Genomic DNA, 57671 nt, shown 5'->3' with positions numbered 1-57671 from the left:
CGCCGGAAGCGGCAAGTTCCGCCAGTGCGTGAAAACCTTTTAACAGCATGGCATTCCGTAAAAGCGATGGGTACAGCGCATGCAATCAGACCAATACATGGCGCACCTCGATGAAATAGCGGTTGATCTCTTGTTCCAGGACGGGACCGACCATCACTTCCAGCCCCCTGCACTATGCACACTATGGCTCTGCGCCGGCAAAACTGCCGGCTGCGTTCAAATCATAGCATGCCCATGTGCGCCGGCTGGCGCAGGCGTAGAATGTTTATGGCAATTGACGAAATCATCATGCATGCAACCGTATAGCACATGCATGAACGATAACCAGATGATTAACAGGAGACAACAGCCATGGCCAAACTATTTGCGGTCTACCAGCAACCCGCCGATCCGGACAAGTTCAACGATTATTATTTCAACCATCATGTCCCGCTGGCCAAGACGATTCCCGGCCTGCGTAGCTACGAAGTAAGCAGCAGCGACGTCATGGGCGGAAGCGGCAAGCATGCCGTGTATCTGGTCGCTATCCTGAGCTTCGATTCCATGGAAGCCATCGGCGCCGCGATGGCGTCGCCGGAAGGCAAGGCAACCGCGGCCGACCTGGCCAACTTTGCAACAGCGGGAGTGGATATCATGAGCAGCGAAACACGTATGGTGTAAGGCATCTGCAAGCAAAAAAATAAAAACAGACAAAGAAAAAGGGAGGCGCAGGCCTCCCTTTTTTTGTCATCACGCTACGGTGCAATGCAGTGTGAAATGCGCATCTTACATTCTATTGACGCCCGCTTAACGACCCGTCTCACGCAGGTAGGCAGCCCTTGCAGCGACGCCTGTGTTGCTGAAATCCGTAAACACGCCGTCGATACCGGCACGGAAGAAGTCCAGGTATTCCGGCGTTGGGTCACCCTTGTAGATGCCCGCCAGATATTTGGCTTCATTGCGGAAAGTGTAGCTGTGCACGAACAGGCCGGCCTTATGTGCATCGGCGATCAGCGTGGTCGGTGTGACGCTGTTGACGTCTGCCAGCGAGCCTGTGTAAGGCGTGCCGTCGGCGTTCTTGTCCTTGAATGGAACAACTTTCCACGTCATGACTTGTGGTTTCCATGGGCCGATGCCGTCAGCATAGGTTTTCACTTCCGCCAGGCCTGCCGGTGTCAGCATCACGCCGAAGTAGCGCGCATCGCCTGCCAGCGTCCAGCTGTAAGGACGGCCATCGACGAAGTTGTAGACGTCGTTGGTCTTGTAGATCATCTCGCCGGTTTTGTAATTGACGTCATTGCCGTCAACCAGTTGCACCACTTTGGCTTTGAGGCCGGCGGAGCGGAAATACTTCAGGCTCGCTGGGTCGAAGCTCTGCACGAATACCGGCGCATCCTTGCTATTGAGGCCATTGTCGTTCAGTGCCTTCAGCATCGCATCTTCCAGCGGATGGCTGCCTGGCGCGCCGCAACCGTTGGCGATTGCCTGGGCGTTATTCCAGATCGGGTTTTTGGCTTCAGGATAAACCGACAGCGTGCGGCCGCTGGCCTTGCTCTTGGCTTGCGCGATGTCGATGATTTCCTGGAAGCTCAGCACAGGATACTTGCCGTTCAGCGCCGTCGGGCGCTGGTCGCGCGCATCGTAGGTCGTGCCGCCAAACCATTGTTTCAGCTCAGCCAGCGTGAAATCGGTGATAGACCAGTCATTGGTATGGTCTTCACCGTCCACGATCAGCGATTTCAGTACCGACTTTGGATCGTTAGGGTTCGTCAAATCGCTCAGGTACTGCGCGGGACCGCTATCGGCGGTGACAGTGTATTTGACATTGACCAGCACGCCGGGCACGGTGCGCTTGCGGGAAGCGACGTCAGCGTTGGTTTTGGCCACGTCGGTTACGTTGGTGTTATCGCTCAGCCATGGGTTATGGCGGGCAACCAGCTTGCAATCCTTGGTCAGGTGCAAATCCGTTTCCAGCGAGTCGGTGCCGGCATCGGCCGCGCCTTCATACGAAGGCTGGGTTTCTTCGGGAAACAGGCCAGGCAGGCCGCGGTGGCCGATAATCAAAGGCTGTTGCGCATTCAGCGTGCCGAAAGGCACAGGATTGCCGCTACCGCCGCAGGCCGCTACCAGCAAACCGCCGCCGACTGCCATCAGGATACTCAACGAGCGAGGCGACACTTTCTTTTTATTCAGCATAATTAAAGACTCCAGGGTTGAGAAAACTGAAATCATGCTAAATAGCTCACGTGACGAGATGATGACATTACATTAATTTTTGGCCATCTATCTGTTGCCGTAAGACAAAACCTGTGCGCCCGGTCAGCCTACCCTGCGCGCCTCCTCCAGTGCTGCGGTAAGCATGGTCACTTTCTCCTTCAGTGCCGCGTTTTCGGCGCTCAGCTCGCCTATTTTCCTGTTCAGCTGTGCAATATGGCCGCCATCGCTGCCGGCGTCACCGCCTTGATTTGCATGGCTGCCGGCCGCCACGGGCTCGGCGGCTTCGGCTGCGGCATTCTCTGCCGGCGCCTTGGGCGGCTTGCTCGCCGCCTTCATTTCGCGCACCTGCTTCGCAGCCTGCTGCAACTCTTTCCTGCCGCCTGCGACGGCAGCAGCCTGTTCCTCAGCCGGCAAGGAGGCGACGGCAGCCGCCGCATTGATGGAAATGGTACCGGCCCTGACGGCGGCCACCAGTTCCGGTGCAGCGGTTTTCTGGATTTTTTCTATCTGGCCTATGGTATTGCTGCTGATGCCTGCGGACCGGGCCAGGTCTTCGCGGGTGCTGCGACCGGTTACCGCGGCCCCTGCAGAAACATCGGATGCAGCATCCGTGGCGCTGGCGGCATGGGCAATAGCGTCAGGCTGAGCGTCCTGCTGCGCAGCATTGCGCGCGGCAATGATCTCCTTCTTGCGCAGCGCCAGTGCGCCGCGCTGAAAATCGGTCACGCTGCGGCGCGCCAGGTGGTTGTCTATCATCCACAGCTGCACGTCTTCGATGCTGCTGAACTTGGTATTCTGCACCGTGTTGAACTCCACCCCGTGCTTGCGGCAGATGGCATAGCGGTTATGTCCGTCTATCAGCATCTCACCCCACAGTACCAGCGCATCGCGGCAGCCCTCGGCCAGGATGCTGCGTTCCAGCGCGGCATATTCATTCGGCGTCAGCGGGTCTATATAAGCGCGCAGCGCTTCATTGATAACAAGGTTCATTCTCTTCTTTCATGCTTAAACTTGGAGCCTGCCTTTGCACACAACCGCTTTTTCAGGGCGATCAGGGACAGGCATTCTACACTATCCGACTATACGGTTTGACGGTGATCGCCGGGGGTAGCTTCGCCCCAAGATTGATTTAATGGCAAGCCTACGGCATGATGAATCAAAACCTAAATGAAAGATGATCATGCCGTTCGATCTCCGCCCGAAAAACCCGGGAGACCGCATTATTAAAGTGAACCACGCAGGCGAACATGGCGCTATCAGTATTTATTCAGGCCAGATTCTTGTTAGCCGGCTCACAGCACCTAAGCTGTGCGTGGAGTTGCGCGAATTCAGAGCACATGAGCAAGGCCACCGGGCTATATTTTCGGCCGAATTACAGCGTCGAGGCCTTTCGCGTTGCAGAAGCTACTGGCTATGCGGAATCGGCGGCTATGCACTGGGAGTCATTACCGCACTGTTTGGAAGTAACGCCATCGCGGCAACGACTGTCGCTGTCGAAAGCGTCGTGCTCAGGCATCTGAACCTGCAATTGCAGCACTTGCAGGACCTCGATGCCGAGGCGGTTACTGCCATAAGCACAATCATTGATGAGGAGCGGATGCATCATGATCTGTCAGCGTCTCATCTGTTTGCAAGCCGGTTCTGGCCCAGACTGATCATGCCGGTGGTCGCGCTGTCCACCGAAACTGTCATATGGATAGGGATGAACATATAAATAGGCCCCGCATACCATTTAGCCAATAAACGTTCTCGGCTGCTAAAAAGTTCATCTCTTTAGCCATCCTCACCAAATCGACTGAACTTACCCCGCGCTTTACCTGTCCAAATACCTGCAAAGCGGATGCGTGGTTAAATGAGATAGAACTTGTTTCATCAATCGTGGCGGGCTTCGTTACAAAAACTTCACATGAAGCTTCACAAAAGCCGCACTTTTGTAAATCATTGAAACAAAATTTTCTGTTGAACTTGAATTGGCTTCTGCGCAGCTAATATATATACTTGGCTGAACATTTTTGGAGATTGTGCATGAAGAAGAAACTGTTATGGATCGCGCTGGCACTTGCCATGGGTACTCAGGCGTTTGCACTGGAACCCGCCGCGCCGCCGCTACTGATGCCGTTGCAGCAACAATCCCAGGCCGCCAACCTGTCGGCAAATTTCCTCACCCGCTTCCATTACAAGCCCATGCCGCTCGATGATGCGATGTCGGAAAAGATTTTCGACCGCTACCTAAAGTCGCTGGACCCGGAAAAATTATTCTTCACGCAGGCAGACGTGGACCAGTTTTCTGCCGCGCGCACCAAGCTGGATGACGCGATCTACAGCGAAGACCTGAATATCCCCTTCCTGATGTTCAACCTGTACGAAAAACGCACGGTGGAGCGCCTGACCTATGCGCGCAGCCTGCTAAAACAGGGTTTTACTTTTGATCAGCAGGAAAGTTACGAAATCACGCGTGAAAAAGAACCGTGGCCGAAATCAGAGGCGGAAATCAATGACCTGTGGCGCAAGCGCGTCAAGAACGACTGGCTGCGCCTGAAGCTGGCCGGCAAGGATGACAAATCCATCCGCGACACGCTGGACAAGCGCTACGACACCTCCATCTCGCGCGTCTACAAGATGAAGAGCGACGACGTATTCCAGGTCTTCATGAATGCGTATGCGATGTCGATAGAGCCGCATACCAACTACCTCGGCCCCAAAGCGTCGGAAGATTTCGACATTGCGATGAAGCTGTCGCTGGTAGGCATAGGCGCGGTGCTGCAGGAACGCGATGAATACACAACAATCCGCGAGCTGGTGCCTGGCGGCCCGGCGGCTTCTTCCGGCAAGCTGGCAGTGGGCGACCGCATCGTGGGCGTGGCCCAGGGTGAAAAAGGCACATTGACCGATGTCATGGGCTGGCGCATCGACGACGTGGTGAAACTGATCCGCGGCGACAAGGCTTCCAAGGTACAGCTTGACGTGCTGCCGGCAGATGCCGGTCCGGACGGCAAACACAAGAATGTCGTGCTGGTGCGCGACAAGATCACGCTGGAGCAGCAGTCGGCGAAAAAAACGATCATGAAAGTCAAGACCGGCACGACCACGCGCCAGGTCGGTGTGATTTCGCTGCCAACCTTCTACCAGGATTTTGATGCACGCCGCAAGGGCGACAAAGACTTCAAGAGCGCCACTCGCGACGTGGCACGCCTGCTGGAAGAAATGAAAAAAGACAAGGTCGATACCGTGCTGATCGACCTGCGCAACAACGGCGGCGGCTCGCTGAACGAGGCGGTGGAACTGACCAGCCTGTTCATCGGCAAGGGTCCCGTGGTACAGCAGCGTAATTCGCAAGGCAAGGTCAGCGTGGAAAGCGACAGCAGCGCCGGTGTGGTGTGGAATGGGCCGCTGGGCGTGTTGATCAACCGCGGCTCCGCATCGGCATCGGAAATCTTCGCAGCGGCGATCCAGGATTACGGCCGCGGCCTGATCATCGGCGAACCCAGTTTCGGCAAGGGCACCGTGCAGACCATGGTGGATCTGGACCAGATCGCGCAGAGCGACAAGCCTAAGTTCGGCGAGCTGAAAATGACCGTGGCCCAGTTCTTCCGCATCAACGGCGGCACCACGCAGCTGCGCGGCGTCTCACCGGATATCAACTTCCCGGTGATCTCCGACACGGAAAGCTTCGGCGAATCCAGTTACGACAATGCACTGGCATGGGTGCAGATCAAACCAGCGGACTACAAACCCACCGGCGACCTGACTGACATGCTGCCGCTGCTGCAGATGCGTTATGAAGCGCGCATCTCCAAGGAAAAAGACTTCCAGTACCTGCTGGAAGACGTCAAGGAAGCAACGGCACAGCGCAAGAAAAACCTGATCTCACTGAATGAAGCAGACCGCCGCAAGGAACGCGATGCCCAGGAAGCCAAGACCAAGCTGCGCGACAAGGCCAACGGCGGCAAGGATAAGTCCGACCAGGATGACGGCCTGCAGGCAAATGAGCGTAACCTGACAGCCGACCTGGCTGCGGAAAAAGCGCGCAAGGATGCCAAGGATGTGATCCTGAACGAAGCCGCCAATGTGCTGGGTGACGAAGTGGATCTGCTCAAAACCAACCACAAGCTGGCTGCCCGCGTGTTGCCAGGTGCGGTGTTTGCGGCAGATCAGAAGCAGGATTGATCATCCAAGCTGTTTTACACATGAAAAAGCCGGGTTTGCAAATCCGGCTTTTTTTCGATCCTGACGATCCATTCTCAAAGATTTTCCACCGATGGAAATTGCATTATCAGCGCTGTAAAAACTCTTAGCCGATATCTGGAAAATTTTGATCCACAAACGCCATCGCAAATTCCGTAGGATCAACCGGCATACCGCTTTGCCTGGCTTTGGCAAGGTTGCTCTCCCAGATTTCACGGATTTTTTGCGGCAAGGTCTCAGGAAAATCCATTTGATCGCCTACTATTTCCAGCCAGGTGCCGCCGGTCTGATAGACACCGGCCAGCTTTGGTTCCATCGCCTGTAAGGCAGCCCTCTGCCCTTCATCCAAATGTCCGATAGCGGAAAGGATATAGCATTCCAACAACCGCAGAAAAGGCTTTCCTTCGTATCTATTCATTATTCATTGCTTTCAATCCAGTAGGCCTTCATCGAGGAACAGTTTGTCGATAAATTCCTCAAAGCTGTTGGCAATTTTAACGCGAGCTTCATTTTCATCGTGCAGGCAAATCCACACCGACGGCGCATCCGTATCCCAGGCAAGGTAAATCTGGTTGCCGCCGCCGTCATCGCCTACAGGCAGCGAAGGCTTGCCTGGTATGCCCTCCCAATTTTCTATCGCATCGTAAATGCTTTCTTCGTCCGAATTAGCAAACGGTAGGGGACCGGATGACCATTGCGTCTAAGGAGGCGTCAAGGCGAATAACTCTGGCAAAAACGCCGATACGGCAAATTCATTCATACTTACAGCACCAAGCCCCTTTCCTCCACCAGCAAAGCCATTTCTTCCACCGCATTCCAGTACGCGTCTTCCGGATCCAGTCGCGGGAACTTCCACACTGTGGCCAGGCCGTGCCGGTGGCAGATGGCCCACCAGGTCCAGGGCATCTGCAGCTTCAGGTCGCCCAGCAATGCATCGACATCGAGTACGGTCTTTTCGCGGCGCAGGTCCCAGATCAGCGTGCCGTCATCTTCGGCGGTGGAGTAGTTGGTGATCATTTGCTTGCCTTCCACGGTGGCATGGCCGTAGCCGACATCGCGCCGGATCTCGGCAGCGTTGTTGCGCATCCAGTGCGCCCACTGGCTGAGCCAGTGGTGGATGATCTCCGTCTGTTCCGCCTGCTGCTCCTGCGCTGTGCGCTGCTGGCTAAGCGTGGGTTGGTGTGCTCTTTGCATGTAGATTCCTTCGTTCTATGGCCGTCGTTTTGTTGGTTGGGCCAGTTTCGTAGCTTGGGCAAATTGGTTATCAGCCCAACCTTCCTTGCATGCCGGCGCTGCTGATCTGCGAGGGCTGAGTGCTGGGCTGATGAGGCCTTAGCCCAACCTACACATGGCGCTTCACTACCTGGCTGCCTGGTCCGCGCCGGCGTTGATCAATATGCCGCGCGAAATGCGTCTGCCGCCGCGCGACAGGCAGGTGATATGGCCTGCCTTTTCCAATGCCAGGATGCTTTCCACTACCGCGTTCGGGGCTTTGTGCACGACATCGGCAATATCCCTGACTGCTGGCGCGATGCGGTATTTTTCGGTATAGGCCAGGATGGCGCCGAGAACTGCCTTGTGACTGTCGTGCAAGGGTTTTTTGTATCCGGATTCGTTCATCATTACTCACTGAGGGGTTGATAAGGACACTGCGATTGCGTGGACTGATGAATTCATTTTATTCGCAAATGAATTATTATTCAATACATGTTTGAATAAATTATTCGCAAATACATACGCGCATGTATAGACGTGCTGGCCACTTGTACAGCGCGCTTTAATAGATGGGAGCGAGAACGAGAGTGGACGCTAACTGCGACTTGTGGATTAGCCGCGACAACTCGTGAGGGGAGGAAAATTGCGCGCAATGCGCTCTATTTTTTCGGCACCGCCGCCGAAAAAATAAGAGAAAACCAGCAGGGAAAATGTGGGGAGAAAACAAAAGCGGCGCAGGCATCCGCCCGCGCCGCCGTAGACATCAGCCCTCTTCTTTTAACGCCGCGGAAGAAATGACCTGCGCCACTGCCGCAGTCAGCTTCTTGCCGAACGGGACGTGCAGGAATTCATTTGGGCCATGTGCATTGGATTTGGGGCCCAGCACGCCACAGACCATGAACTGCGCTTTCGGGAAGCCTTTTTCCAGCATGTTCATCAGCGGTATCGTGCCGCCCTGACCGATATAGCCGCAAGGTGCGCCGAAATATTGATTGGAGGCCTGGTCCAGCGCGCTGGACAACCAGGGCTGCGTGATCGGCGCGTTCCATCCGGTTGCAGAACCCGGGCTGGGCTTGAAAATCACCTTGGCATTGTAAGGAGGATCCACTTCCAGCAGGTTCTTCAATTCTTCTACTGCGGGCACGGCCTCCACCAGCGGCGGCAGGCGTATCGACAATTTGAATGCAGTGCGCGGACGCAGCACATTGCCGGCGTCGGCCAGTGGCGGCAGACCTTCTGCGCCGGTAACGGACAATGTCGGGTTCCAGGTGCGGTTGATCAGCGCCTTCAGCGGATCGTCCACCATCGGCAATACGGAATTGCCGTCCGCACCGCAGGACCATGGATAGTTTTTCCACACTTCATCACCGAGGATCGCTGCAGTTTGCTGCGCCTGTTTCAAGCGTTCTGCCGGGACTTCGCAATGGAAACTGGACGGCAGCAGGCGACCGGTCTTGCTGTCTTCCAGCCTGTCAATCAACTGGCGCATGATACGGAAAGTGGAAGGTATGACGCCGCTGGACTCGCCGGAATGCACGCCCTCTTCCAGCACCTGCACTTCCAGTGAGCCGCTGATCGCGCCGCGCAGCGAAGTGCTGAGCCATAGCTGGTCGTAGTTGCCGGCACCGGAATCCAGGCAAACCACCAGCGACACGTCGCCCAGGCGCGGCTTCAGCGCATCGATATACGGCAGCAGATCGTAGCTGCCGGATTCTTCGCAGGTTTCTATCAGGCCCACGCAGCGCGGGCGCGGCAGGTCTTGTGCATCCAGCGCCTGGATTGCTGTCAGCGCAGCATAAACAGCATAGCCGTCATCCGCGCCGCCGCGGCCATACAGCTTGCCGTCCACATATTTGGGTGTCCATGGACCGTAGCCGTTGCGCCAGCCGCTGAACTCGGGCTGCTTATCCAGATGGCCGTACATGAATACGGTATCGGCTCCCGCAGGACCATTGGCAGGTACTTCAAAAAACAGCACCGGCGTGCGGCCAGGCAACCTGATCAGCTCCAGCGTCAGGCCGCGCACTTTTTGCGCGCGTATCCAGTCGGCGGCATCGCGCACTACCTTGTCGATATAGCCGTTCTGCTCCCATGCTGCATCGAACATCGGGCTTTTTGCGGGAATTTCTATATAGCTGGTGAGATTGGGGACGATTTCCCTGTCCCATTTGCCGTCCACAAAGTCTTGCAAGGCCTTGGGATCCAGCTTTGCCATCGTTTCATCGGAGATTGCCATGACCGCCATCCTATCAATTCATAGAGGACATAAGTATGAATCAAAATTCCCGATTTTGCCCAGGCAGCGATGAAATTCTTTATACCAATATCTGGTCTGGCATCCGGCAGGAGAGGAAAGAAACCTGATGCGCCCCGGTGCAGCAGGACCGCACCGGGCCGGCATCGCTAAAAGTGCTACTAGTTATCCAGCTTGAAGTGGAACTCCAGCACCTTGGTCTGCGGACTGGAAATCGGCGCATATTTCCACGCCGATGCAGCCGCGATGACTTCCTTGTCAAAGTATTTGGCAGGAACAGCCTTGAGGATGTCCACATGCGACACGTTGCCGCCGGTATCGACATGAATACGGGCACTGACCACGCCTTCAGTCAGGCCGGCACGCGCGGCAAGGCCAGGGAAACTGGGCTGGCTGCTGGACAAGAGCTTCAGCACATTCTGCTCGGCCGCTGCAACAGCAGCAACTGCAGGCGCCGGGGCGGCAGGCTTGGGTGCAGCTGCTGCCGGCGCAGTGGACGAAGATGCGGCAACCTCCACCACCTTGGGCGTTACCACCTGAGGAGGCGGCGCGGCGGCAGCGGCCGGCTTTGCCGCCTCATGCACGGCAGGCGCTTGCGCAGTGGCGGTCTTCGCGGCCTTGGCATCTTGCGCCAGTTTTGCATCCTGTGCCGCTTTTGCTTCCTTGGCCTGCTTCTCTTCCGCGGCAAGCTGGGCGGCGGTTTTGGTGGAAGCCTGATCCATCCATTTGGTCACGTCGGCGGTCTGGTCGGTATGGCGGACCGCATTCTTCACCAGCCCAGTCGGCCGGGATGCTTCTGCCTGCGACGCGGGCGCTGCCGGAGCGACAGGGTCTTCCTGGGGCGGCTTTTTCTGGCAGCCGCTTGCCAGCATAGTTACGCAGAATAAACTGAACAGCAGGACACAAAATTTTCTCATTTCGTTTTGCACTACCTTCTTCATATCGTTCCTAATTAAAAACCGAACACCGGATACCGTTCACCTCGCTACATTCGCTTCCATTCGTTACCACTCCCTACCATATACAAGGCCGCAAGCTGCTCCTTAACGGTGCATCTTGCGGCCTGATTTCTCTATCCGGACATAGCGGCGATCCTTCGTGGTGCACGCTTCCAGAATGTGACTGTTTCATTACAGCATGTATGCTGCCATGGAAAAGTTTGCATAGCAATATCCATGTGCAATATCTGCACGGAGGCCCGGCAGAACAAGCGCAGAGGCTTAATTTTGTGGGTTTTGTGCAATGCAGAAGAGGCGAGAAGCCCATGGAACGGCAGCGGTGTGCCGCGATAAAGCCGCCGATGTAGAAGGGAGTAACTGTTTCAGGGCCCCTGCAGGCAGGCCTGCGCCCGGCTCAGCAGCAGTTCGCGCTCACGCATATTGCGCGTGAGGGACGCCGCGCGCTCAAACTCCACCCGCGCTTCTGCTGTGCGGCCCAGCTTGGCCAACAGGTCTGCCCGCACGGCAGGCAGCAGATGGTAGGTTTTCAACGCAGGTTCAGACAGCAGTTGGTCCGCAAGCTCCAGCCCTGCTGCAGGCCCGAAAGCCATCGCCAGCGCCACTGCCCGGTTCAGCTCAACCACGGGCGAAGGCGCGAGCTGCGCCAATGCGTCATACAGTGCAGCGATACGCTGCCAGTCCGTCGCCTCGGCGGTCAGCGCGCGCGCATGGCAGGCAGCAATCGCGGCCTGTAGCGCATACGGGCCCAGCGCACCGCCCAGCTCTTCTGCCCGCTGCAACGCGGCAAAGCCGCGCCGTATCAGCAAGCGGTCCCAGCGGGCGCGGTTTTGCTCCAACAGCAAAACCGGCTCCCCCGCCGGTCCAGTGCGGGCGCGCGAACGGGAAGCCTGGATTTCCATCAGCGCGACCAGGCCATGCACTTCCGCTTCCTGCGGCGCCAGTTCGGCCAGTATGCGGCCCAGCCGCAGGGCCTCGTCGCACAGCGCAGGCCGCATCCAGTCGTCGCCCGCGGTGGCAGAATAACCTTCGTTAAAGATCAGGTAAACCACACCCAGCACAGAAGCAATGCGCGCGGCAAGCTCGGGCCCGCGCGGCACTTCAAAAGGAACTCGCGCCTCGGTCAGCGTGCGCTTGGCGCGCACGATACGCTGCGCCACCGTGGGCTCCGGCACCAGGAAGGCGCGCGCAATCTCGTCCGTCGTCAGGCCGCCCAGCAGGCGCAACGTCAGCGCCACCCGCGCCTCGGGCGACAGTACAGGATGGCAGGCAATAAAAACCAGGCGCAACAGGTCGTCATCAATGTTGTCGACCAAGTCGCCGCCCAGCCGGATGTCAGCTTCTACCGGCGCCATCTGCTGCTGTAACTCCAGCTCATGGCCCAGCTCCTCATGCTTGCGCTCCAGCATGCGGCTACGCCGCAGCTTGTCCAGTGCCCGATTTTTTGCCGCCGTCATCAGCCACGCAGCCGGGTTGTCCGGCACGCCGGTACGCGGCCACTGCTCCAGCGCAGTCACCAGCGCATCCTGCGCCAGCTCTTCCGCCACACCGACGTCGCGCAGCATGCGTGCCAGCGACGCAATGATGCGCGCCGACTCCATGCGCCAGACGGCTTCGATGCTGCGGTGGATGGGAGAGGTAGTCACGATGGGAATGGGTTCAAGAAGTGCGGCGGAATGGTAAACCTCAGTTTACCACCACCGCCCTCCCCTATTTCTTAGTTACGGCCTTGATGTAGGCGAGGCTGGGTTAAAGCGATGGAAACCACCGGCACGATGGCCGCAATGCCAATCATTTTCAGCATCCGCGATTCGCCCGCTTCTTCCCGCTTCTACTAATGCGACTGCGACGCCGACATCTGGTTGCGCAGGCGTTCTTCCTGCTCCCTGAGTTCCGGCGTGAACTCTTCGCCGAAATCTTCGGCTTCAAACACCTGGCGTATTTCGATTTCGCATTCTTCGCCAGTAGGGTTGGGGCAACGCTTGACCCATTCTATGGCTTCTTCCCTGGACTTGACCTGCCACAGCCAGAAGCCGGCGATCAATTCCTTGGTTTCAGTGAAAGGACCGTCCACGACGTCGCGCTTGCTGCCCGAGAACCTGACTCGCGCGCCCTTGGAACTGGGATGCAGGCCCTCGCCGGCCAGCATGATGCCGGCCTTGACCAGTTCTTCATTGTACTTGCCCATGTCAGTCAGCAGTTTTTCGTCCGGCATGACGCCGGCTTCAGTGTTTTTGTCGGCCTTGATAATGATCATGAATCGCATATTGTTTCCTCCGTTTTCTCTGTTGATCGGTCTGCGGAAAGAGCCGGCTCAGGCGCAGCCGGGCGTCTGCTTCTGCATTTCTGCCTGCATTTCTTCCGGCGACATGTCGCGGGTATGGGTCGCCACCGACCATTGGTGGCCGAAGGGATCGGTCAGCGCGCCGAAGCGGTCGCCCCAGAACATGTCGGCAACCGGCATCCTTACCGTGGCGCCGGCAGCGACTGCCTGAGCAAAGGTTGCATCCACATCTTCCACATAAAGGTGCACGGTGACCGGCGATCCTTTCAGGTGCAAAGGGCCAAAGGAATTCCATTGTGGGAATTCATCCACCAGCATCACCACGGAATCCCCTATCTTGACTGCAGCATGCATCAGCTTGCCTTCGGGCGCGGGAATGCGGGCCACTTCCACTGCGCCAAAGGCTTTTTTATAAAATTCAATTGCATCGGAGGCGCCGGCGCATACCAGGTGCGGTGTAATGGAATGCATGCCTTCAGGAATCGGTTTGACTTGCGAATTGCTCATGGTTGTCTCCTTGGAGTGAGTGTGGCCGCCTTATGCCGGCCTGTTGTAAATCGGATGATGCATGCACCCGGCAAGCTCGAATGAAAACGATCGTGGGCCTGCCTTCCGCAGCATCTACAGGTACGACGAAAGAAGCAACTGGAATTCGACAAGGCTTGATGAAAATTTGCAAAATATTTTTATATTTCTCACGATCAACATGGCAGAGGGGCGTCAAACTGCACTATCCTGTTAGAAATTAGTGATAGCGCCAGGAAACGTACTTTATATTGCAGGCAAACGTGGGATGGTAAACATCAGCTAGCTCCATTGACTCAGCTAATTAAGGTAATGCGACGACGCCGAAGAGGCTGGCAGCTTTGCGCTTGAGCCACACCGCCGGGACCGTCTCCTTTAAATAAGTCCAACACCCTATGCCTTCCAGAAATCCCTCCTTGCTGCCGCGGCTGACCACACTGCTGACCATCAGCATCTGCTCGACCGTGATTGTCATCGTCCTGGCCCTGCTATTTATGGTCGACCATTTTGCGGTCGATTATGCGCAAAAAGAAGCCCGTCAGCGGCTGCAGCAGCTGTCATGGCAGATGCGCGATTCGCTGGACCTGGTCATGCAGAAAGCGGTAGGCGACGTACAATTGCTGGCGCAGCTTAGCCAGGTCAAGGATGCCAGGGATCCCAAGGAAGTGGGCAGCATCCTGGACAACCTGCAAAAAACCTTCCCCTCCTACGCATGGATAGGCCTGGCCAACCCGGACGGCAAAGTCTTCGCATCCACGCAAGGCCTTCTGGAAGGCCAGGATGTCAGCGAACGCCCGTGGTTCAAGAGCGGCAAGCTGGGCCTGTATGCGGGCGACTACCATCCGGCATTGCTGCTGGAGAAAAAATTACCTTACAGTGCCGACCCCTGGCGTTTTGTCGACGTGGCGATCCCCGTCTACCGTTCTGACGGCGCCAAGCGCGGCATCATGGGCGTGCATCTGAGCTGGGGATGGGCCCGCGACCTGGCGAAAAACCTGCTGGCGCCGACCGACAGCCAGTATGCAGTCGAGATCATGGTAGTACGCGAAGACAACACCGTCATCCTCGGCCCCAAGGCGCTGGAAGAAAAAAAGGTGATGTCGCACAGCATGGAGCTGTCGCGCTCGGGCCAGACCGGCGCGGTGACGGAGCGCTGGCCTGACGGCAATAATTACCTGACAGGCTATTCCCAGACCGGCCGTGCCAAGGACCGCCCCGGCCTGAAATGGAGCATCCTGGTGCGCCAGCCGGAGGCAGTGGCGCTGGCCGCATCGCGCCAGCTGCGCCAGAACATCCTGCTGCTGGGCGGCGGACTGGGTTTGCTGCTGGCCGGCATTGCCGCACTGCTGGCGCGCCGGCTGGCGGAGCCGCTGAACCAGCTTAGCGCTGCGATAGAAAAACGCGGCAATGGCCAGACCGGCCAGCAAATTCCTGTCGTCAATACCTTCCATGAAGCGCATGTGCTGTCGATGGCGCTGGCGCAAATGGTGGCCAATGAAGAGCAGCATGTGCAGGCCTTGCGCAAGATGAATGAAAACCTGGAGTCCACTGTTGCCGAGCGCACCCGCGAAATCGAAGACAAGGCCAGGGAACTCGAAACGGCGCTGAAGCAGCAGCAAGGCACGCAGCTCAGGCTGCAGGCCATCACGGACAACCTTCCCTCCATCATTACCTATATCGACGCCGGGCAGCGCTACGTCTTTGTCAATGCGCACGCCACCAGCGTGTTCGGCGTGGCGCCGGACCGCATGCTGGGCATGACGCTGAAGGAAATCAGCGGCGACAAGATCTACGCAGCATTGCTGCCGCATATAGAGGCGGCGCTGCGCGGAGAAACGGTGTCATTCGAGATGGAAGGCATCGCCGGTAACCAGCGCAACTACCAGTTCAACTACATCCCTGCCAAGGACAGCAAGGGCGCAGTAGAAGGTTTTTATGCGATGACCTTCGACATCACCGACCGCAAGCGGGTGGAAGCGATGAAGAACGAGTTCGTGTCCACCGTCAGCCATGAACTGCGCACGCCGCTGACATCCATCAACGGCGCGCTAAAGCTGATCGTCGGCGGCGTGGCCGGCGAAGTGGCTCCCAAGGCCAGGGAGTTGCTGACGGTAGCGCTACGCAATGCGGACAGGCTGGTGCGGCTGATCAACGATATCCTGGATATAGAAAAAATAGAGTCGGGCAACATGGAGTTCGACCTCAAGTCCAGCCCGCTGAATGGCTTGATCACAGACGCCATTTCCGCCGGCGAAGGCTTTGCCGGCCAGTATGGCGTGCATGTGAACTTCCGCGATGCCGGCGAAGACCTGAGCGTGAAGGTGGACCGCGACCGCTTCGCGCAGGTGCTGGCCAATCTGCTGTCTAACGCCATCAAGTTTTCGGAAACCGGCGGCGAAGTGGAGGTGCTGGTGGAAAACAAGGGCAGCACCGTCAAGGTGACGGTGGCAGATTACGGCAGTGGCATCCCGGCGGATTTCCACGACAAGATCTTCCAGAAGTTCACACAGGTAGACAGCTCCAACACCAAGAAAAAAGGCGGCACCGGCCTGGGCCTGAACATCTGCAAGACCATCATCGAACACATGCACGGCACCATCGGCTTCCGCTCTACCGCCGGCCTGGGTTCGCAATTCTTCTTTGAGCTGCCGCTGGAGCAAATACAAACGGCTGAAGCACTTCCGCAACACCAATAAATATATTTTTGCTAATTTTATCGGTTTATATATACTGTTAAAACACCTCTTCCCGGCGCCCTGCCTGTTGAGGCGCCGCTGGTACAACACGCCGCTCCCATGAGGCCGGCGGCCCCCTCCCTTCTTTTACTGTAGCTACCGTTGTTGCTTCGTCCCTGATTGTTTTCAAGGAGAAATAGCATGCGAACACTCGCCGGCCTGATTGGCCTGATCTGCCTGTTTACCGTCCTTTCCATCGCCGGCTGTGTGACGTCGCACGGCATAGGCGATGCCGCCAAGGATTCCATCTCCTGCACGCAGATGGCAGCAGACGGCTTTCGGCCCATCGCCTCCGACCGCACCGAGCGCTTCCTCGGCAAGGTGCAGGAAGCCACTGCCGAATGCCGTGGCGGCGAGCATGCGCTCATTTTCCGCAAGACCCCTTACACCGATTGGTCCAACTACTGGGCCACGGGCGACGGCAGCACACTGTCGCCCGGCACCACCGCAGTCGGTCCCCACCTGTCGCGCAACGGCCGAGGCATAGATGGCGCGCTGCTGGATCTGGAATACCAGCGCATGGAGCTGGTCAAGCTGAATCTGTTCGACAACAGCGGCACTTTTGCCGATTATGTGCGAGGGCTCGACGGCGTGGACGGCCAGGCGATCAAGCGCTGGCCGGCGATGCGGCTGCCGCCCGGCCATCCCTACTATGCGCAGGCAGGCGGCGCCGGCGAACAGATATGCAATGGAGAACAGATCCGCTTCCGCAATCTGGACGGCAGCTGCAACGACCTGTTCAACCCCGTCATGGGTTCCACCGGCCAGCCATTCGCGCGCAACGTGCAGTTTGACGCCACCTTTCCCGACTTGGGCAAGAACGACACCGCGCGCAATCGCCATAACGACAGGCTGACGCTGATGACACCGGACCCGCAGCTGATCAGCCGCAAGCTGCTGACACGTGAACAGAGCGACCCGGCCAAATGCAATGAAGGCTTCGGCTTGCCCGGCTACTCGGCCGAGGCCAACTGCGATTATAAAAAAGCCCCTTTCTTCAATGTGCTCGCGGCATACTGGATACAGTTCATGACGCATGACTGGTTCTCGCACCTGGAAGAAGGCCACAACGACGCGGCAATGATACCGGTGGGCTGCAGCACGAAACGAGTAACGGACCGCAACGGCGTCACCGACGTGCCGCTGACGCCGGATGAAATCGCCAAACTCGGCTGCCGTCCCGACGACAGGATAGACAAGGGCTATATCGCGCAGGACAGCGACCCGGCCACCTTCCAGGCCGGTGGTAAGGAATACCTTAGCCGCGCCTACAAAACCACCAGCAATAAAGTAACCGCCTGGTGGGATGCATCGCAGCTATACGGTTACGACGCAGTATCGCGCCAGCGCGTCAAGCGCGATCCGGCGGACCGCGCCCGCTTCCTGCTACGGCCGGTAGGCAGCCGCGCCGGCGATGGCGAGAAACTGGGCTATCTGCCTGTGTTCCAGCCGGGCGACCCGATCAACCCCCAATGGTCTGGGCAGGAAGCAGCCGCTTTCCCAGACAACTGGAGCATAGGCATCAGCTTTTACCACAACCTGTTTACGCGCGAACATAATGCCTTCGTCGATGGCTTCCGCAGGCAGGCCGCCAACACGCCGGATGCCGATTCCGGCCTGCGCAGCCCGGCCCAGCCGGACCGCATCATCCGCTACCGCGACGTGACGGCAGATGAACTGTTTGAAATCGGCAGGCTGGTGGTTTCGGCCGAGATTGCCAAGATCCATACCACCGAATGGACGCCGCAACTGCTGTACGACGAGCCGCTGTACCTGGCGATGAATTCCAACTGGCACGGCCTGCTGCAAGGGCATGACATTGTTGCCGCCGCGCTGGAAAAAATCGTTGTCAACAATTTCGGCAAATCCACCGAGGCCAAGAAGGCCACGCAATGGTACTCGGCCTTTGCTTCCGGGCCCGGCATCTTCGGCCTGGGCAGCATCGTATATTCCGACGACGCAGTCTTTGCGCTATACGATCCCGCCAAGACCGACATCTGGGACCTGAAGAACCCGCAGCATGTCAACGGCGGCGTCAACCACTTCGGCTCGCCCTTTAACTTCCCGGAAGAATTCGTCTCCGTCTATCGCCTGCACGCGCTGGTGCCCGACCTGATCGAATACCGTGAATGGGATAAAGACCCCAACGTGATCCGCAACAAGATCCCGGTAATAGAAACCTTCCGCGGCAAGGCCACGGCCGCCATGGATGAACGCGGCCTGGCCAACTGGGCGCTGTCCATGGGCCGCCAGCGCCTGGGTTTGCTGACATTGCAGAATACGCCGCAGTTCATGCAGAACATCACGCTGCCGCGCCTGCAGACTGCGACGCAGAAGATCGACATTGCTGCGCTGGACATCCTGCGCGACCGCGAGCGCGGCGTGCCGCGCTTTAACGAATTCCGCCGCCAGTACGGTCTCAAACAGCTGACCAGTTATGAAGACTTTGTCGACCAGCGCCTGCCCGCCAATTCGCCCGAACGCAAGGAACAGGAGCGCCTGGTCGGCCTGCTGAGGGAAGTGTACGGCCAGCACCGCTGCGATGCCGCCAAGATCATCACCACCAGCCAGCTGGACGACGACAAGGCGCCGATCAACGACTGCCTCGGCAACCGCAACGGCAGCATGGTGGACAATATAGAAGATGTCGATACAATAGTCGGCTGGCTATCGGAGTTCACACGGCCCCAGGGCTTTGCAATTTCGGAAACCCAGTTCCAGGTCTTCATCCTGAACGCCTCGCGCCGCCTGTTCAGCGACCGCTTCTTCACGTCCAGCTTCCGTCCTGAGTTTTATAGCAAGTTCGGCGTCAGCTGGGTCAACCAGAACGGGCCGGACGGTAAGGTCATGGAAAGGCGGCCCTCCAACGGCCATGTCGTCGAGATGTCGCCGCTGAAACGCATCCTGCTGCGCACCACGCCCGAACTGGCGACGGAACTGGACGACGTGGTCAACGTGTTCGACCCATGGGCGCGGGACAGGGGCAGCTACTATTCCCTGCAGTGGAAACCGCAGGCGGATGCAGTAACGGACGAGGCGTTCAAGTAAATCGTTTACATGGCAATATCACTGGAAAATCCAGGAAGAACACATGAAAAAACCGGAAGCAAGCGAAACGCAACCTGCATCGGAACTGATCACAAACAAAATCGCCGAACTGGGAGACTGGCGCGGTGCAACCTTGGGCAGGATGCGCAAGCTTGTCCAGGAAGCAGACCCGGATGTCGTCGAAACTTGGAAGTGGATGGGCACGCCGGTGTGGGAGCATGACGGCATCATTTGCACCGGCGAGTCCTACAAGAAAGTCGTCAAGCTTACCTTCGCCAAGGGCGCGTCGCTGCAAGATCCGGCCCACCTGTTCAACTCCAGTCTCGATGGCAATGTACGCCGCGCGATCGACATTCACGAAGGCGAGGAAATCGATGCCTCCGCCTTCAGGGCGCTGATCCTGGAAGCGATCGCCCTGAATGTCTCGGCAAAGTCAAAATCGTCGAAGAAGACGAAGGCCTGAGAGTTCTGCCCCTTGTCGGGCTCGGGCGCTGAAGGAACATCGACAAAGATATTGCCAATGTAGCAATCGAAGTAAACCCCTTTGCCGGGCTTGATATCCAATTCAAACAAACCTAGAATACTGTACATACATACAGTATTCTAGGTTCATAATGCCCAAGCACCCTCTCCCCGAAGACATCGAACCGCAACCGCTAGTGCCCATGCTCAGGGCGCAAAAGGGGCGCGGCGCGGTCAGCAATATGCAGGGCCGCTATGAAGTCCATGCGCGGGAAAAATTCTATGACGACTGGTCTGACCGCGAGGTCATCGATGACAGTAGCGACAGCGCTGAAACCGATGCACCCCGCCCTTGGAAAACCCAGGTGCTGGAAGAAACCGCCAAAACCATCCTCACGCGCAACCAGTCTCCGGACATTCCCTTCAGCATATCGCTGAACCCGTATCGCGGCTGTGAGCATGGCTGCATCTACTGCTTTGCGCGGCCCACGCACAGCTATCTGGGCCTGTCGCCCGGCCTGGATTTTGAAAGCAAGATCTACGCAAAGGTCAACGCGCCGGAACTGCTGCGGCGGGAACTGGCCAAGGCATCGTATGTCCCTAGCGGCATCGCGCTGGGCGTCAATACCGATGCCTACCAGCCTTGCGAACGCGAACTGAAACTGACACGGCGCGTGCTGCAGGTATTGCAGGAATGCGAACACCCGGTCGCCGTCATCACCAAATCTTCGCTGGTGGAGCGCGATATTGACCTGCTGGCGCCGATGGCGGCAAAACAGCAAGCCATCGTCGCGGTGACCATCACCACGCTGGACCCAGCTATTGCACGCACGTTGGAGCCCCGCGCCACGACACCGCTGCGCCGGCTGGAAACGATACGGCGGCTGACCGAGGCCGGCATCCCGGTCGGCGTCAGCATTGCGCCGGTCATCCCTTTCGTGACCGAGCCGGACCTGGAGCGCATACTGGCTGCCGTGGCGGACGCCGGCGCCATCAACGCCAGCTATATCGTGCTACGCCTGCCGTGGGAGGTCAGCCCGCTGTTCCAGCAATGGCTGGAAGCACACTTCCCGGACCGCGCGCAAAGGGTGATGAACCGCATCCGCGACATGCGCAACGGCAAGGATTATGAAGCCGATTTCGGCAAGCGCATGCGCGGCGAAGGCATCTGGACCGACCTGATCAAGCAGCGCTTTGATAAATGCATAGAGCGGCTCGGCATTACCAGGCGTTCAGGCAGTTTTGGCACACTGGACGGCTCCCGCTTCCGGCGTCCGCTGATCGTGCCGGCAGCGGAAAACACCAGGAGCAAAAGCAAGGGCGGGCAATTCGATTTCTTTGATGATGGGATGTGAAGCACAACAACATACTCTGCCGCATTTATCCGGTGCTCCCAAAAGATTTATACAGCGAGGGTATTTTCCTGCTCGCAGTAATGTTTGAGCCCGCTCATCCGCTCGATGATTTTTCTCCTGAAATAAAAGCTGGCAATCTTTTCACTCAGCCATGGCAAAGCCCAGCGTTTCATTTTTAGTGAATACTTGAACCGAGCTAAGGTACCCACATCTGCTCTAGCGCGAAATGTCCAGCTCCCAGCAAAATGGCTTAGAAAAAAAGGCCCCTTAGTCATCGTCACTGCAGCCACTTCAGGTGGCCTGCATTGCACGAACCGCACTTCCATCTGTATGCCAGATTTGGCCAGCACACGCACTTCAGTACCCGGCCGTATCTCCTGCTCGCCATGCAGCATTTCTATCTTCTCAGGGAAAGGGTCCCATAAATAGCGCACGGAATAATCCTGGGAAATGCGATATACGTCTTCAATACTGGCATCAATTTCCACGCTATATTCGACAATCATCTTTTTTCGCAATTCATAGTATCTGCAGCAAGGCGCTACGCAGCTCCGGATAGGAAAATTCAAACCCGCTAGCCTGGAGCCGTGCCGGCATGACGCGCTGCCCTTCCAGCAGCAAGTCAGCCTGCTCTCCCAGACCCAGCCGCATAGGGAAACCCGGTGTAGGGAAAAAGCTTGGCCTGTGGATGACACTTGCTGCCAGTTCGCTAAACCGCTTTTGCGTGACGCACTCCGGTGCCGTGAAGTTATACACGCCATCTTCCTGCGCGTGCCACAGATGCGCCATGCCGCGCAGCAGGTCATCAACATGTATCCAGGACAGCCATTGTTTGCCGCTTCCCAATGGGCCGCCAATGCCCAGTCGGACGGGCAGCAGCATCATGGGCAGCGCGCCCTGCTGTCCAAAGACCACACCGAAACGCATGCGTATCACGCGCACTCCATGGGTTGCCGCAGCCTGCGCGGCCAGTTCCCAGTCGCGGCACAACTGAGACATGAAAATGTTCTGTGGAAGATCATCTTCCGTCAATTCCCGTTCATCTCCTTGCCGCTGTATGCCGTAGTAGCCGATCGCGGAGGCTGAAAGCAGCAGTCTCGGCTTGTGCTCGGCCTTGGCGATCCATTCAACCAGACTGTGGGTCACATCAATGCGGCTACCGCGCAATACCGCCTTGCGCGCGGCGGTCCAGCGCCAGCCAAGTATGCGGGCTCCCGCCAGATTGATGATGACATCCACCGGATAGTCCGATGCCAGCTTCTGCATGCTGTCAATGCACCGGACCTTTCCATCAAACAACCACGCTGCCCTGCGTGGATCGCGGCTAAGTACGGTGACCCGATGGTCGTCTGCGAGCAGTGCGCGTACCAGGCGCTGCCCAATAAATCCGGTGGCGCCAGTCACCAGGATGTTTTCAGCTTTATCGCCGAAACGGATAAGCGGAAGGCTTTCTTCTTTCATTGCAGTGACTCCCAATTGTATCGCGGCGAAGGCATCCCGCACGCCGGACAAACCTACACCGATGCCGCATGCGGCCAGAAAAATGCTAAGCAAGCCATGCGGCTGCCAGACAAAGGCCGTAGGCTGCGCCAGCCACTCAGGCGTGTTTAATGCCAACAGCATCACAAACGCGCCGCCATTCATGGCCAGCACCGTATGCGTTATCCTTTCGCTTGCCGGCAGCAGGCGGGTGCTGTCCTCCACCACAAAGTCCCATAAGGTCAGGATAATCTCTACGCCGAATACTGCAAGTAAGACCAGGGCCCAGGCCCCCTGCCATGTCCAGGCAGACAAACCGATGAACAAGGCGCTGTAGATCACCGCGCGCAAGGCATGAATAGCCAACTCCGTCCGCGCGCTGCTGCGCTGGGCCAGCGCTTCGGTCAGCTCATGATGGTACAGCGTATCGAAAGCCCCGAGCATGCCTTGTGCCGCCATCAGTTGCAAAGCCAATAAATGGGTGTTCATGAAGGGCTCCCTTCGGCCATCCCGGCTTCTTCTGCAGCTTCATGGAAAGCGCCGGCCTGCGTAAATGTAGTGCCGAACAGCACATGCCTTATTTCTATGCGTATATTGAAATCGGTAGGACTGTCATTGCGATGGCACAGGAAGGTTTTCCCAGGTGTCAGGATGGCCGGCAAAGGCAGCCGGAAACCCAGCAGGTCCCAGAAATATCCATCACTGGTGAAGTAGAGATTTCCCTCATGCACATGCAATACGAGTTTCATTCCCAGGCCCATGCCCACGTATTCCAGCACTTCGCCTTTTTCGCTTTCACGCATGTAAGAAGTGAACTGGATGGGCTCGCGGTGATTCAGGCGGTATATCCTTTGCTTGAAGATGGCATCGCATGCAGGTTTGCTATACACCTGGATATCCACCGGAAAATCTCTGTCGTTAAAAGGAATCAAGGCTCCGTGGATAAAAGGCCTGCTAATGAAACCGAACAGCTTTCCTATTGGGGAACATGCCAGTTCGCTGAGCCGCCCCCGGTAATATAAGGGTTTGCCCGGTTCAGGATTTTTGGCAAATCGCGACTGGATATCAGGATGCAGCTTCAGCCATTCCTTTCCCAGAATTTTCCTGAACAGTTCTCCCTCCGAAGAGTGGTTTGCAGATACGGTGTGCGTATTCATGGAGTAGAAGATAAGAATTATTAGAAAGAGGCAAATGCTTTCGGCTTGCGATCACTCAGATACAGGCCTACGAGAGGCGGCAGCATCGTCGCAACAGCGAAGCAATCTATCCAGACATGGATCCAGATATCGGCGCGCAGCGAAATCAGCATGTCCTGCGGGGCCCATAACACGACGCCGGCAATCAGCCAGGCCCAGGCAAAGCTGCTGCGCTGGCGGTCACCGATATACGTCAACGCCCCCATCCACAGAGACATGCCCTGCACGGTAGGGCCAAACAGGCTGATCCACCAGACCTGCTGCGCATGCGCCGTCGCGGACATATTATCTGCAGTAGCGGCGGCATCGCCCCAGAACGCACGCGCGATAGTATGGTGATACGCGTCAAACACGGACAGACCCGCTATCCATGGCAATAGCAGCCCCACCAACAAATGCACTGCAACGACTGCATACATCCAGCGCACCAGCCAGGGCCGCGCTGCTTCTAACTTTTTCTCCAGCTTTGTTTTTAACTTTTCTTCGAACTTTGTTTCAGTATCTGCTGAGGCATTCATTATTATGTTCCTTGTTTTGATTGCTACTCAATCCTTGTCAGTCGCCGAGGAAGGGGTGGCGGCTACGGCATACGCCTTCTGCACAATCAGGCACCTGCTTGTAACCCATCAGGCGTGAAAATGCATAACGCTTAAGCGCGAATTGCCGATACAGCATGGACAGCAAAGGGCGCAAAGCCTTGATCCGCAACGGCAGTACTACCCATGACTTTCCGGCCATCGTATAAGCTGCCAGCATGGTATCCAGTCCCACCAGGATGTCGCCATTGGCCAGGCGGCCATGTAATTGAAGATTCATTGCATGCAAATCCAGGCCCTGCTCCGATGCATCGAAGGCCGGATCGGCAATATCAATGAAATCCAGCCGCGCATGGGTATCCCAGTGGCGCAGCCTTTTCATTTCGGCAGCACAGAAAGGGCAGTTTCCATCGAAATACAAGCTCAATAACGGGGCATTCATTTTTTTGTCCTTTACTTCTGAAAGTTAGCAAATTCTTGCTTGCCACAAACACCATTTAATTCATTTATTTCTGTTATTACAGAAATTAAAGTTTATTCTGACATAAAAGTCAAATTTATTGTTGTGCAAACCAATAAGAACTCTCAGCGAGCAAAGCGGTAAGCCGGTAACATTTAGGCTGTGCAAGCTAGCCAGAACCGGCCCGATTACACCCCAGCAATGAATTCCAAGTAAACAGCAAAGACCTGCCCCATGTCGTTTGACACTACCGCCATCAACAAGCTGATGGACAAATTTGACGGCCATCACAGCGTATGGCTGTTTGGCTACGGCTCCCTGATCTTCAAGGCCGATTTCCCTTTCATCGAGCGCCGCCCTGCTTTGATAAAAGGCTGGACCCGCCGCTTCTGGCAGGGTTCGCACGACCATCGCGGCACCGCTGCCGCGCCAGGCCGGGTGGCGACGCTGGTGCCTCAGCCCGGCGCTATCTGCGAAGGCATGGCCTATCTGGTGACGCCGGAAGAATTTGAACACCTGGACTACCGTGAAAAGAACGGCTACCTGCGCCTGAGTACGGACATCTTTTTTGAAGACGGCAGCAGCGTGGAAGGCCTCGTCTATATCGCCACCGAAGAAAACGCCGCTTTCCTCGGCGCCGCGCCGGAGCTGGATATTGCGCGCCAGATTGCCACATCCACCGGCCCCAGCGGCCGCAACAGCGATTACCTGCTGGACCTGGCCGCGGCACTGCGCGCGATGGGCAAGCAGGATGCGCATGTGTTTGAAATCGAACGGCACCTTCAGCAGATGGGCGTAAAGGCCAGCGCTGCGCGCTAACGCTGGCAGGCAGGTCGTAGTGGTTTGACAATAGCGGCATGCGGAGCTATCCTCGTCCGCTATCGCTGACCACGCGTTGACATCGCGTCGACGCCGTCAACACTATTGACGCCACCTCGCCAAGGCCTTCCGCATGAGCTACGAATTTAATCCTGAAAGCCAGGTTTTCGAATTTCCCAATCCGTACAAGGTCGAGAATACAGCGATCATCGCTTCCGGCGCAGTCATGTTGCTGGCCGGTGGACTGACGCTGGTAATGGTGCGCGAACGCCTGAGCCACGGCATGGATGGCCGCGCCGTGGCGGTGCTTGGCATATCGGTGCTGCTGCTCCTACTGGGCATAGGCCTGCTGGCGCGCGCTTTTACGCGGCTGCGCTATTTTTTCGGCCGCAACCGCCCTGCCAACCTGGCGCCGGTACTACCGCAGGACAAGGACGGCAACTCCGCGCCGGCGGATGCCTATAAGGAAACCCTGCGCCAGAACGCCCTGACCTACCCCGAACCCAAGGGACCGCTGAACGGCCTGCTGTATAGCTGGCTGCCCAACCTGATCTTTGCGCCCGGCGTCATTCAGCGCACCGCGCAAACCCAGTTCTACAATTTCCTGTCGCTGGCGGCGACTTTCATCAGCTTTCTCATCTGCTGGCTGCTGCTGGGCCAGGACAGCGCCAATGGCTGGATAGGGCTGGTCTACAGCGCGTTTGCCTTCTTCCAGATCATGCGCCCGATGACGCAGAAATCCGGCGCCGCCGGCCGGACCGGCGCGGTCACGGAAGCAGCCCAGGTAGGCATAGGCAGCCTGATCGTGCTGATCATCCTTGCGGTGCTGGGCCCCGTGCTGCTGGGCATGGCGGGCTCGCATTTGCCGGACCTGGGCGGCTTGTCCATCAACGGCGTGCTGTGCGTGGCGCTGGTATGCGCACTGGCCGGCTGCGCGGTCTTTGGGCTGGCGCTGAAGAACCAGCTGCAGCCTGCGCCGCAGGCCGTGGGCTCGGCGCGCGTGACGGAAACAATGACAATGAACGCGCATCCGAACAAACTGATGGAAGAGCTGGACCGGCTGCTGATGACGCGCTGGTTCAGCCTGATACCCAACCGGCGCTATACGCATAAATCACCGATGGTAGTCGGCCAGCAAGGGAAATTTTCAGCGGAGATGCTGGAAGAAACGCAGCCGCGCCCGCAGCCGAACCGCATCGCCTCCGGCATAGGCCATGCGCTGTCGACGCCGCAGTTTTTCTGGCTGACCTGCCTGACCGGGCTGGCAACGGTCTACCTGATCGTCGGCGCCTTTGCGGCCATCCTTGCGTGCCGCAACATCCTGGGCGGCGAACCTGTCGTCACGGCGATTGCCTTTGCACTAAGCCAGATTGCAGTCGGCATGTTCTGCTACGGCGCTTCGCATGCGCTGTGGGGGCGGTTTGATTTCGTGTCCGAACTGATCTGGGTCGATATCGGCGGCAGCTATGAATCGGCCAATGTCCATCTGGGTAACCAGCTATCCAGCAATGTGCAAACGACGAAGAACGTCATCAATATCGAGAGCATGACGATGCGGGTGTGGGTGTCGGAAATCGATACGGTAATTTTCGGCAAGGACGATGCGCGGCAGCTGATCGGCATGCGCGGCCTGCAGCACGTGGCCGATGAATTGGCAGGGGCGCTGAAAGGCTTTGGCGAAACCCGCTCCATGGTCGTTGCCCCTACTTCCACGCAGGATCTGGACCGTGCGCAAAAAGTAGGCGCCATGAACCAGTTGATGGGCGGACAGCAGGCAGTGGATGGCGGAGAAAGGCTGGCAGCAGCCATCCTTTCTGCCAGCGCTCCCGCTGCACATCCAGCGTCCATCGCCGACGTGCCCGCCTCAGGCAATGCTTATACGCCGAAAGCCAGGTTTTGTTCCAATTGCGGCGCCGAAGCCGGCGACGGCGCTAAATTTTGCGCCAACTGCGGCAAGCAGATGGCTGCCTGACGCGATACCTCGGCATTGAATCCTAGGCCTTTATAGACGACGACAGGCAATACACGAGCAGCGCGACGGCCATGAAGGCGATACCGGCCAGGCATACCGCGGCCCAGCCGCCGGCGGCCCAGGCCATCGTCGCGACAAAGGCGCCGAGGGCGCTGCCCACGAAGAAAATACTGACAAACAATCCGTTCAGCCTGCCCCTTTGCTCCGGCGGCAGCATGTTGACCGAGCGCCGGCCCAGGGTCTGGTCCGCCGTCACTCCCGCGTCCACCAGTGCCGCCACGCCTGCCAGCAAGACCAGCGCCAGCCACGGATGGGCGGCGGCATCAAATCCCCCCCAGCCGGCCCCGGCAACGCCTGCCACGATCAAGCCGGCGATCACGCACAGGTGGGCGATGATGGTGGCCGGCCGCGTCCAGCCCCGGTCGCCGACACGGCCTGCAACGGGGGCCACGATGGCGCCGGAAGCGCCAACCAGCGCAAACAGCGCAATCTGGCGCGAGCTCATTGCAAACGGCTGCTGCGACAGCAGCAGCGCAATCGCGGTCCAGAAGGCAGTGAAAGAAGCCATGCCCAGCGCCGCCGTCAGCGCACGCAACCGCAGCACCGGCTGGCTCTTCAGCAAGCCCCACAGCGAGCCTATCAGTTGCAGGTAGCTGAGGCCACCGGCAGGATGCCGTACCGATACGATCAGGCGCAGCGACACCGCCACCAGCGCCACCGACACGGCCATCATGCCGTATAGCAGACGCCAGCCGCCGACATCCACCAGCAGGTTGGACAGCGGGCGCGACAGCAGCAGGCCGACCATCAGGCCGCTCATTACATTGCCGATGACCTTGCCGCGATGCGCTTCGCCGACCATTGAGGCCACCAGCGGCACCAGCATCTGGATCGCACAGGTGGTAGCGCCGGCGATGAATATCGCCAGCAGGAACAGCCAGGTCGTCGGCGCAAACGCAGCGCCTGCCAACGCCAGCGCACAGCAGGCAATGATGCGGGTGATCAATGCGCGGTTTTCAGTCAGGTCTGTCAGCGGCACCAGCAGGATCAGGCCGGCGGCATAACCCAGCTGCGGCAGCATGGCGATCAGGCCGCGCCGGTCCTGGGCAAGGCCCAGCGCCGTCCCTATCTGCTCCAGCAGGGTTTGCGGCGCAAACAGGTTGATGATCAGCACGCCTATCATTGCCGCATACAGGAATTGCTGCGAACCAGATATTTCCTGTGCCGGAACCGCAGAGGCAAGCGGCACGACCCGGACAACCGTGTCGGCGCCGGCAGCAGGCTTCCGAGAAGACAGTTCGGCAGACCGGAGGTCCCGTTCCCGGCGTTGCTGGCTTGGATGCATGTGTAACCTTTTAATTAAGTGACTCAATGGAAACGAAAAGGCGCAAAACTGCTGGAAGTGCGCCGTTTTTAGATTTACGCCATTGTGCCCGCTCTGCATATATGATACAACCGCATTATTATCATAAACTTTATGCTAATTTATTTTGAATACACATGATCTTGCCGCTTTTGTTGCCGTGGTGGATACCGGCTCCATCGTTGCGGCCGCCAAGCAGCTGCACCTGACCCAGCCCGGCATCAGCCGGCGCATACAAAGCCTGGAGACGCAGTTGGGAGTGGAATTGCTGGACAGGTTGTCGAAACCGCTGAAACCGTCCGCTGCCGGCCAGGAAGTGTACGGGCGCGGGCGGCAGATACTGTCATCGGTCGCCGACCTGCTGGCCTCCACCCAGCCGGAGGCGGAGGTATCCGGCGATTTAAGGCTTGGCGTGCCGCCCTTTTTGGCGGAACAGGCGCTGACCGATCCTATTGATGCGTTGCGGCGGGATTTCCCACGGCTGACGCCGCGCGTGATTGCCGGCTGGTCGCCGGATCTGGTCCGCATGGTCATCAACAACACGCTGGATGCAGCGGCCATTCTGACGCCGGACAATGTAAATCCTCCGGACAGCCTGGCAATGCATTTCCTCGGCCGGGAATTGCCGCTGATCGTCGCCGCGCAGGACGTGGAGCTGCCGCATACCTCACTGACACTGCAGCAAGTCACCCGGTTTCCATGGGTGCTGAATCAGGACGGTTGCGGGCTGCGTAGCACAATACGGCGCGCGTCCGACGCCGCCCACCTGCCTTTCGACATTGCGGTGGAGACATCGGATGCCGAACTGCAATTGTCGCTGGTCGCGCGCGGCATGGGCATAGGCCTGGTCACGCCCGGCTCCTATGCGCGCAGCGCTTCCCGCGACAAGCTCAGGGTATTGAGCGTGCCTGAATTCCAAAGCGGCATCAATACCTGGCTGGTCCACGCGCGGACGCCGGGGCGGCTGGCCAAGCCGATTGCGCATTTCCGCACTTGCTTCACCAGCGCGCTGAAGCGGCAATGACGGGAGAGCCCGCTATACACATCAAGTCGCATCAAGAATGCGTATCAAGTAATGTCTGGGCAACAGTCCCTGCAGCCATTCTGGCAGTGGAATTTATGCACGCAACGTCGCAAGCGGCCAATACTTTGGTAAGCTGTGCCCTCCCATCCAAAGACCGCTACTTACCTGATGACGCAAAACTCTGCCTCGGCCCGCTCGCGCACTTCCCTGATAGAAGGGCCTATTGCAAAAACCCTGTTCTTTTTTACCTTGCCCATCCTGTTCGGCAATGTGCTGCAATCGCTGAACGGGTCCGTCAATGCGATCTGGGTCGGCCATTACCTGGGAGAAGCGGCGCTGACCGCGACCGCCAATTCCAACGCCATCCTGTTCTTCCTGATCGCCACAGTGATGGGCCTGGGCATGGCCGCGACGATACTGGTAGGCCAGAGCATGGGCGCCCGGAATATGGACCAGGCCAAGCGCGTGGTCGGCACTGCAGTCACGTTTTTTGTCGCGCTGTCGCTGCTGGTGGCGGTATTCGGCATGCTGTTTTCCGAACACCTGATGCAGCTGATGCGCACGCCGCACGACGCGCTGCCGCTGGCCGTGGCCTATCTGCGCATCATCTTCCTGGCGATGCCCTTCCAGTTTGCCTACATCTTCCTGATGATGATCCTGCGCGGCGCCGGCGATACCAAGACGCCGTTCAAATTCCAGATATTGTCGGTGAGCCTGGATATTGCGCTCAATCCATTGTTCATTTTCGGCCTGGGGCCGGTGCCGGGGATGGGCATTGCCGGCTCGGCCGTGGCAACGCTGGTGGCCCAAAGCGTCAGCCTGGCCGGGTTGCTGGCCTACCTGTATCACAAAAAACATTTTCTTTGCCTGCACAAGGGTGAAGGCCACTACCTGCGCCCGGACCGCATCATCCTGAAATCGATGGTCGTCAAGGGCATACCGATGGGTTTGCAGATGGCGGTGGTATCACTGTCGATGATCGTGATGATCTCGCTGGTTAACCGCTTCGGCTCGCAAACCTCGGCCGCTTACGGCGCCTGCCTGCAGTTGTGGAACTATGTGCAGATGCCGGCGCTGGCCGTCGGCATGGCAGTGTCTTCGATGGCGGCGCAAAATATCGGCGCGCGCCGGCTGGATCGCGTGCAGCGTATTGCCAGCGTTGGAGTGCTGTTCAACTTCCTGATGACGGGTGGGCTGGTGACGCTGATCTACCTGTTCAACCGCGGCGCACTCGGCTTTTTCCTGCCGGAGCATGTCACTGCGTTGCCGATCGCCCAGCACATCAATGCCATGGTGGCCTGGTCTTTCGTGCTGCTGGGCGTGACCTTTGTGCTGTCCAGCGTGATGCGCGCCTCCGGCGCCGTGGTGGCGCCGCTGGTGATCCTGTTCCTGGCGCTGTGGTGCATACGCCTGCCGTTCGCGGCGCTGCTGATGGAGCGTTGGGGTGCGGATGCACTGTGGTATAGCTTCGGCATAGGCTCCATTTCTGCAATGCTGATGTCCATTGCCTATTACCGCTGGGGCGGATGGCGTAATGCGCACATGCTGGCGACGCCGGATGCGGCGGCCGGCTGATGCTGCAACTGTCCATTGCCGATGCGAAGTAAAGATGCCGTCATCCCGTCACCCCGCGCAAGATCCGCGCCCTCTTCCCCCCGTCCGGCCGGAACTGGAGGATTGCTGCAACAGCGGCTGCACTCCCTGCATCTTCGATATCTACGAAGATGCCCTGGAGCGCTACCGGACGGAATTGCGGGAATGGGAGACGAGGAACCCGGTTAAAGGCGCTGCGCAGAAGCTAAAGAAAAACCGCGCAAACCCGACACAGGGATAATGCGATGAACCATCATCTGGCGCAGGAATAATTCGACGCCGGCGTAATCCTGGCCAGGTCAGGCGCTGCCGCGGACTTCTTCCGCCGGCAATGCTGTTTCTTCGGAACAGTCCATGCGGATGCCCTTTTGCGGTGCCGCAATTTCCAGCCTGTCCCTGCCTGCCGACTTCGCTCGGTACAGCGCGGCATCGGCCCGGCCCAGCGCCGCATCCAGGCTTTCAATCCCGCTGCTGACTTCCGCCAGGCCCATGCTGACGGTATAGGATGGCACCACGGTGCCATCCGCCTCGCGCAGCCGCGTGCAGATGCGCTCCGCCACGACCTGTGCCTCACCTGCATTGGTTTCTGGCAGCAGTACAACGAACTCCTCGCCGCCAAAACGCGCGAAATGATCGGTCTCGCGCAGCAGCCGCATGACGACTGAGGAAAAATGCACCAGCACGCTATCCCCGACCGCATGGCCGTACTTGTCGTTGATGCGCTTGAAATGGTCAAGATCGATGATGATCAGGCTCATTGCCTGCTCATTGCGCTTGATGCGGCGCGCTTCGCTTTCATAGATATCGGTGAAGGCGCGGCGGTTCAGGGCATCCGTCAGCGGATCGATATTCGACATCCGCATCAGCTCCGCATGCAGCCGGCGCGTGGCAACCATCATGAAGCCGACGGCCAGCGCCATCGTCATGAAGTTATAGACGATAAGGTAGGCGCTCTGCACCAGGTCGCCCGAATAAAAATTGACGTAATCCTGGCGGCCGGACAAGCCGGTCGCAACCCGCATCACAATCAGCACCGTCTGCAGCAAAATCATGCCGCCGAAAAAATAACTGCCGAAATGGCGGTCGGCATAGCGCGTCACCGTGAACAGCTGGATTCCGTACAGGATAGCCAGCAAAGGCGCGACCAGCACCATGCGGAACTGGAAGCTGGGCTGCACCATGGACCACCAGGCCGCACCGCCCGTGCCCAGCAGCACAATCGCCAGCACCAGGCGCAGGGCCGGCGGCCGGCCGTAGAAGTACTGGGTGCCTATCAGGCGGCAGCCTACCGCGCCCAGCATCACCGCTGTGCCGAGGACTATGGATAACAGATCGGGAACCCGGCCGCGCAGGCCGAACAATACGGCCGCGGCAAACAGCAGCACTGAAGCAAGTGTCCACCAGCCTATGCCCTTGATGCTCGCAGGGAAGCTGCGGTAAGCAGAAAACAGCACGATGGCCATCAGCACCGGCACCACCGAGGACAGCAGGATGACTACGCGAAGATCGAGATTGAGCATCAGTTGAAATCACCCGCTTTCTAATTGCAATAGATTAACATTCTATTAGCGGGCATTCAAGCAAGTGTCGTATTTTGCAGGCGGGAAGCGGAACCGCCGCGCCAGAGCCTGCCGGGAAAAAAGCGGCTTGATGCGGGCTTCATGGTCGGGCGCGGTAGCGCATCGTATGGTATCTTTAGAGCAAAACTACACTATAAGAGACAACAATGAGCCAAACCCGCCTGAGCGGCCTGGACCTCGTATCGGCAATCGGCGTCGTGTTCATCTGGGGCACCAATTTCGTTGCGATGAAACTGGCGCTGCACGATTTCACTCCGTTGCAACTGGGCGCGGCGCGCTATGTGTTTGCCGTGCTGCCGCTGATCCTCATTATCAAGCCGCCCAAGCTGCACTGGAAATGGGTCGTGGCCTACGGGCTGTGCCAGGGCGTCGGCCAGTTCGGCCTGCTGTTCATCGCGCTGCAGATGGGCATGACGGCAGCGCTGGCATCGGTGCTGCTGCAAACCCAGGTCTTCTTCACCGCGCTGTTCAGCTACGTGCTGCTGCATGAAAAAGTCAGCAAACCCCTGCAGGCGGGTTTGTGCCTGGCAGCGCTGGGGCTGGCCTGCTTTGCGATGAACTACCTGCATCCACATGCGGCCAGCGCGCTGGGTTTCATACTGAGCCTGGGGGCGGCCGCGATGTGGGCTGTCTCCAATATCGTGGTGCGCCGCGCGCAAAAAGCCACGCCCAATTTTGAGGTCGTGCCTTTCATGGTATGGAGCAGCCTGATACCGGTGCTGCCCTTCGTCGGCCTGTCGCTGCTGTTCGACACGTCGGCCACGCACTGGCGCTGGCTCTCGGCGTCCTGGAGCAGCTGGGCATCGATTGCCTACCTGGGCTGGATCGCGACCATACTCGCCTACGCCTTGTGGACCGGCCTGCTGAAGCGCCATGCCGTCAACCGTGTCGCGCCTTTCAGCCTGGGCGTGCCGGTAGTCGGGCTGGCGACCGGCATGCTGGTATTGGGCGAGGTCATCACCGCGTGGCAGTGGGCCGGCATCGCGCTGGTGGTGGCATCGCTGGTCTGCGTGCTGTTCGGCGGCCGCCTGCTGCAAAAATGGGCTGCACCCGCAACCGCTGCCGCCGGTAAATAGGAGTAGAGGAAAATGCAATGAGCTACCTGTGCGACGCATCCCGTTCGATGCTGATCGTCATCGACCTGCAGCAAAAGCTGATGCCGGTGATCACCGATGGCGAACAGGTGCTGGCGCGCGCATCGCTGCTGGCGCAGGCGGCCAGGCTGCTACACATACCTGTGCTGGGCACGGTGCAGCAGCCGCTGCGCCTCGGCCCTACCGTCCCGGCCATCCACACACTGCTGGATCGCACGATAGAAAAAGCAGACTTCGACGCCTGCGCCCGGCCGGAGTTCCTGGCAGCGCTGGACAGCGGCAGGGACGAGCTGATCCTGGCCGGATGCGAAGCGCATGTGTGCGTATTGCAAACAGCAATGGGACTGCTGCACAGGAAGCACAAGGTCAGGCTGGTCAGCGACGCTGTCGGCTCGCGCAATCCGGCCGACAAGGCCGCCGCCCTGCACAGGGCGCGGGCAGCAGGTGCGGAGGTGGTCAGTTCTGAAATGGTGATGTTTGAATGGATGCGGCACAGCGAGCATCCGCAGTTCAAGCAGATTCTCAAACTGATCAAATAGCCGGCATGGCAGCGCGACGGAAAACATGGCGTCTGCCGGTTTTTGCCGGACTGCTGCTGCTGGTATTGCTGCCCATCAATCTGGCACTGCTGTATGCGGCGGTTGCCTGGACGCTGGTGCTGTTCCCGCTGAATTCAGGGTCTGCTGCTGCAGCGCCGGCAATCGACGCCTATGTGCTGAGCAACGGCGTGCATACCGACCTCGTGTTCCCGGTGAAGAGCAAGCTGATCGACTGGGAATCGCGCTTCCCGAAAAAGGATTTCGCCGCCGTGCCGGCCGATGCCGACTACATCGCCATCGGCTGGGGCGACCGCGACTTTTACCTGAACACGCCGGAATGGAAGGACCTGACGCTGTCGCGGGCGCTGGGCGCGCTGACGGGCCGGCACGGCGCGCTGCTGCATGTCACCTACCTGCGCAAGGCAGACCTTTTGCAGCAGGCTTATACGATGAGGCTAAGCGAAGATAGCTATCGTGAACTGATACTGCATGTGGAATCTTCCGCCCGCCTGCAGGACGGCCGCTCGGTCGCGGTGCCTGGCCGTTATGGCAGCCAGGACGCTTTTTACGAAGCGCTAGGCAGCTACTCCGTCTTCACTACCTGCAACACCTGGACCGGCACAGGGCTGCGGCGTGCCGGCATCAAGGTCAGCCGGTGGACGCCGTTCGACACGCTGGTCGTCTGGCATCTGCCGCGATATATTCACGGCTAGCCAGAGTCGCTCATCCCCTTAACTGACGATATGCACGTTGCGGCCGCTGATCTTGCTTTGCTGAGGATTCCCGTACACGCGGATGCTGCCGGAGGCGCTGGCATTGGCTTCCAGCGCGCGAGTGACAGCGGCGGAAATGCTGCCCGAGCCGTAGCTGAACAGTTCTGCCGATTCCGCTGTCAGCTGGCGCAGGTCGGCGCTACCGGAGCCGTGCACGCTGGCAGTCAGCTGGCGCACGCTGCCGCTGGCCTTGAGCGAGCCGGAGCCGAGGATTTCAGCCGTCAGCTGCGTGCAATTGGACAGGCCCATGCTGATGCCGCCGGAAGCCGACATTTTCACATTGGCGCGCGCAGTGCGGTAGGAAGAGGCATCGATGCTGCCTGAACCGCGCGAGCGCAGATCAAGATTATTGCCGGCGCCTTCCAGGCGCACACTGCCCGAACCATTGACCTGCACCGCCAGATTATCGTTTTGCAGCGCCGTCGCCTCCACGCTGCCGGAACTGTTGACGGTAATACTGCGCAGCGCGGTGGTCGTGTAGCGGACGCGCAGTGCATTGCGTGTATGGAAACCGCCGTCCACGCGGACTTTCAGCACGCCGTCGCGCACTTCGGTCTTCAGCAGCGGCAGCAGATTGGAATCACCCTCCACTTCCAGCGTATTGGCCGAGCCCATGCTGACGACAACGCTGACCGAACCATTGACTTCCAGTGCATCGGCCGGGGTCACCTGGCGCGCTTCGCGTGTGAGCTCGCCGTTGCCGGTCACGCCGCCGCCGTCAAAAGAAGTATGCACATGCGCATCGTCGCCCGAAGCGATGATGACACAGCCGCCAAGAGCGGCAACGCTGGAAAGGGCCGCAATGGCGCACAGGGAACGTAGTTTATTATTTTTCATGGTCTGTAATTATTGAGGTGTGGGTGGAGGTTGATCGGAACCGCATAAATAGTGCGACCAGTATGCCGAGACAAGATACGAGCGGCATGCCCTTTGCGACAGGTTGCAAAATTGCGATGACAGAAGGCAAATTCATTGTCTTTTATTGAAAAAATGATAATCTTGCAGGATGCGATAACAATAATGATGTGATAACAAGGGGATATCCATGAATCTCGTCTTTCTGGATGTGGCCATCGGCCTGGGCACGATCTTTTTCCTGGTTGCGACTTTTTGCGCCGGCCTGCTGGAAGTGCTCGCCGGCTACCTGAACCTGCGCGGCAAGACGCTGTGGGAAGGCATACAAAGTATCCTGATCGCCGGCGACCTCAAGCTGGGCAACACACCGCGGCAGGACGTGGTGGCAGCAGAAGATCCCGGTAACCGTATCTCGCAGGATTTGCTGGCGCATCCGCTGATACGCGGCCAGGTGCCGGACAAGTTCGGCGTGCTGGACCTGTTCCGCTGGTTGCGCGGCCAGCGCGTGCCCACCGCCGACAGCGGCGATACCAAGCCCTCCTACCTGAAAGCGGCGACCTTTGCGGTCACGCTGGTCGATACCATACGCAAGACATACAAAAATGCGGACAGCATAGGCATCGCCGCCGACCTGGAACAGGCCATTGCCAACATGCCGCCCAGCGAGTTGAAGACGACGCTGCAGTCCTTTGTCGACAAGGCAGAAGGCGACATGGAAAAGGTGCACCAGTCCATAGAAGCCTGGTTCAACGAGGCGATGGACAGGGTCAGTGGCTGGTACAAGCGCCGCTCGCAGGCGCTGCTGTTCCTGATCGGCCTGCTGGCGGCTATCATCTTCAACATCGATTCCATCCAGATCTTCAAGCAGCTGTGGCGTGAGCCGACGATGCGCGAGATGATGGTCAAGCAGGCGGAAGGCGTCTCCATCCCGGTCACGCAGGAGAATGAAGTGCCGGGCGTGGACCTGGTGGAGCAAAGCCAGAAAATGCTGAATACCCTGCCCCCTTCTCTGCCCATAGGCTGGCCGGCGGCAGCGTGGTCGGAAAAGCCCTTCATCAAAAAAACGCCGCTGCAGGCGCTGTGCGATGTGCTTCTGCTCGTGATTGGCTGGCTGATTACCGCCAGCGCCGCCACCATGGGAGCGCCGTTCTGGTTCGACCTGATCAGTGCCTTGCTGCCTCTCCGCTCAGGCGGCAAGCCAGCAGACGGCAAGGACGTCAAACCGGCCAAACCCAAGAAAGAAGACTAGGGCACGCCTTCATTCGTCAGCGCAGCTTCCTGCCTTATCCAGCCGCTGAACTCGCTGACCTCCGCCCTGCCCTGCCCGGGCCGGGCGATCAGCCAGTAGCCCACACCCGCTACCTCGCTGCTGCGTTTGCCGGCCAGCACCAGATGACCCTGCCGCAGCAGCGGCTGCACCAGCGCCAGCCTGCCCAGCGCAATGCCGTGGCCCGCCAGCGCCGCCTGTATCACCTGATCGTACTGGTTGAAGCGCAGCACGCCCTTGGGCTTGACCTTATCCAGGCCGGCGGCGCGCAGCCAATCCGCCCATTGCATCCACGGCCTCTGCGGCTCATCCAGCTCCAGTAGTATGCTTTTTTCCAATGCGCTTTTCGATTCTATATGGCGAATCTTCAGCGAAGGATGGGCCACCGGCGCCATGTTTTCGCCAAACAGCTTCACCGCGCCTGCCGGCGCCGACGCATCGCTGCAATAGCGTATCGCCAGATCAATGTCTTCTTGTTCCAGATTAATGATCTTGTTGCCGGCAGCGACGCGCACGTCTATGTTGGGGTAGCGGCTCTGGAATTCGCCCAGCCGCGGCACCAGCCACAGCGAGGTTACGCCGAGGCTGGCGGTAATCGTCACCGGCCGCCGTTCGTCGGCGCGGCGCATGGAGGCGGTGAGTTCGGACAGCTGCTGCAGCCAGCCGTCCGCACAGCGGAACAGGCGCAGGCCGTCGTCTGTCAGGTCGATGGAGCGGTGCCGCCGTATGACCAGGCTGGTGCCGAGGAATTCTTCCAGACTCTTTACCTGGCGGCTGATCGCCGACTGGGTCAGGAACAGGTCTTCAGCCGCGCGGGTGAAACTCATGCGGCGCGCTACGGCGACAAAACCGCGCACCAGGTCCAGCGGCGGCAGCTTGCCAAGCGGATCGCTCATGGAAGCAGCTCCTTAAGATAATCAATCACATTCCCTCCACGCATGCGAGTCATGCAAATAAGTCGTTTGAGCCGCTTCCATTTTAAGGCTTTAATAGCATGCATGGAACTCATACGACAACTCTTTCGCCTCCTTCGCCGGAATGTGGTTCGCTCCAACGGCAGCATCCGGGTGGGCGCGCTGCTGGAACTGGAACGGCGCTCGGCGCTGGCGATCTGCCATGATGCCGGCGTCCGCCTGCATTGCAGCCGCGGCTCGCTGTGGGTAACCCAGCTGGGTAACGCCGAAGACGAGGTACTCGGCCCCGGCCAGGAGCTGCATGTGCGTGCCGGTCAGGACCTGGTGATCCAGGCTTTTTCGGCATCGACGCTGCAGGTGGAACTTTGCAGTGCACATGCGGGCAAGGATGACCGCAGCGACAGCATGACCGTGAATTTCGTCGACCAATGGTACCGCCAGCCCGACCAGGCAACGCGGCTCCGCTTCAGCATTGAAGGGCCCTTCGGCCTTGCAGTACAAGCACCCTTCCATGGAAAATAGCCTGATGCCTTACTACTCTCTGCCTTTAGCATGGCACTCCTCAAACCCGGGAGCGTTACGATGAACATCATGAAGAATGCAAACAGCTGGCAGACGCCGCTGCTGGTCGTCGTCTGCGGCGGCATCTTGCTCGGCATCTCGATGGGCGCGCGCAATGTGCAGGGCCTGTTCATGCTGCCGATGATCAGCGAGCGCGGCTGGACGCGGGAAACCTTCGGCGTGGCGATTGCGCTGCAAAATATTGTCTGGGGTCTTTCCCAACCGCTGGCCGGCATGGTTGCGGACCGCTACGGCTCCGTCAAGGTGATGCTGGCCGGCAGCCTGCTGTATGCAGTGGGCCTGTATCTGGAAGCAACGGCAACTTCCGCCATCGGCCTGCATGCGGGTGCCGGCGTGCTGATAGGGCTGGGGCTGTCGGGCACTGCCTTTGCCGCCGTGTACGGTGCCATCAGCCGTATCGCCGCGCCGGCGCAGCGCAGCTGGGCGCTGGGCATGGCGGGCGCCATAGGCGGCCTGTGCCAGTTTGTGATGGTGCCGGTAGCGCATGGCCTGATCGCCGGGCTGGGATGGGTCACGGCCTTTATTATCATTGCCGCCGTATTCGTCGCCGCGGCGCCGGCTTCGTTCGCACTGCAAGACCAGGGCAAAGGACAAGGCGGTGCGGGTGGCCAATCCATGTCTGCCGCGATACGCGCTGCGTTCTCGCATCGCGGCTTCTGGCTGCTGAATGCGGGTTTTCTCGCGTGCGGCTTCCAGCTGGCCTTTATCGCCACCCACCTGCCGGCCTATCTTATGGACAAGGGCATGCAGCCGCGCGACGCAGTAATTGCGCTGGCGATCATCTCGCTGGCGAATATCATCGGCACCTATTGCTGCGGCGTGCTGGGCGGCCGATATAGCCGTAAATACCTGTTGTCCGGCCTGTACCTGGTGCGCTCCGCAGCGATTGCCGCCTTTGTCTTGCTTCCGGTGTCGCAGGCCAGCCTGTATGCGTTCGCGGCCGTCATGGGGCTGACGTGGCTGGGCACGGTGCCGCTGACCAACGGCATCGTATCCCAGGTGTTTGGGCTGAAATACCTGGCGACGCTGTTCGGTTTCGTATTCTTCGGCCACCAGCTGGGCGCCTTCCTCGGCGTATGGCTGGGCGCCTATGTATTCGACGCTACCCATTCCTACCAGGCGGTATGGCTGCTGTCGATTGCATTGGGTTTGCTGGCCTGCCTGTTGCATCTGCCGATAGATGAAAGACAGCTGGAGACCGGTGCGCCGCTACCGGCATGAGTATTGCCGGGTCATTCGTATAAGAAAAAAAGGCGGGCACGAATGCCCGCCGAACTTACTCCCCCAATAACACGGTTGTGGAAATTCAGGTCTTAAGCCTGTGCAAAGTGTTGCCAGACGGGCCGGAACCTCCTTTGATCTTTACATCGGAAACGCACCCAGACGTTTCAGGCTGCCGGAGCCCAGCACGGTTTTGCTGATATGCGGGTCGCCGTAGTAGGCAACGTCGCCGGAACCTGCCACCGTCAATGACAGGCTGTCCCTGGCGGCGACAGTCAGGCGGCCCGAACCGCCTATACTGATTTCCACTACTTTGGCTTTCAGGCTGCCTGCATCGATCTTGCCGGAGCCTCCTATTGCCACCGACATCGAATCCGCCGTGCCCGCCGCCTTCATGGCGCCGCTGCCGCCCAGCGCAATGGACAATTCACCGGCATCCAGCGCCTTGATGTCGACATTGCCGGAACCGCCCAGGTTGACCGCCAGCCTGGCTGCATGCAGCTTGCCGGAAGAAATGGTGCCCGAGCCTCCAAGATTGATGCTGTCCACGTTTTTCAGCCTGACAACGATGTTCATCGTCCGGGTTTCCAGGTTGGTACTGCGCTTGACCGTGCGTATCTTCAGCTGGCCGCGCTCTACCAGTGTTTCTATCTGCGGCAGCAGATTGTCGTCAGTCTCTATCGTCACACTCTCGGTGTTGTCCTGCACCAGCTCCACGCTGGCCGGCACGCCGATGGAAATACTATTGAAGCCGCTGACAGTCCGCACCTGCTTTTCTATCTTGCCGGAACCCGTGACCCTGTTGGATCCGATGCTCCATTCTTCCGCATGGGCCGGTACGGTAGACAAGGTGGCAGCGCCCAGCAGCATGGCGGCAGCGCAGAAGCCGTTTTTCAGGCGTGAAGAGGTTGGCATGATGCGTCCTTTTTTTTGGGTTTGCGGGGGCAATTTATTCTACCGAGGCCATGGATAATCGATGAAAACCGCATGGCCCCGTCTGATGAATGGCATCTTACAGAAAGCAGCGGGCCGTTCAGCAGGAATGCGATGAAATGCGCTTAACGCGGGACAGAATGCGCTTTGGAAGGATTTATCGCGAGGCCGGGCAACTTTGATCAGGATCAAGCCGGTGCGATGGGGGACGATGTAGAGTGAGGGCAGTAATGAAAATGGCCCGCTCATTGGGCCACTGAATAAGCCGCTAAATGCGACCCTAGGTGCGGCCACTAAGTACGGACATTTTACAGGGCTATCCGGCACCGCCCGCTAGCGGGCAAGGATCGGATATCAATTGGAATAGACTCAGATACAGGCGCGTTGCGAGCCTATAGTCTGGCAGGTGACCTTGGCGCCCTTGCTGCTCATGTAGACGGTCTGGCTGCCGATCTGGTGGCCGGTCCATTGCATGCCCTTGGCATCGGTAATGACGGCGGACTCGGTATTTTTTTGCCTGCGGTTATCGGCGGTAACAAACGCGCTGTCCCTGCCTTCGGTGGCAAAGGGATTGGTGAATTTGTCTGCTGTCAGCAGGGGGCTGCCGGGTTTCTGGATCTTTCCCTGATAGGCGCCAGCATCTTCGCAAGAATACTTCTGGTCTACATAGGTGCAGGCGGTTTGTGCAAACGCCGTGGCGGATACGGAACAAACGGATAACAATGCTACAAGTGCAACAGGCAATTTCATGGTGTCTCCTAATAACTGCTGACTGCTTTTGCTGGCTGCTTTTTTTGCCGGCTGCTTTATTGCTTGTCATCCCGTCGAGGCTCAAAGCCTTTTTTTGTTCGCGGGATTTTTTTTGTTAAGAGACACAATAGAACACCCTAAATGGTATTGTCAATTTCTAGTTTGCCGCCAGGTCCGCTTATCCTCGCTGCACTGCAATAGAAATTTTTATGCGAGGCGCAGGAGCTTGTCCTGAGCCCGTGAAATCGGCTTTGTTGCAATGCATCACCGTTAGCTGCCGAACAGACGCTGCACAGCGGCGACTTCACCATATTGCCGAGATGGCGAAATATTAACCGGTACCAATACAACAACAATGACGGGAACAAGTATGGAGCAGACCGCAACCGGCAAACCGGACAGTACCGCAGGGCTGGACGGTGACGAACCCTTCCTGGCCAAGCTTGGGCCCGGCCTGATTACCGGCGCCGCCGACGACGACCCCAGCGGCATCGCTACCTATTCGCAAGCCGGCGCGCAATTCGGCTTCAACATGCTATGGACGGTGCTGCTGACCTACCCGCTGATGGTGGGCATACAAGTGGTCAGCGCCCGCATAGGCCGGGTCAGCGGGCATGGCCTCGCCACCAATATCGCCCGGCACTATCCGCGCTGGCTGCTGTATTCCATCATCAGCCTGTTGTTAATCGCCAACACTATCAACATCGGCGCCGACGTCGCCGCCATGGGCGAAGCCATGACCTTGCTCACCGGCGGGTCCGCCCAATGGTATGCAATCGGCTTCGGCCTGCTGTCCGTGCTGTTGCAGGTGCTGGTCCCATACCACCGCTATGTCAGGGTGCTGAAATGGCTGACGCTGGCGCTGCTGGCCTATGTGGCAACAGTATTTGTCGTACGCATCCCGTGGCAGCAGGTGGCGCTGCATACGCTGCTGCCGCACATTTCCTTGAAGACCGACTACATCACCACCGTCGTCGCGCTGTTCGGCACCACCATCAGCCCTTACCTGTTTTTCTGGCAGGCATCGCAGGAAGTGGAAGAGCTGCGGGCCAAGCCGGACGAGCATGACCTGCTGCAAGCGCCCGAGCAAGCGCGGGCCAGCCTGCACCGCATCAAGATCGACACCTACATCGGCATGGGCTTTTCCAATATGGTGGCCTTTTTCATCATGTTGACCACCGCCGTCACGCTGCACATGCACGGCATTACCGATATCCAATCCTCGGCACAAGCGGCACAGGCGCTGAAACCGATTGCCGGGGAGTTTGCTTTCCTGCTCTTCAGCGCCGGCATTATCGGCACCGGCCTGTTGGCGATTCCGGTGCTGGCGGGGTCTTCCGCCTACGCCATTGCCGGCAGCTTCAAATGGAACAACAGCCTTGAGTACGAACCCGGCAAGGCCAAGGGCTTTTATGCGGTGATTGCGGTATCGACGCTGATAGGCGTGGCGCTGAGCCAGAGTAGCATCGACCCTATCAAGGCACTGTACTGGAGCGCGGTGATCAACGGCGTGATCTCCGTGCCGGTGATGGTCGTCATGATGCTGATGGCGGTCAAGCCGGAAATCATGGGGCAGTTTGTCATCAGCACACGCCTGAAAGTGCTGGGCTGGATGGCGACCGGGGTAATGGGACTCGCGGTGGCGGCGATGCTGGCAACGCTGTGAGTCCGCGATAGAAATTCGTTAACAGCTTAAAAAATAGCAGGGCCGGCACTGCGCCGGCCCCGCTTTGTCCAAACCAGTTCATCATTATCTGATGCGCACGCGGTGATTGAAAAAGAATGCCGGGCTGGAGAAGCTTAAACCCGGCATTCCCTGCTCTATGCCAGCGTGCGTATCGTCGCTTCCCTGTCCCACTGGCGAGTTTTGGCCGCTGCGATGAACTTGTCCGGCGCGGTAATTTCTATCACGCCGGCATCGGGATCAATGCCTGCAGTCTGCAGCAATGCCTGGCCGCCTTCGTCGATGCCGATGGCTTTCAGGTGGCCGTAGGCGTCCCGGACAAAGTCAATGGCGGCAGCTTCCTTGCCCAGCATCGCGGCAGCATCGGTGGACAGGATGACAGCGACGGCATCGAACATGACCGATGGCGTTCCTGCCAATTGGCCGTCGGCTTTCAACAACGAGCCATCCGCCAGCTTGATGTTGCCGACCTTGGGTGCAATGATTTTCACCGTCGCTTTCTCTGCCGCAACCCGCTTGCTGATGGCATCGATGGACTTCTTGTCCGAACCGTCTGCAATCAGTATGCCGACCATGCGTCCTTCCAGCGTGTCTTTCATTTTGCCGATGATTTGCAAGGCCGGCGACACGGCCAGGTCCTGGACAGGCGCCGCGGGTTTCGGCGCCGGTGGCAATTTATCGAGGTTGATGCCGTTTGCAACACGCTGGGCCAGGTCTTCATCGATATTAAGCAGGTGGCCCACCATCGCTTCGCGGATGTGCAGGTGATCTACCTTGGACAACTCAAATACCAGGGCAGAAGCGAGATGAGCCTGCTCGTGCGCAGTCTGGCTCAGGTAGAACTGGCGTGCCTGGCTGTAGTGGTCGGCGAAGCTTTCCGCTCTTACCCTGCCCTTGGCGCCGCTTTCGTCAGCGCCAAAGCTGGTGAAGCCAGTGGCAGGATTTTCGCGCGGTGAATCATTGGCCAGCGAATTCGGCTCATACGCAACCCGGCCCTTGGGCTGTTGCATCTGCATGTGGCCGTCGCGCTGATGGTTGGCAAACGGACATTTGGGTGCATTGACCGGGATCTGGTGGAAATTCGGCGAGCCCAGCCGCGACAGCTGCGTATCCAGATAAGAAAACAGGCGACCCTGCAACAGAGGATCGTTGGAAAAATCGATGCCGGGAGGGATATGCGAAGGACAGAACGCCACCTGCTCGGTCTCGGCAAAGAAATTATCCGGCCAGCGGTTCAGCACCATGCGCCCTATCACTTCCAGCGGCACCAGTTCTTCCGGAATCAGCTTGGTGGGATCGAGATGGTCGAAAGGAAAACTGTCGGCCTGCTCCTCGTTAAACAGTTGCACGGCAAGCTCCCATTCCGGAAAGGCGCCTGCGCTGATGGCATCGAACATATCGCGCCGGTGGTAATCGGGATCTGCACCGGCGATCTTGACTGCCTCATCCCAGATTGTCGATTGCAGGCCCAGTTTCGGCCGCCAGTGGAATTTAACGAAGGTGGAATCGCCATCTGCATTGATCAGCCGGAAGCTATGGACGCCGAAACCTTCGACCATGCGCAGCGAACGGGGAATCGTACGGTCGGACATGATCCACATAACCATGTGCATCGATTCGGGCGTCAGTGAAATGAAGTCCCAGAAGGTGTCATGTGCGGTGGCCGATTGTGGAAAACCACGATCCGGCTCCATCTTGACAGCATGCACGAGATCAGGAAACTTGATCGCATCCTGGATGAAGAAGACAGGAATATTGTTGCCGACCAGATCCCAATTGCCCTCCTTCGTATACATCTTGACGGCAAAGCCGCGTACATCGCGCGGGGTGTCGACGGAACCTGCACCGCCGGCCACGGTGGAGATTCGGGTAAACAATGGGGTCTGCTCACCAATCTCGGTCAGGATTTTTGCTGTCGTGTATTTTTCCAGCGACTTTTCCAGTTCAAAGAAGCCATGTGCAGCGGTGCCGCGCGCATGCACGATACGTTCGGGAATGCGCTCATGGTCAAAGTGGGTAATTTTTTCACGCAGGATGAAATCTTCCAGCAGCGTAGGCCCCTTGCGGTTCGCCCTCAGGGAATTCTGGTTGTCCGCAATGGGCACGCCCTGGTTGGTCGTCAGGTCAGGCTGTCCGGCGCCGGCTTGCTGATGCAATTCTCCGCCGTTGCCTACCGATACGGAAGGGTCCTGGGCCGGGCTGGCGTTTTTACCCTTTGCGGCGCCCGTTGCTGCTTTCGATGTAGGCATGGTGTTTCTCCAATTGTCCAGTTGTTGAATAGATTGACTGATAGATGGATACATGAATTGCATTTGGTCCCGCCACGTCATGGAATGCATCGCATGCCCAGATGGCAGCCAGCATGTCCGCTGCCTTTGTCGGCAATCTTTGGACGTACACAGGAAATTCAGGAAAGAAGGTGGCAAGAAAGCCATTTCCACGCACTAAGATATGCGGAGGGATAGACAGTGTATGTACGCCAGCGAACCGTGGAACGGCGGCCTCTACCAAGGGATATCGGCGACATTTTCAGGTGGAAATATTGCTTTCATCGACCGGCTTTTTTTGTCCGTTTTTTACAGCTTTACCTGGTCGAGCAGGCGGATGAAGTTGACGGCGTTCGCCGGCTTGACGATGTAGGTATTCTCAAACCCCTCCCTGACGGAAAGCACATTTTCCGGTGTCGCTTCTTCGGACACCAGCAATATCGGCACCTCCTTCATTTCCGGCAGACTGGTGAGGGACTGGATCAGTTGAATGCAGTCCGAAAAGGCCCCGGCGCACTCCGCAATCAGCAGCTTGATGGGCTTCTGGGTCAATGCGGCGGACCTGACGATACGCATCGCCTTTTTGGCCCCTGTCACGCGGTCCACCAGCGGGTAACCTATACTCGTCAATAAGCCGGCCATATCGAATTGGGCAAGTACCGAGGTATTTACTACGAGAAAGCGTAAATGGGAATTCATGAACCATTACCTTGATAGCGAATGATGCAGCCTAGCAGTTCACACCGGTTTATCGGTGTGCTAGCCCACTTATAGATTCGTTTCGAGAACGGGTTCCAGTTTGCCTGCCAGCCATGGGCCTGCTTGGGTGCGGTAAATGACCGATAGCCAATCCGGTCCGCTGCTCTAATAGGCTTTCGCTAATCAGGATGGTGCCATGACAGAACTGGTGGTGGTCCGCAAAGAGGGTTTGTACTGCGTGCCCGGGGATTTTTATATCGATCCCTGGCGGCCTGTGCCGCGCGCCGTGATCACGCATGCACATTCGGACCACGCCCGCGTTGGCCATGAGCATTACCTTGCTGCGGCCGACGGCGTGGACATTTTAAAAGCCCGCCTCGGCGATATCCATATCGACGGTCTGCCCTATGGTGAAAGAATCCTCCACAACGACGTGGCCGTGTCGCTGCATCCTGCGGGACACGTACTCGGTTCAGCCCAGGTGCGGATGGAATATCGCGGCGAAGTCTGGGTTGCCTCCGGCGACTACAAGGTCGAAGCCGACGGCACCTGCGCGCAGTTCGAGCCGGTGCAATGCGACACCTTCATCACCGAATCCACATTTGGCTTGCCGATTTACCGCTGGCAGCCGCAACGGGATATTTTCAGCGATATCAACCAATGGTGGCAGCGCAATGCAGAAGAAGGCCGGGCCAGCGTGCTGTTCTGTTACTCCTTCGGCAAGGCGCAGCGTATCCTGCACGGCCTGGATCCGGACATCGGCCCCATTATCTGCCACGGCGCGGTACAGGCGTTGAACCAGGCCTATCGCGATGCCGGGGTCCGGCTGCCGCCAACGCTGATGGTCGGCGATGTCGCAGACAAGGCAGACCTGAGACGCTGTATCGTGATCGCCCCGCCGTCGGCCGGCAGTTCACCGTGGATCAAGCGTTTTGGCGACTACAGCGACGCCTTTGCCAGCGGCTGGATGCAGTTGCGCGGCGCGCGGCGCAGGCGCGGCGTGGACCGCGGCTTTGTATTGTCCGACCATGCGGACTGGCCGGGCCTGATGCAGGCCATTGCTGCCACCGAAGCAAAGCGCGTCATCGTTACCCATGGCTCCATACCGACCATGGTGCGCTACCTGCAGCAGACCGGCTTGCAGGCGGGCGGCTTCGATACCGAATACGGCAATGAAGACGACGAATTACCCGCGACGGACCCGGCAAACACGGCAGCGGCAGACACCATTGATACTGTAACTGTAACTGTAAGTGCGCCAGAAAGCGCGGTCGGCCATGCGTGAATTTGCCCGGCTGTATGCCGAACTGGATGAAACCACGTCCACGCTGCGCAAACTGGAAGCGCTGAAAGCCTATTTCAGCAGCGCCGCGCCGGACAATGCTGCATGGGCTGTGTATTTCCTCGCCGGCGGAAAGCCACGCCAGGCAGTGCCGACCAAACTGCTGCGCCAGTATGCAATGGAGTATGCGGGCATAGAGGAATGGCTGTTTGAAGAGTGCTATCACGCCGTCGGCGACCTGGCCGAAACAATCGCCCATGTCTTGCCGCCACCCAGCAGCCACAGCGACGTCGGTCTGGCAGACTGGATGCTGGAACGCATCGCACCTTTGCGCGGCGCGGCGCCCGAAACGATACGCGCGGCACTGTTCTCGTACTGGGATGAACTGCAGGGTCCGGAACGATTCCTGCTGGGCAAGCTGATCGGCGGCGGCTTCCGAGTCGGTGTATCCAAGCTGCTGGTGACACGCGCGCTGGGCGATATCGCCGCAGTGGATAACAAGCTGATCGCCCAGCGCCTGATGGGTTGGACTGACGGCCGGACGGCGCCTACCGCTGCGGGCTTCCTGCAACTGATCAGCGCCCGCTCAGAGCAGGAACATGCACTGCGCGGCGGCCAGCCCTATCCTTTTTTCCTGGCGCATCAGTTGCAGGGAGAACCGCAGGCATTGGGCAACGTGCGCCAGTGGCAGGTGGAATGGAAGTATGACGGCATACGCGCGCAACTGGTAGCGCGCGAAGGGCAGAATTATCTGTGGTCGCGCGGCGAAGACCTGATTACCGAACGCTTCCCGGAAATTACCGCTATCAAGCTGCCGGAAGGCACGGTGGTGGATGGAGAAATCCTGGTATGGCGTGACGACAAGCCTGCGCCATTTGCCGACCTGCAAAAGCGCATAGGACGCAAGACGCTGTCGGCCAAGCTGCTGGCCGAATTGCCTGCGGTGCTGGTCGCCTACGACGTGTTGGAACTGGAAGGCGTAGACATCCGCCACTTGCCGCAAAAGGAAAGGCGCGCGCTGCTGGAAAACCTGGTGCAGCAAACCGAGAATCCGGTGTTGAAGATATCTCCGCTGGTCATGGCGCCCGGCTGGGAAGAGCTGGCGGAGATACGGCGCAGTTCACGCGCCCGCGGTGTGGAAGGCATGATGCTGAAAGCCGTCGATGCGCAATACGGCGTCGGCCGCACCAAGAATGTCGGTACCTGGTGGAAATGGAAGGTCGATCCGTACACGATAGATGCAGTGCTGATCTATGCGCAGAGCGGCCACGGCCGTCGCGCATCGCTGTACACCGACTATACCTTTGCCGTCTGGGATGGAGAGAGCAGCGCCGGCGCCGATGGCGAGCGCAAGCTGGTGCCTTTTGCCAAGGCCTACTCCGGCCTGACAGACGCGGAAATCGCGCAGGTCGATGCGGTGATCCGCAAGACCACAATCGAGAAATTCGGCCCGGTGCGCAGCGTCACGCCGAGCATGGTGTTTGAAATAGGCTTCGAAGGTATTGCGCTGTCCACGCGGCACAAGGCAGGTATCGCGGTGCGCTTTCCCCGCATATTGCGGCGGCGCGAAGACAAGGCCATAGAAGAAGCCGATACGCTGGACAACCTGAAAGCCCTGCTGGCGGCGGATGCGCATGAGCTCGCCGGCTGACGCGGTAAAAACCTGGTTCGCCGCACGCGGCTGGAAGATATTCAGCTTCCAGCGCCAGGTATGGAAGGCGGCCGCAGGCGGCCAGTCCGGCATGCTGCACGCCAGCACCGGTTCCGGCAAGACCTATGCCGTCTGGTTCGCCGCGCTGTTGCGGGCCATGGACCGGAAAGCCGCAAAACGCCAGAAGGCGGGTTTGCGCGTGCTATGGATTACACCGATGCGCGCACTGGCTGCCGACACGCTACGCGCGCTGCAAGAGCCGCTGGCGGAACTGCTGCCCGGCTGGAGTATCAGCGCCCGCACCGGCGACACCAGTTCCGCAGAACGCGCGCGCCAGGCCAAGGCCTTGCCTTCGGCACTGATCACCACGCCGGAAAGCCTGTCTCTGATGCTGAGCAAGGCCGATGCGCAGGCACAGTTTGCAGCACTGGATATGGTAATCGTCGATGAGTGGCATGAACTGATGGGCAACAAGCGCGGCGTGCAGACGCAACTGGCGCTGGCGCGGCTGAGGGCATGGAACCCGGAACTGCTGGTGTGGGGCCTGTCCGCCACGCTGGGCAACCTGCAGCAGGCGCAGGATGCCTTGCTGGGCAAGAACGGGGGCGCACTGGTGCAGGGCGAGATGCGCAAGCAGATCAAGGTGGATACGCTGATACCGGACCACCCTTCCCGCTTCCCCTGGGCCGGCCATCTCGGCATACAGATGCTGCCCGCGGTGATCGCCGAAATAGACAAGCATGTCAGCACGCTGGTGTTTACCAATACCCGCTCGCAGGCGGAAATCTGGTACCAGCACCTGCTGGATGCCCGTCCCGACTGGGCCGGACTGATTGCGCTGCATCACGGATCGCTGGACAAGGAAGTGCGCGAATGGGTAGAACAGGGCCTGAAGAAAGGACAGTTGAAGGCCGTGGTCTGCACATCCAGCCTGGACCTGGGCGTAGACTTCCTGCCGGTGGAACGCGTATTGCAGATCGGTAGCGCGCGCGGCGTCGCGCGCCTGCTGCAACGCGCAGGACGCAGCGGCCATGCGCCGGGGCGTGTGTCGCGTGTGACACTAGTGCCGACGCATACGCTGGAACTGCTGGAAGCGGCCGGCGCCAAGCAGGCGGTGGCACTGCGCCAGATAGAAGCGCGGCAGGTGCCGGAAAAACCTTTGGATGTACTGGTGCAGCACCTGGTCACCGTGGCGCTGGGCGGCGGCTTCCGCTCCGAGGCCTTGTATGAAGAAGTCAGAACCGCTTATTCCTACAGGCACCTGACGCCGCAGGAGTGGCAGTGGGCACTGGATTTTGTCGCGCGCGGCGGCCAGAGCCTGACGGTTTACCCGGAATACCGGCGCGTGCTGCCCGATGAAGAAGGCATCTACCGCGTGCCCGATATTGCACTGGGGCGCAGGCACAGGATGAGCATAGGCACCATCGTGTCGGAAGCCTCGATCAACGTTAAATTTCTCAGCGGCGGCCGCATCGGACAAATAGAAGAATCCTTTATTTCCCGGCTTAGCAAGGGCGACCATTTCCTGTTCGGCGGCCGGGTGCTGGAATTTATCCGCGTGTATGAAATGACGGCCTATGTGAAGCGTGCCACCGGCAGCAAAGGCGCGGTGCCGCGCTGGCAAGGCGGCAAGATGCCACTGTCTTCCGAACTCGCGCACGCCGCGCTGGAACAACTGCGTCAGGCGTCGCAGCAGGAATACAGCAGCCCGGAAATGCGAGCATTGAAGCCTTTGCTGGACATCCAGCAGCGCTGGTCCGCCCTGCCCACGGCGGAAACCCTGCTGGTGGAGACCATGCATAGCCGCGAAGGCTATCACTTGTTCATGTACCCGTTCGGCGGCCGCGCCGTGCATGCGGGGCTGGCTTCGCTGCTGGCCTACCGTATTGCCAAGCATCGGGCAAACACGTTTTCCATCGCCTTCAACGACTACGGCTTTGAACTGCTGGCGCCGGAACAGATGGACTGGCCCGCCTTGTTCAATGCTGAGCATGGCAGCGGCATTGCACTGTTCAGTACCGAGCTATTGCTGGAGGATGTGTTGTCCAGCCTGAATGCGACCGAGCTGTCGCAGCGGCGCTTTCGCGAAATCGCGCGCATTGCGGGACTGGTGTTCCAGGGCTATCCCGGCCAGCCGAAATCGACACGACAGTTGCAGGCATCGTCCAGTCTGTTCTTTGAAGTGTTTCGCAAACACGATGCCGGCAACCTGCTGCTGACACAGGCCCAGCGTGAAGTGCTGGAACAGGAACTGGAACTGACGCGGCTGCGCGATACCTTGCTGGAATTGCAGGAGCGCGACATCGCGCTGAGGGCGATACCCCGGCCGACGCCATTCGCCTTTCCACTGATGGTGGAACTGTTCCGCGAAAAACTCAGTACGGAAAAATTATCCGACCGCGTGGCCCGCATGCTGCGCGACCTGGAAAAGGCGGCCACGCCATGACCGGCTTCCCGGTGACGATTGACGGAGAACGCCTGCTGCTGCTGCCGCAAAAGGCGATCTACTGGCCGGCTGAAAAAGTGCTGATCATTGCCGACATCCATTTCGGCAAGGCCGGTGCTTTCCGCGCACTCGGCGTACCGGTGCCGGGCGGCACCACAAGCCAGAACCTGGCGGCGCTGGATGGGCTGATCGCAGCCTACGACGTGCGCCACATATTGTTCCTGGGGGATTTTCTGCATGCCAAAAGCACTGCGGCTTCCAGCCTGCGCGCAATGCAGGCCTGGCGCGACCGCCATCCAGACCTGCGACTGACGCTGGTGCGCGGCAACCATGACCTGAATGCCGGCGACCCGCCGCAGGCACTGCGCATCCATGTTGTGGACGAACCTCACCGCATCCGGGGCTTCGCGTTCTGCCACCATCCCAGCATCACCAGCGACGCTTATGTAATGGCAGGCCACGTCCACCCTGCCTACCGCCTGTCCAGCCGTTACGAATCGCTGCGCATGCCCTGCTTTGTCATAGGCCGCAGCCGCGCCATTCTGCCGTCCTTCGGTGCGTTCACCGGCGCCTATACGATTACGCGCCAGGCCGAAGAAAAAATCTTTGTGATTGCTGACGACGCTGTCATTGCAGTCAACCACAGCAAATAGGGATGGAAGCGGCCTCGCGAGGCGATGCCGCTTCCTGGTGGATCGATTACAGGGATTACAGGCTGCGCTATTGCAATATCTCTCCCGCAATTTTCTGCAACAACACTTCCAGCCTGGCAGGATCGACGGGTTTGACGATATGCTCGTCAAAGCCGGCCTGCAGCGAGCGCTGCCGGTCTGCCTCTTGCCCGTAGCCGGTAATGGCAATCAGCCGCAAAGGCTGCCCATTTGACTGCCCCCGCAGGCGGCTCGCAAGTTCATAACCGTCCATACCCGGCAAACCGATATCCAGCAGGGCAACGTCAGGCCGGAAGGTTTCCGCCGCCCGGATCGCCGATGGGCCGTCATAGGCAACCTCGGTACGGTAGCGCAGCAGCGTCAGCGTTTCATTGAGCAGACGGGCAGCATCCTCATTGTCGTCAACAATCAGGACAGCCAGTGTACCGTCCACAAACGCCGGCGGCATTTTTTCTATTTCGGCATCCGGCGCAGGGGAAGCCTGCTCACAGCCGCTCAGCGGCAGGCGCACGCGGAAACTGCTGCCCTGCCCCAGCCCACCGCTCTCAGCACTAATGCTGCCGTCATGCAGCTTCACCATGCTCTTGGCGATGGCCAGCCCCAGTCCCAGGCCGCCGCGCGAGCGGTTCAGCGCCTGGCGCTCCTGCACGAACATGTCGAACACATTCGGCAACATATCTTGCGCGATACCGATGCCGTTGTCGGTGACAGAAATACATACCTGGCCTTTGGCTCCATCCTCAGAAGGCAGGGCATCTATCCGGATATGCCCTCTTTGTTCGGTATATTTGGCAGAGTTGGTCAACAGGTTGGCGATGACCTGGGCCAGCCGTTCAGGATCGCCATTGACGCACAGGCCGGTCGCGGGAACATTGATGTCGAGTGCATGAAACTTCTCTTCCAGCAGCGGGCTGGCGGTCTCTACCGCCCTGGCAATAATGTCGGACACTTCCACATTCGTTTTGCGCAAGCTGATTTTTCCCTGGGCCACGCGGGACACATCCAGCAGGTCGTCCACCAGCGCCACCAGATGCTTGGCCTGGCGCTCGATGATGGCTCTTTCCTTTTCCGCCACGGTGATGCCGCGCAGGCGCATCAGCTGTATCGCCGTGATGATGGGCGCCAGTGGATTGCGCAATTCGTGACCCAGCATGGCCAGGAATTCGTCCTTGGTGCGGTTGGCCGTCTCCGCGGCGCGCTGCGCGTTGACCAGTTCGGTCACCTCAAAGCCGACGATGGCAATGCCCTCGCTGCGGCCTTCTTCATTCAGCAGCGGCTGATAGACAAAATTAAAAAACCGCTCTTCCAGCCGCAGTTGCTCGCCGCCGCGCAGAAGTACAGGTACCGACTGCCCCACATAAGGTTCTGCAGAAGCGTAGACTTCATTCAGCAGACGGTGCACAGGCTGGTCTGCCAGTTCGGGAATGGCGGAGTGGAAAGGCAAACCTATCACTTCGCGGCCACCTATCAGTTCCAGGTAATGGGAGTTGGCCTGCTCGAAGATATGCTCCGGCCCGCGCGTGATGGCAATCGCCGCCGGCGCCTGGGCAAAAATGGAGCGCATGCGATCCGCGAAAGCGTTCTGGATAGAACGTATCCTTTGCCGCATCAGCAGCGACTCGACCCGCACCATCAATTCCTTGCCGGAAAACGGCTTGACCAGGTATTCGTCCGCCCCTGCCTGCAGGCCTTCTACCCGCGCTTCTTCACCTGCACGCGCGGAAAGCAGCACAAAAGGCACGTCTTTGGTCTGCTCATCGGCACGCAGCGCTGCGAGCAAGCCGAAACCATCCAGCACAGGCATCATGACATCTGAAATAATCAGCGCAGGCGGTTCGCGGCGCGCCGCTTCCAGCGCCTGCTGGCCGTTATTGACGGCCTTCACCCGCCAGCGGGCCTGCAGCAGGCGCACCAGGTAGGCACGCATGTCGGCATTGTCATCGACAACCAGGATGCCGGCGCTCTCCTGCGGCATTGCCGCCCCCTCGGTCAAAAACTGTGCGCCAATTGTTTCAACGCGGTTTTCTTCAGAAGTCGGCGTCCATCGTTCCGCCTCGGCTACATAGGCTTGCGCAGCAACGGCCGGGGTGGACGGAGATTCCTCCTCACCGATCAGCTCCGCAGCCAGATGCTCTTTACCGGTAGGGATACTGATGAAGAATGCCGTTCCGCGTCCTACTTCGCTCTCGACACGGATATCCCCACCGTGCAGGCTCACCAGGTCGTGCACCAGCGCCAGGCCGATGCCGGAACCTTCCAGCGTGCGCGCACGGCTGTTCTCGATGCGGTGGAAACGCTCAAACAGGCGTGGCAGTTCGTGTACGGGTATGCCGACGCCGGTATCGGAAATGCACAGTACTGCATGAGTGGCCGTGGAGCGCAGGCTCACACGGATTTCGCCTTCAAACGTGAATTTAAAGGCGTTCGACAGCAGGTTCAGCACGATTTTTTCCCACATCGCCGAATCCAGGTAGACCGTTTTTTCCAATACGGCGCAATCGACCAGCAGTTGCATGCCGGCGTGTTCTATCGTGGAACGGAAGCTGCTGGCGAGGTCGGTCACCAGCGCAGCAAAATCGGTCTTGATGAAGCGCGCCTGCACGCGGCCGGCCTGCATGCGGGAAAATTCCAGCAGGGTATTGACGAGTTTCTGCAACCGCAGCGCATTGCGCCGCACCAGTTCCAGCCTTTCGTGCTGGGCGGCCGGTAGCCGGTTTTCCTCGTCTGCCAGCGCCTCTTCGATCGGCCCCAGCATCAGCGTCAGCGGCGTGCGGAACTCATGGCTGACATTGCTGAAGAACAGCGTCTTGGAACGGTCGATTTCGGCGAGCATGTCAGCCCGCGTCTTTTCGTCCTCTGCCGTCTGCGCATTTTGTATGGCATTTGCAACCTGCGTTGCCACCAGTTCAAAGAAGGTACGGTAATCGTGATCCAGCCTGCGGGTAGGGTTGACGCCCAACACCAGTACGCCGGCAGGCTGCTCCTGCCCCGGCACGCTCAAAGGCAGGCACATCGCCTGCTGAATGGCCTGCCCGGCGAGGCCCTCAGGCAGGCCCTTGATTCCTGCCAGCGACGTCAGCTGCGCCTTCGCATGATGTATCACATCTGCTACCGGCCATGGAGCTTGCGCCAGTTGCAGGTCTATCCACTCAGGTGCGACCGATACGGTATCGGCCAGATTGGAGCTCTGCTCCAGCCTGGCGGACCGGCCTTGCCTGTCGGCCAGATACAGCAGCGAAAAAGGTATATCGGCGCTGTTTTCACGCAATATGCCGACGGCGCTTGCACAAGCCGCCGCTACCGTCTTTTCCATCAGGGCCTTGGACGACAGCTGCGACAAAGTTTCCAGGCGGCGCGCGTTCAGGTATTTGGCGGTGGTGTCCAGGTTGGGACAAAACAGGCCGCTCACCTGACCGGCTTCATCACGGATGGGGCTGTAGGAAAAAGAGTAATACGTCTCTTCCAGGAAATCGCCACGGTTCATGAACAGGCGTACGTCGTCGACGACGGTAGCGTCTCCCTGATTGAACACGATATCGGCCAGCGGGCCGCAGATGTCCCAAATTTCGGCCCACACTTCTGCTGCCGGCCTGCCTAGCGCCGACGGGTGCTTGGCCAGGCTCAGCACATCGATATAGGCATCGTTATAAAGGAAGGTCGCTTCAGGGCCCCAGCCTATCCACATAGGCTGCCGTGAACTCAGCATCAGACTGACGGATGTCTTCAGGCTCTGCGGCCAACCGGAGATGGGTCCAAGCGGCGTGCCCGACCAATCCCGCTCCAGGATCAGTTTCCCCAAGTTTCCGGGAGCGGTCAGAAAACCCGTATTTAAAATATCTGCGCTTGTCGTTGGCGGCATGTCGGTGGCGGAATAGATAAGCAGATAAATGTAAGGTTCGGACGGCGTACTGTGCTTTGTTATAGATTTTAACGGCACGGTTACAGCAGCGCGAGGTATTTTCAACACCATGCAACGGAGCAGAATTTGCTTTTTTCCGTCTATTTTCAGTTCCGGAAAACAGTTTCCGAAAGAAACCATACTATAAAGAAGCAAAAAATTTCCCCAATAGGAAACAAGCGTGCATCGATGTAGGCCGAATCTGACGCCGCTACTCCCTCCCATAACGCAGACAGCGAGCAGTACATGGCAATAGGCATCCTTATGCCGTTTTTATGCGCTTTTCGTATGCTGCATCATTGCTCATTGCTCTAAATATGTTCGCTGGCGCATAGAAGCGAAGGAAGCTGGGCCATAGAATTTTGCGTATTGCTGCATTCATCAGATGGGTGGCAAAAACCAGCAGATACCGGACTGCCGATCTTGCAGCGTAAGCGCTACCAGGAGCATTTCAATGATCATCACAAAGCAGTTGAGCAACAGCGTAGTCCGGCTATGCACTACCGCCTATGCCAATGGTTGGACTTTACGGGTGGAGGTAGATGGACAACTGGTGCGCGATCCTGATCACGACCTGTTTCTGTCTGAAGATGACGCCTTGAGGGCCGGAGATATGTGTGCGATGCGGGTGATCACCCTATTTGAATGAGTGCCCGGCGCTCGATGTCCGCTGATTCCGTGTAGCCGGATCGGACTTTCATGAGGACGAAATGCCGGGCGTGGACCCAGCATTTCCCTGCTTGTGCAAGCCCCGCTTCAGGCTTGCGCTTGCTGCATCAGGCGGCTACTGCGGCAATTTTTTCCTGCGCCGCGCCAATTGCCTTGCCTGCCGCGTCCGGACCGTAAGCGACGCCTTCTGCGACGACCACTTCCACATCCGTTACGCCGATAAAGCCGAGTACACCTTT

At 58.7% G+C, this 57671-nt stretch carries 51 protein-coding genes (2 of these 51 running past the window's edge); 24 read left to right on the top strand and 27 right to left on the bottom strand.

Translation table 11 applies throughout. From position 1 onward, the window contains the following. Window positions 1–49, bottom strand: the beginning of a protein-coding gene (locus ACO0LO_RS15410; RefSeq protein WP_422965114.1) for a fused MFS/spermidine synthase. Its footprint begins 737 nt before the window's first position; only the first 49 of its 786 coding nucleotides appear in the window; its start codon is at window positions 47–49; its stop codon lies beyond the left edge, outside the window. 302 nt (window positions 50–351) lie between these two features. On the opposite strand from ACO0LO_RS15410, the gene ACO0LO_RS15405 reads away from it, so the two are divergent. Beyond that, a complete protein-coding gene (locus tag ACO0LO_RS15405) occupies window positions 352–660 on the top strand; it encodes an EthD family reductase (protein WP_422965113.1) in 309 nt (102 codons plus the stop codon). 126 nt (window positions 661–786) lie between these two features. On the opposite strand, the gene ACO0LO_RS15400 is transcribed toward ACO0LO_RS15405, so the two are convergent. Both ACO0LO_RS15400 and ACO0LO_RS15395 read right to left on the bottom strand, forming a co-directional pair. Then, window positions 787–2130, bottom strand: a complete 1344-nt coding sequence (locus ACO0LO_RS15400; RefSeq protein ID WP_422965169.1) for a glycerophosphodiester phosphodiesterase family protein — start codon at window positions 2128–2130, stop codon at window positions 787–789. A gap of 168 nt (window positions 2131–2298) precedes the next feature. Continuing rightward, on the bottom strand, window positions 2299–3186 hold the full coding sequence (locus ACO0LO_RS15395; protein ID WP_422965112.1) for a hypothetical protein: 888 nt from the start codon (window positions 3184–3186) through the stop codon (window positions 2299–2301). A 190-nt stretch (window positions 3187–3376) separates the two neighbouring features. Here ACO0LO_RS15395 and ACO0LO_RS15390 point away from each other — a divergent pair, with 190 nt between their 5' ends. Both ACO0LO_RS15390 and ACO0LO_RS15385 read left to right on the top strand, forming a co-directional pair. Next, entirely contained in the window at window positions 3377–3910 is a 534-nt protein-coding gene (locus ACO0LO_RS15390) for a demethoxyubiquinone hydroxylase family protein (RefSeq protein ID WP_422965111.1), read from the top strand. Between the two features lie 311 nt (window positions 3911–4221). Continuing rightward, the gene (locus tag ACO0LO_RS15385; RefSeq protein ID WP_422965110.1) at window positions 4222–6363 is read left to right on the top strand and encodes a carboxy terminal-processing peptidase; all 2142 of its coding nucleotides are present in this window, start codon (window positions 4222–4224) and stop codon (window positions 6361–6363) included. A gap of 124 nt (window positions 6364–6487) precedes the next feature. Here ACO0LO_RS15385 and ACO0LO_RS15380 read toward each other — a convergent pair whose 3' ends face one another. The 9 genes from ACO0LO_RS15380 to ACO0LO_RS15340 form a co-directional block, all read right to left on the bottom strand. Then, window positions 6488–6799 (bottom strand): hypothetical protein, encoded by a 312-nt coding sequence (locus ACO0LO_RS15380; protein ID WP_422965109.1) that lies wholly within the window; start codon window positions 6797–6799, stop codon window positions 6488–6490. 12 nt (window positions 6800–6811) lie between these two features. Further along, window positions 6812–7030 carry an SMI1/KNR4 family protein gene (locus ACO0LO_RS15375; protein WP_422965168.1) on the bottom strand — a complete coding sequence of 73 codons (219 nt, stop codon included), beginning with the start codon at window positions 7028–7030 and terminating at the stop codon, window positions 6812–6814. 113 nt (window positions 7031–7143) lie between these two features. Next, entirely contained in the window at window positions 7144–7575 is a 432-nt protein-coding gene (locus ACO0LO_RS15370; RefSeq protein ID WP_422965108.1) for a hypothetical protein, read from the bottom strand. Window positions 7576–7740: 165 nt separating this feature from the next. After that, window positions 7741–8004 (bottom strand): hypothetical protein, encoded by a 264-nt coding sequence (locus ACO0LO_RS15365; RefSeq protein WP_422965107.1) that lies wholly within the window; start codon window positions 8002–8004, stop codon window positions 7741–7743. 355 nt (window positions 8005–8359) lie between these two features. Beyond that, entirely contained in the window at window positions 8360–9832 is a 1473-nt protein-coding gene (locus tag ACO0LO_RS15360) for a M20 family metallopeptidase (RefSeq protein ID WP_422965106.1), read from the bottom strand. Window positions 9833–10011: 179 nt separating this feature from the next. Further along, on the bottom strand, window positions 10012–10767 hold the full coding sequence (locus tag ACO0LO_RS15355) for an energy transducer TonB (protein WP_422965105.1): 756 nt from the start codon (window positions 10765–10767) through the stop codon (window positions 10012–10014). 404 nt (window positions 10768–11171) lie between these two features. Continuing rightward, a complete protein-coding gene (locus ACO0LO_RS15350; protein WP_422965167.1) occupies window positions 11172–12407 on the bottom strand; it encodes an RNA polymerase sigma factor in 1236 nt (411 codons plus the stop codon). Between the two features lie 233 nt (window positions 12408–12640). Further along, entirely contained in the window at window positions 12641–13072 is a 432-nt protein-coding gene (locus ACO0LO_RS15345; protein WP_422965104.1) for a YciI family protein, read from the bottom strand. Between the two features lie 48 nt (window positions 13073–13120). Then, window positions 13121–13597 (bottom strand): VOC family protein, encoded by a 477-nt coding sequence (locus tag ACO0LO_RS15340; protein ID WP_422965103.1) that lies wholly within the window; start codon window positions 13595–13597, stop codon window positions 13121–13123. Between the two features lie 413 nt (window positions 13598–14010). Here ACO0LO_RS15340 and ACO0LO_RS15335 point away from each other — a divergent pair, with 413 nt between their 5' ends. The 4 genes from ACO0LO_RS15335 (at window position 14011) to ACO0LO_RS15320 (ending at window position 21215) form a co-directional block, all read left to right on the top strand. Further along, window positions 14011–16311, top strand: a complete 2301-nt coding sequence (locus ACO0LO_RS15335) for an ATP-binding protein (protein WP_422965102.1) — start codon at window positions 14011–14013, stop codon at window positions 16309–16311. 180 nt (window positions 16312–16491) lie between these two features. Next, entirely contained in the window at window positions 16492–19398 is a 2907-nt protein-coding gene (locus ACO0LO_RS15330) for a peroxidase family protein (RefSeq protein ID WP_422965101.1), read from the top strand. A gap of 43 nt (window positions 19399–19441) precedes the next feature. Further along, complete coding sequence (locus ACO0LO_RS15325) at window positions 19442–19861, top strand: DUF1801 domain-containing protein (RefSeq protein WP_422965100.1); 420 nt, start codon at window positions 19442–19444, stop codon at window positions 19859–19861. 151 nt (window positions 19862–20012) lie between these two features. Further along, window positions 20013–21215, top strand: coding sequence for a PA0069 family radical SAM protein (locus ACO0LO_RS15320; RefSeq protein ID WP_422965099.1), 1203 nt, complete (start codon window positions 20013–20015; stop codon window positions 21213–21215). A gap of 47 nt (window positions 21216–21262) precedes the next feature. Here ACO0LO_RS15320 and ACO0LO_RS15315 read toward each other — a convergent pair whose 3' ends face one another. The 5 genes from ACO0LO_RS15315 to ACO0LO_RS15295 are packed head-to-tail and all read right to left on the bottom strand — an operon-like array spanning window position 21263 to window position 24868. After that, window positions 21263–21721, bottom strand: coding sequence for an SRPBCC family protein (locus ACO0LO_RS15315; RefSeq protein ID WP_422965098.1), 459 nt, complete (start codon window positions 21719–21721; stop codon window positions 21263–21265). Between the two features lie 13 nt (window positions 21722–21734). Continuing rightward, complete coding sequence (locus tag ACO0LO_RS15310; protein WP_422965097.1) at window positions 21735–23183, bottom strand: TIGR01777 family oxidoreductase; 1449 nt, start codon at window positions 23181–23183, stop codon at window positions 21735–21737. Beyond that, entirely contained in the window at window positions 23180–23851 is a 672-nt protein-coding gene (locus ACO0LO_RS15305) for a DUF4166 domain-containing protein (protein ID WP_422965096.1), read from the bottom strand. The genes ACO0LO_RS15310 and ACO0LO_RS15305 overlap by 4 nt, the downstream gene beginning before the upstream one ends. A gap of 20 nt (window positions 23852–23871) precedes the next feature. Next, window positions 23872–24408: a cell division protein gene (locus ACO0LO_RS15300; RefSeq protein ID WP_422965095.1), complete on the bottom strand. Its 537-nt coding sequence runs from the start codon at window positions 24406–24408 to the stop codon at window positions 23872–23874. A gap of 37 nt (window positions 24409–24445) precedes the next feature. Then, window positions 24446–24868 carry a thiol-disulfide oxidoreductase DCC family protein gene (locus tag ACO0LO_RS15295; protein ID WP_422965094.1) on the bottom strand — a complete coding sequence of 141 codons (423 nt, stop codon included), beginning with the start codon at window positions 24866–24868 and terminating at the stop codon, window positions 24446–24448. A gap of 252 nt (window positions 24869–25120) precedes the next feature. Between ACO0LO_RS15295 and ACO0LO_RS15290 the strand changes: the two genes are divergently transcribed. Continuing rightward, window positions 25121–25705 carry a gamma-glutamylcyclotransferase gene (locus tag ACO0LO_RS15290; RefSeq protein ID WP_422965093.1) on the top strand — a complete coding sequence of 195 codons (585 nt, stop codon included), beginning with the start codon at window positions 25121–25123 and terminating at the stop codon, window positions 25703–25705. A gap of 133 nt (window positions 25706–25838) precedes the next feature. Further along, complete coding sequence (locus ACO0LO_RS15285) at window positions 25839–27677, top strand: zinc-ribbon domain-containing protein (RefSeq protein WP_422965092.1); 1839 nt, start codon at window positions 25839–25841, stop codon at window positions 27675–27677. A gap of 22 nt (window positions 27678–27699) precedes the next feature. Here the strand turns inward: ACO0LO_RS15285 and ACO0LO_RS15280 are convergent, their stop codons facing one another. Next, a complete protein-coding gene (locus ACO0LO_RS15280) occupies window positions 27700–29022 on the bottom strand; it encodes an MFS transporter (protein WP_422965091.1) in 1323 nt (440 codons plus the stop codon). A gap of 145 nt (window positions 29023–29167) precedes the next feature. On the opposite strand from ACO0LO_RS15280, the gene ACO0LO_RS15275 reads away from it, so the two are divergent. From ACO0LO_RS15275 to ACO0LO_RS15265, 3 genes are all read left to right on the top strand, one after another. Next, window positions 29168–30064, top strand: a complete 897-nt coding sequence (locus ACO0LO_RS15275) for a LysR family transcriptional regulator (protein WP_422965090.1) — start codon at window positions 29168–29170, stop codon at window positions 30062–30064. A 135-nt stretch (window positions 30065–30199) separates the two neighbouring features. After that, on the top strand, window positions 30200–31639 hold the full coding sequence (locus ACO0LO_RS15270) for an MATE family efflux transporter (protein ID WP_422965089.1): 1440 nt from the start codon (window positions 30200–30202) through the stop codon (window positions 31637–31639). Beyond that, the gene (locus ACO0LO_RS15265) at window positions 31599–31898 is read left to right on the top strand and encodes an oxidoreductase-like domain-containing protein (RefSeq protein WP_422965088.1); all 300 of its coding nucleotides are present in this window, start codon (window positions 31599–31601) and stop codon (window positions 31896–31898) included. Before ACO0LO_RS15270 ends, ACO0LO_RS15265 begins: the two co-directional genes overlap by 41 nt. Before the next feature lie 58 nt (window positions 31899–31956). On the opposite strand, the gene ACO0LO_RS15260 is transcribed toward ACO0LO_RS15265, so the two are convergent. Beyond that, a complete protein-coding gene (locus ACO0LO_RS15260; protein ID WP_422965087.1) occupies window positions 31957–33177 on the bottom strand; it encodes a diguanylate cyclase in 1221 nt (406 codons plus the stop codon). A 206-nt stretch (window positions 33178–33383) separates the two neighbouring features. Here ACO0LO_RS15260 and ACO0LO_RS15255 point away from each other — a divergent pair, with 206 nt between their 5' ends. From ACO0LO_RS15255 to ACO0LO_RS15245, 3 genes are read left to right on the top strand one after another with little or no spacing between them, the layout of a single operon-like run. Next, window positions 33384–34313 carry an EamA family transporter gene (locus ACO0LO_RS15255; protein WP_422965086.1) on the top strand — a complete coding sequence of 310 codons (930 nt, stop codon included), beginning with the start codon at window positions 33384–33386 and terminating at the stop codon, window positions 34311–34313. Window positions 34314–34330: 17 nt separating this feature from the next. Then, window positions 34331–34870 carry an isochorismatase family protein gene (locus ACO0LO_RS15250; RefSeq protein ID WP_422965085.1) on the top strand — a complete coding sequence of 180 codons (540 nt, stop codon included), beginning with the start codon at window positions 34331–34333 and terminating at the stop codon, window positions 34868–34870. A gap of 5 nt (window positions 34871–34875) precedes the next feature. Beyond that, window positions 34876–35583, top strand: coding sequence for a TIGR02117 family protein (locus tag ACO0LO_RS15245; protein WP_422965084.1), 708 nt, complete (start codon window positions 34876–34878; stop codon window positions 35581–35583). 18 nt (window positions 35584–35601) lie between these two features. Here ACO0LO_RS15245 and ACO0LO_RS15240 read toward each other — a convergent pair whose 3' ends face one another. After that, a complete protein-coding gene (locus tag ACO0LO_RS15240) occupies window positions 35602–36480 on the bottom strand; it encodes a head GIN domain-containing protein (RefSeq protein WP_422965083.1) in 879 nt (292 codons plus the stop codon). A 208-nt stretch (window positions 36481–36688) separates the two neighbouring features. Here ACO0LO_RS15240 and ACO0LO_RS15235 point away from each other — a divergent pair, with 208 nt between their 5' ends. After that, a complete protein-coding gene (locus tag ACO0LO_RS15235; RefSeq protein ID WP_422965082.1) occupies window positions 36689–37747 on the top strand; it encodes a hypothetical protein in 1059 nt (352 codons plus the stop codon). Here the strand turns inward: ACO0LO_RS15235 and ACO0LO_RS15230 are convergent. After that, complete coding sequence (locus ACO0LO_RS15230) at window positions 37744–38661, bottom strand: LysR substrate-binding domain-containing protein (protein ID WP_422965081.1); 918 nt, start codon at window positions 38659–38661, stop codon at window positions 37744–37746. The two genes, ACO0LO_RS15235 and ACO0LO_RS15230, sit on opposite strands and share 4 nt — an antisense overlap. 144 nt (window positions 38662–38805) lie before the next feature. On the opposite strand from ACO0LO_RS15230, the gene ACO0LO_RS15225 reads away from it, so the two are divergent. Together ACO0LO_RS15225 and ACO0LO_RS15220 are read left to right on the top strand one after the other, a co-directional pair. Beyond that, window positions 38806–39201, top strand: a complete 396-nt coding sequence (locus ACO0LO_RS15225; RefSeq protein WP_422965080.1) for a DUF2917 domain-containing protein — start codon at window positions 38806–38808, stop codon at window positions 39199–39201. Window positions 39202–39270: 69 nt separating this feature from the next. Continuing rightward, window positions 39271–40482 (top strand): MFS transporter, encoded by a 1212-nt coding sequence (locus ACO0LO_RS15220; RefSeq protein ID WP_422965079.1) that lies wholly within the window; start codon window positions 39271–39273, stop codon window positions 40480–40482. Window positions 40483–40623: 141 nt separating this feature from the next. Here ACO0LO_RS15220 and ACO0LO_RS15215 read toward each other — a convergent pair whose 3' ends face one another. Next, on the bottom strand, window positions 40624–41397 hold the full coding sequence (locus ACO0LO_RS15215) for a head GIN domain-containing protein (RefSeq protein WP_422965078.1): 774 nt from the start codon (window positions 41395–41397) through the stop codon (window positions 40624–40626). Window positions 41398–41784: 387 nt separating this feature from the next. Further along, window positions 41785–42165 (bottom strand): hypothetical protein, encoded by a 381-nt coding sequence (locus ACO0LO_RS15210; protein WP_422965077.1) that lies wholly within the window; start codon window positions 42163–42165, stop codon window positions 41785–41787. Window positions 42166–42535: 370 nt separating this feature from the next. On the opposite strand from ACO0LO_RS15210, the gene ACO0LO_RS15205 reads away from it, so the two are divergent. Continuing rightward, window positions 42536–43831, top strand: a complete 1296-nt coding sequence (locus ACO0LO_RS15205) for an NRAMP family divalent metal transporter (RefSeq protein WP_422965076.1) — start codon at window positions 42536–42538, stop codon at window positions 43829–43831. A 155-nt stretch (window positions 43832–43986) separates the two neighbouring features. Here ACO0LO_RS15205 and ACO0LO_RS15200 read toward each other — a convergent pair whose 3' ends face one another. Next, on the bottom strand, window positions 43987–46098 hold the full coding sequence (locus ACO0LO_RS15200; protein ID WP_422965075.1) for a catalase: 2112 nt from the start codon (window positions 46096–46098) through the stop codon (window positions 43987–43989). Window positions 46099–46425: 327 nt separating this feature from the next. Continuing rightward, window positions 46426–46815: a hypothetical protein gene (locus ACO0LO_RS15195; protein WP_422965074.1), complete on the bottom strand. Its 390-nt coding sequence runs from the start codon at window positions 46813–46815 to the stop codon at window positions 46426–46428. A gap of 196 nt (window positions 46816–47011) precedes the next feature. Here ACO0LO_RS15195 and ACO0LO_RS15190 point away from each other — a divergent pair, with 196 nt between their 5' ends. Genes ACO0LO_RS15190 through pdeM form a run of 4 tightly spaced genes read left to right on the top strand, consistent with a single transcriptional unit; the run spans window position 47012 to window position 52847 of the window. Next, entirely contained in the window at window positions 47012–48100 is a 1089-nt protein-coding gene (locus ACO0LO_RS15190) for a ligase-associated DNA damage response exonuclease (RefSeq protein WP_422965073.1), read from the top strand. Further along, window positions 48093–49748, top strand: coding sequence for an ATP-dependent DNA ligase (locus ACO0LO_RS15185; RefSeq protein ID WP_422965072.1), 1656 nt, complete (start codon window positions 48093–48095; stop codon window positions 49746–49748). The genes ACO0LO_RS15190 and ACO0LO_RS15185 overlap by 8 nt, the downstream gene beginning before the upstream one ends. Further along, complete coding sequence (locus ACO0LO_RS15180) at window positions 49732–52194, top strand: ligase-associated DNA damage response DEXH box helicase (protein WP_422965071.1); 2463 nt, start codon at window positions 49732–49734, stop codon at window positions 52192–52194. The genes ACO0LO_RS15185 and ACO0LO_RS15180 overlap by 17 nt, the downstream gene beginning before the upstream one ends. Continuing rightward, window positions 52191–52847 carry a ligase-associated DNA damage response endonuclease PdeM gene (gene pdeM / locus ACO0LO_RS15175; RefSeq protein ID WP_422965070.1) on the top strand — a complete coding sequence of 219 codons (657 nt, stop codon included), beginning with the start codon at window positions 52191–52193 and terminating at the stop codon, window positions 52845–52847. Before ACO0LO_RS15180 ends, pdeM begins: the two co-directional genes overlap by 4 nt. 67 nt (window positions 52848–52914) lie before the next feature. On the opposite strand, the gene ACO0LO_RS15170 is transcribed toward pdeM, so the two are convergent. Continuing rightward, entirely contained in the window at window positions 52915–56664 is a 3750-nt protein-coding gene (locus ACO0LO_RS15170) for an ATP-binding protein (RefSeq protein ID WP_422965069.1), read from the bottom strand. 553 nt (window positions 56665–57217) lie between these two features. On the opposite strand from ACO0LO_RS15170, the gene ACO0LO_RS15165 reads away from it, so the two are divergent. Continuing rightward, on the top strand, window positions 57218–57412 hold the full coding sequence (locus ACO0LO_RS15165) for a hypothetical protein (protein ID WP_422965068.1): 195 nt from the start codon (window positions 57218–57220) through the stop codon (window positions 57410–57412). Window positions 57413–57539: 127 nt separating this feature from the next. Here the strand turns inward: ACO0LO_RS15165 and ACO0LO_RS15160 are convergent, their stop codons facing one another. Beyond that, a protein-coding gene (locus tag ACO0LO_RS15160; protein ID WP_422965067.1) for an FMN-dependent NADH-azoreductase crosses the window boundary here: on the bottom strand, window positions 57540–57671 show its final stretch. Its footprint extends 480 nt past the window's final position; the window shows 132 of its 612 coding nt (coding positions 481–612); its start codon lies off the right edge, out of view; the stop codon is at window positions 57540–57542.

The sequence above is a fragment of the Undibacterium sp. TJN25 genome (genome assembly GCF_049339885.1).
GTDB lineage: Bacteria > Pseudomonadota > Gammaproteobacteria > Burkholderiales > Burkholderiaceae_D > Undibacterium.
This window is presented reverse-complemented; position numbering and strand designations above follow the sequence as displayed.

Excerpts from the sequence above, each read along its gene's own strand:
- ACO0LO_RS15405 (WP_422965113.1), top strand. The coding sequence starts at position 352 with ATGGCCAAACTATTTGCGGTCTACCAGCAACCCGCCGATCCGGACAAG.
- ACO0LO_RS15400 (WP_422965169.1), bottom strand. The coding sequence starts at position 2,130 with ATGGCAGTCGGCGGCGGTTTGCTGGTAGCGGCCTGCGGCGGTAGCGGC.
- ACO0LO_RS15395 (WP_422965112.1), bottom strand. The coding sequence starts at position 3,186 with ATGAACCTTGTTATCAATGAAGCGCTGCGCGCTTATATAGACCCGCTG.
- ACO0LO_RS15390 (WP_422965111.1), top strand. The coding sequence starts at position 3,377 with ATGCCGTTCGATCTCCGCCCGAAAAACCCGGGAGACCGCATTATTAAA.
- ACO0LO_RS15385 (WP_422965110.1), top strand. The coding sequence starts at position 4,222 with ATGAAGAAGAAACTGTTATGGATCGCGCTGGCACTTGCCATGGGTACT.
- ACO0LO_RS15380 (WP_422965109.1), bottom strand. The coding sequence starts at position 6,799 with ATGAATAGATACGAAGGAAAGCCTTTTCTGCGGTTGTTGGAATGCTAT.
- ACO0LO_RS15370 (WP_422965108.1), bottom strand. The coding sequence starts at position 7,575 with ATGCAAAGAGCACACCAACCCACGCTTAGCCAGCAGCGCACAGCGCAG.
- ACO0LO_RS15365 (WP_422965107.1), bottom strand. The coding sequence starts at position 8,004 with ATGATGAACGAATCCGGATACAAAAAACCCTTGCACGACAGTCACAAG.
- ACO0LO_RS15360 (WP_422965106.1), bottom strand. The coding sequence starts at position 9,832 with ATGGCAATCTCCGATGAAACGATGGCAAAGCTGGATCCCAAGGCCTTG.
- ACO0LO_RS15355 (WP_422965105.1), bottom strand. The coding sequence starts at position 10,767 with ATGAGAAAATTTTGTGTCCTGCTGTTCAGTTTATTCTGCGTAACTATG.
- ACO0LO_RS15350 (WP_422965167.1), bottom strand. The coding sequence starts at position 12,407 with ATGGAGTCGGCGCGCATCATTGCGTCGCTGGCACGCATGCTGCGCGAC.
- ACO0LO_RS15345 (WP_422965104.1), bottom strand. The coding sequence starts at position 13,072 with ATGCGATTCATGATCATTATCAAGGCCGACAAAAACACTGAAGCCGGC.
- ACO0LO_RS15340 (WP_422965103.1), bottom strand. The coding sequence starts at position 13,597 with ATGAGCAATTCGCAAGTCAAACCGATTCCTGAAGGCATGCATTCCATT.
- ACO0LO_RS15335 (WP_422965102.1), top strand. The coding sequence starts at position 14,011 with ATGCCTTCCAGAAATCCCTCCTTGCTGCCGCGGCTGACCACACTGCTG.
- ACO0LO_RS15330 (WP_422965101.1), top strand. The coding sequence starts at position 16,492 with ATGCGAACACTCGCCGGCCTGATTGGCCTGATCTGCCTGTTTACCGTC.
- ACO0LO_RS15325 (WP_422965100.1), top strand. The coding sequence starts at position 19,442 with ATGAAAAAACCGGAAGCAAGCGAAACGCAACCTGCATCGGAACTGATC.
- ACO0LO_RS15320 (WP_422965099.1), top strand. The coding sequence starts at position 20,013 with ATGCCCAAGCACCCTCTCCCCGAAGACATCGAACCGCAACCGCTAGTG.
- ACO0LO_RS15315 (WP_422965098.1), bottom strand. The coding sequence starts at position 21,721 with ATGATTGTCGAATATAGCGTGGAAATTGATGCCAGTATTGAAGACGTA.
- ACO0LO_RS15310 (WP_422965097.1), bottom strand. The coding sequence starts at position 23,183 with ATGAACACCCATTTATTGGCTTTGCAACTGATGGCGGCACAAGGCATG.
- ACO0LO_RS15305 (WP_422965096.1), bottom strand. The coding sequence starts at position 23,851 with ATGAATACGCACACCGTATCTGCAAACCACTCTTCGGAGGGAGAACTG.
- ACO0LO_RS15300 (WP_422965095.1), bottom strand. The coding sequence starts at position 24,408 with ATGAATGCCTCAGCAGATACTGAAACAAAGTTCGAAGAAAAGTTAAAA.
- ACO0LO_RS15295 (WP_422965094.1), bottom strand. The coding sequence starts at position 24,868 with ATGAATGCCCCGTTATTGAGCTTGTATTTCGATGGAAACTGCCCTTTC.
- ACO0LO_RS15290 (WP_422965093.1), top strand. The coding sequence starts at position 25,121 with ATGTCGTTTGACACTACCGCCATCAACAAGCTGATGGACAAATTTGAC.
- ACO0LO_RS15285 (WP_422965092.1), top strand. The coding sequence starts at position 25,839 with ATGAGCTACGAATTTAATCCTGAAAGCCAGGTTTTCGAATTTCCCAAT.
- ACO0LO_RS15280 (WP_422965091.1), bottom strand. The coding sequence starts at position 29,022 with ATGCATCCAAGCCAGCAACGCCGGGAACGGGACCTCCGGTCTGCCGAA.
- ACO0LO_RS15265 (WP_422965088.1), top strand. The coding sequence starts at position 31,599 with ATGCGCACATGCTGGCGACGCCGGATGCGGCGGCCGGCTGATGCTGCA.
- ACO0LO_RS15260 (WP_422965087.1), bottom strand. The coding sequence starts at position 33,177 with ATGCTCAATCTCGATCTTCGCGTAGTCATCCTGCTGTCCTCGGTGGTG.
- ACO0LO_RS15255 (WP_422965086.1), top strand. The coding sequence starts at position 33,384 with ATGAGCCAAACCCGCCTGAGCGGCCTGGACCTCGTATCGGCAATCGGC.
- ACO0LO_RS15250 (WP_422965085.1), top strand. The coding sequence starts at position 34,331 with ATGAGCTACCTGTGCGACGCATCCCGTTCGATGCTGATCGTCATCGAC.
- ACO0LO_RS15245 (WP_422965084.1), top strand. The coding sequence starts at position 34,876 with ATGGCAGCGCGACGGAAAACATGGCGTCTGCCGGTTTTTGCCGGACTG.
- ACO0LO_RS15240 (WP_422965083.1), bottom strand. The coding sequence starts at position 36,480 with ATGAAAAATAATAAACTACGTTCCCTGTGCGCCATTGCGGCCCTTTCC.
- ACO0LO_RS15235 (WP_422965082.1), top strand. The coding sequence starts at position 36,689 with ATGAATCTCGTCTTTCTGGATGTGGCCATCGGCCTGGGCACGATCTTT.
- ACO0LO_RS15230 (WP_422965081.1), bottom strand. The coding sequence starts at position 38,661 with ATGAGCGATCCGCTTGGCAAGCTGCCGCCGCTGGACCTGGTGCGCGGT.
- ACO0LO_RS15220 (WP_422965079.1), top strand. The coding sequence starts at position 39,271 with ATGAAGAATGCAAACAGCTGGCAGACGCCGCTGCTGGTCGTCGTCTGC.
- ACO0LO_RS15215 (WP_422965078.1), bottom strand. The coding sequence starts at position 41,397 with ATGCCAACCTCTTCACGCCTGAAAAACGGCTTCTGCGCTGCCGCCATG.
- ACO0LO_RS15210 (WP_422965077.1), bottom strand. The coding sequence starts at position 42,165 with ATGAAATTGCCTGTTGCACTTGTAGCATTGTTATCCGTTTGTTCCGTA.
- ACO0LO_RS15205 (WP_422965076.1), top strand. The coding sequence starts at position 42,536 with ATGGAGCAGACCGCAACCGGCAAACCGGACAGTACCGCAGGGCTGGAC.
- ACO0LO_RS15200 (WP_422965075.1), bottom strand. The coding sequence starts at position 46,098 with ATGCCTACATCGAAAGCAGCAACGGGCGCCGCAAAGGGTAAAAACGCC.
- ACO0LO_RS15195 (WP_422965074.1), bottom strand. The coding sequence starts at position 46,815 with ATGAATTCCCATTTACGCTTTCTCGTAGTAAATACCTCGGTACTTGCC.
- ACO0LO_RS15190 (WP_422965073.1), top strand. The coding sequence starts at position 47,012 with ATGACAGAACTGGTGGTGGTCCGCAAAGAGGGTTTGTACTGCGTGCCC.
- ACO0LO_RS15185 (WP_422965072.1), top strand. The coding sequence starts at position 48,093 with ATGCGTGAATTTGCCCGGCTGTATGCCGAACTGGATGAAACCACGTCC.
- ACO0LO_RS15180 (WP_422965071.1), top strand. The coding sequence starts at position 49,732 with ATGAGCTCGCCGGCTGACGCGGTAAAAACCTGGTTCGCCGCACGCGGC.
- pdeM (WP_422965070.1), top strand. The coding sequence starts at position 52,191 with ATGACCGGCTTCCCGGTGACGATTGACGGAGAACGCCTGCTGCTGCTG.
- ACO0LO_RS15165 (WP_422965068.1), top strand. The coding sequence starts at position 57,218 with ATGATCATCACAAAGCAGTTGAGCAACAGCGTAGTCCGGCTATGCACT.